This window comes from Aeromonas sp. FDAARGOS 1410, assembly GCF_019048745.1.
GTDB classification, from domain to species: domain Bacteria; phylum Pseudomonadota; class Gammaproteobacteria; order Enterobacterales; family Aeromonadaceae; genus Aeromonas; species Aeromonas jandaei.
This window is the reverse complement of the sequence record NZ_CP077401.1, coordinates 3313827-3370763: the sequence shown is the minus strand read 5'-3', so window position 1 is coordinate 3370763 and position 56937 is coordinate 3313827. Positions and strand designations below refer to the sequence as shown.

Sequence of the window (56937 nt, the reverse complement as noted above, 5' to 3'; positions counted from 1 at the left end):
CGCGAAATCATCAAGAAAGAGCGCCCGGATGCCATCCTGCCCACCATGGGTGGCCAGACTGCGCTCAACTGCGCACTGGCACTGGAGAAGCATGGCGTGCTGGCCGAGTTCGGTGTCGAAATGATCGGTGCCACCGCCGACGCCATCGACAAGGCCGAAGATCGCTCCCGCTTTGACAAGGCGATGCGCAGCATTGGCCTCGAGTGCCCGCGTGCCGGCATCGCCCACAACATGGAAGAGGCGTGGGGCGTGCAGCAGATGGTCGGTTTCCCCTGCATCATCCGTCCCTCCTTCACCATGGGTGGCTCCGGTGGCGGCATCGCCTACAACACCGAAGAGTTCGTCGAGATCTGCGAGCGCGGTCTGGATCTCTCCCCGACCAAAGAGCTGCTCATCGACGAGTCGCTGATTGGCTGGAAAGAGTACGAGATGGAGGTGGTGCGGGATCGCAACGACAACTGCATCATCGTCTGCGCCATCGAAAACTTCGACCCCATGGGTATCCACACCGGTGACTCCATCACGGTCGCGCCAGCCCAGACGCTGACCGACAAGGAGTACCAGCTGATGCGCAACGCCTCCATGGCGGTACTGCGCGAAATCGGCGTCGAGACCGGCGGCTCCAACGTCCAGTTCGGTATCAACCCGAAAGATGGCCGCATGGTCATCATCGAGATGAACCCGCGGGTGTCGCGCTCCTCTGCGCTGGCCTCCAAGGCGACCGGTTTCCCCATCGCCAAGATCGCCGCCAAGCTCGCCATCGGTTACACCCTGGACGAGCTGATGAACGACATCACCGGCGGTCGCACTCCGGCCTCTTTCGAGCCGGCCATCGACTACGTGGTGACCAAGGTGCCGCGCTTCAACTTCGAGAAGTTCGCCGGTGCCAACGACCGTCTGACCACCCAGATGAAGTCCGTCGGTGAAGTGATGGCCATCGGCCGCAACTTCCAGGAGTCCCTGCACAAGGCGCTGCGCGGTCTCGAGACCGGTAAGGCGGGCTTCGACCCCATGGTGGATCTGAACGCCCCGGACTCCCTGACCCGCATCCGCCACGAGCTGCAGGATGCCGGCGCCGAGCGTATCTTCTACATCGCTGACGCCTTCCGCGCCGGCCTCTCCATGGACGGCATCTTCAAGCTGACCAAGATTGACCCCTGGTTCCTGGTGCAGATTGAAGAGCTGGTGAAGCTGGAGGAAGAGGTGAAAGAGCGCGGCATGGCCGGTCTCGATGCCGACTTCCTGCGCGCCCTCAAGCGCAAGGGCTTTGCCGATGCCCGTCTGGCCAAGATCCTCGGTGTGGCCGAAGGGGAAGTGCGCAAGCTGCGTGCCCGCCACAACATCTTCCCGGTCTACAAGCGGGTCGATACCTGCGCCGCCGAGTTCGCCACCAACACCGCCTACATGTACTCCAGCTATGACGAGGAGTGCGAGGCCAACCCCACCGACCGCGACAAGATCATGGTCATCGGTGGCGGCCCGAACCGTATCGGTCAGGGCATCGAGTTTGACTACTGCTGCGTACACGCGGCGCTGGCCCTGCGCGAAGACGGTTACGAGACCATCATGGTCAACTGCAACCCGGAGACCGTCTCCACCGATTACGACACCTCGGATCGCCTCTACTTCGAGCCGGTGACCCTGGAAGATGTGCTGGAAATCGTGCGCATCGAGAAACCCAAGGGCGTTATCGTCCAGTACGGCGGCCAGACCCCGCTGAAGCTTGCACGGGCATTGGAAGCCAACGGCGTGCCGATTATCGGTACCAGCCCGGATGCCATCGACCGCGCCGAAGACCGCGAGCGCTTCCAGTCTGCCGTCGAGCGCCTCGGTCTCAAGCAGCCGGAAAACGGCACCGTCACCGCGCTGGAGCAGGCGGTTGTGGTGGCCGAGCGCATCACCTACCCGCTGGTGGTTCGCCCCTCCTACGTGCTGGGTGGCCGCGCCATGGAGATCGTCTACGACGAGACCGACCTGCGTCGCTACTTCGCCGAGGCGGTGAGCGTCTCCAACGAATCGCCGGTACTGCTGGACCGCTTCCTGGACGATGCCACCGAACTGGACGTGGATGCCATCTGCGACGGCACCGATGTGGTTATCGGCGGCATCATGGAGCACATCGAGCAGGCCGGTATTCACTCCGGTGACTCCGGTTGCTCCCTGCCGCCCTACACCTTGTCCAAGAAGATTCAGGACGAGATCCGCGAGCAGGTGCGCAAACTGGCACTGGAGCTCGGTGTTATCGGCCTGATGAACGTGCAGTTTGCGGTCAAGGGCAATGATATCTACCTCATCGAGGTGAACCCGCGTGCCGCCCGTACCGTGCCATTCGTCTCCAAGGCGACCGGTGCGCCGCTGGCCAAGATTGCCGCCCGCGTGATGGCCGGTCAGAGCCTGAAAGAGCAGGGCTTTACCAAAGAGATCATCCCGCCCTACTACTCGGTGAAAGAGGTGGTACTGCCGTTCGCCAAGTTCCCGGGGGTTGACCCGCTGCTGGGGCCGGAGATGCGCTCCACCGGCGAGGTAATGGGTGTGGGCAGCAGCTTTGCCGAGGCCTATGCCAAGGCGCAGCTGGGTGCCAACCACGCAGTACCGAAAGAGGGTCGTGCCCTCTTGTCAGTGCGTCACAGTGACAAGGCTCAGGTGGTCGATTTGGCCGCCAAGCTGCTGGAGCTGGGTTACGAGCTCGACGCCACCCACGGCACCGCTGTCGCGCTGGGCGAGGCGAGCATCAACCCGCGTCTGGTCAACAAGGTGCACGAAGGTCGCCCGCACATTCTCGACCGCATCAAGAATGGCGAGTACACCTATATCGTCAACACCGCCGAAGGGCGGGTGGCCATCGAGGATTCCAAGCAGCTGCGCCGCGCCGCCCTGCAGAACAAGGTGGCGTATACCACCACCATGAACGAGGCATTCGCGACCTGCATGGCCATCAGTGTTGATGCCACTGCCAGCGTCAACTCGGTGCAGGAGCTGCACGAGCGGGTGAACAACCGCTAACACTCTGCGAGCGAGCTAGACTCGCTCTGCATAGATGACAAGCCCCCGCCAGCAATGGCGGGGGCTTTTTTATCACGACGGGTTGGGTGCTGCGAGGCGCGGACTTATGGTGCGCAGAGCGTAACTACCGTAAATCAGGCTGCGGCTTGCGACTGCGTGGACGGGGCAGGGCATGCCACAGCTTGCGGGCCGTGACCAGAAAGGGGCGCAGGATCAGCGCGCTCAGGCGGCTGTAGCGCACATTGTCTTTCGGGCCGACCCCGAAGGTGAGGGGCTCTGGCTGGTGGTTGGTGACGTAAAGAGTACCGAACCACCAATCCCACAGCGACAGATTGATACCGAAGTTGTGGTTGAAGTGGCGGGGATCCCGGCTGTGGTGGATCTGATGCTGGGCCGGGCTGTTGAAGATATGCTCCAGCCGCGGGCCAAACGACAGCCAGATATGGCTATGGCGCAAATTGGCGGCCAGCGAGTTGAAGATCAACACCAGATAGCCCACCCCAAACAGGGTGTAGGGGCGCACGATTCCTCCGCACAGCCAGTAGAAGGCACCGGAGTAGAGGGCGAGCGCGCTCCCCTTGAGCAGGATTTCAGCGAGCTTTTCCACCAGATGAATACGGCTGGCGGTCGGCGGCACCAGCACGGTGGCGCTGTGGTGCACCTTGTGAAACTCCCACAGCCAGCGGCTGTGAAAGACACGGTGCAGCCAGTAGTGGACGAAATCGCTGACCAGAAATACCCCGAGGCCATAAAGCATCATCAGCCAGCTAGCCTCGGCCAGACGGGGACGCTCCCCCCACTGGCGGGTAAGCGCGGAGGTAATATCCGTTGCCTGCAAAAGCCAGGGGTTGAGCAGAGTCAGGATCGGCACGATCAGGGCCACATGGAGCAGGGCGCGCACCAGATAGTACTGATAATCGAGCAGGGCGGAGGGATGCAGCCAGATGGCCCGGCCGCCGAGAAAACCGGCGAAACTGCCCGCTGCCGGGCCTTGCTGGCGCCGGCGCACACGGTAGAGGAGGTAGGCAATGAGGCCGGATATCAGCAGGAAGGGGAGCCCAAGCCGCCCGTTGAAATCAAGCAGTCCGGTCAGGCAGTGCCAGATCGGAGTGAGCAGCCACTGCTGCACGTAAGCAAAGAGATGGGCGAGCGTATCCATAGGGTCCATACCGTGAGCATCCTGGCGGCGGCATTCTAAATGTAAACAACTCTCGATAAAAGCCCATAGCTGTTGTCGGGTCATACCTGTTGTCGGGGTATATCTGGGGGCGCTCCTGTTGCGGCAACCCCTGTCTGGTCAGGAAGAGGGGGTAGGCGATGGGACTTTAGCCTTGTGGATCAATTCTCTACAATGGGCCATCATGTGTGCGCCCGCCGCCTGGCGGGTTTGCCTCCAGCCTCAGTACCGGATATCCGATGACGCTCTCTCTCTTTTCTGTTTCCCCCGCCATGCGCACGCTGGCGCTGCTGATCCCCTTGCTGCTGGCCGGCTGTGCCAGCGATCCCGCTTCTGCCCCTGCACCGAGCGACACAACGGGCGCGACAGTGCCCGCCAAAAAGGTGACCCCGCCAGCCATGCAGCCGCGCAAGCCGGCGGATATGAAGAGCCGCATCGTGAGGTTTCTGCCTCGCCATGTGGTTGACAAGCAGGGGTGGGCCAACGATGTGGTGACGGCGCTCACTACCCAGGGGGTGACAGTCAACGATCACAACGTCTGTACCGTGCTGGCGGTGGCAGAGCAGGAGGCGACCTATCAGGCCGACCCCGTGGTGCCGGGCCTTGGCAAGATCGCCTGGAAGGAGATCAACTCGCGGGCGGCCAAGCTGCTGATCCCCGAGTTTATGGTGCGTGCCGCGCTCTCCATCAACTCGCCGACCGGCAAGAGCTATGCCGAGCGCATCGATGCGCTTCGCACCGAGCGGGAGATGAGCGAAATTTTCGAGGACATGATCAGCATGCTGCCGATGGGCAAGACCCTGTTTGGCAACATGAACCCGGTGCACACCGGCGGCCCGATGCAGGTGAGCATCGCCTTTGCCGAGGCCAATACCCGTGGTTACCCCTATCCGGTCAAGGAGTCCATCCGCCACGAAGTCTTTACCCGCCGCGGCGGTATCTGGTTTGGTACCAAACATATCTTCGGCTATGAGGCGGAGTACCCCGATACCCTCTACCGTTTCGCCGACTTCAACGCCGGCTGGTATGCCAGTCGCAACGCCGCTTTTCAGGCCGCCGTCAGCCGTTTGAGCGGTACCACGCTGGCTCTGGATGGCGATCTGATCCGCTATGACTCCGACCTGCCGGGCAAGACGGAACTCGCGGTCTATACCATCGCCAGCCGGATCAACATGAGTCAGCAGGCTATCCATCAGAGCCTCAAACTTGGCGATACCGCCGAATTTGGCCAGAGCGACCTCTATCATCGCGTGTTTACGCTGGCAGACCAGAAAGCGGGCAAGCGGTTGCCCCGCGCCATCCTGCCGGGTATTCAGCTGAAAAGCCCCAAGATCACCCGTAACCTCACCACCGCCTGGTTTGCCAAGCGGGTGGATGACAGGGAGCAGCGCTGCGTGCGGCAGATGGCGACCATTCGCTAAGAAACACAACAAGGGCGGCCAATTGGCCGCCCTTGATTTTTGTCATCAATTTAATATGTAGGGAGATCCCGTGTTAGTGCTTGTCCTGGTGTTGTTAACCATTTCCAAAAAGATTCTAAGGAAAGATTATTAGAGGCTACTCTTAGTAACGCTTCACCAAAATCATTGCTTTCAACGATACATAACCTGCCACAAGTTATAATTAAATTTGGAATGCTAGGATCGACCCCAGGGTGGCATAATGTAACGCAAGGATTGTTTTTGAAGTTATAAACCTCTGAAGCTGCTAATACCTCAGTGGCATTATTGTAATCAACCAAACCGCTGCCTTTTTTTGTTTTTAATTCGATAACGATAGGCTGTAAATTATCAATTATGATTAAAAAGTCAGGGGCTCCAAATTTTCCGCGTGTATCTAACTTTTCTGTTTTTATTTTAACTTTTTTAAGAAGGGTTTCAAATGCATCTTCAAATTCGGTTCCTAGAGATGTGTAATAATTTTTAAAGTCTTCTCCCAAACCTAATTGAATTGATTTTTTTATGTGTCGAGAAGTCGCTTTTTTTCGTTGTAAACTCTTCCACTCTTTGCACGTGTCTCGCAGCCAATTGGCTTTTTGATGTTTATTCTTAACTTTACTAAATGCATGGAGTCTGATGTTATCTGCATCCCTTGAACCATCACTAACTCTCTCTGGGGTTATAAGATTATGCTCAATTAAATATGATATTTCATGACGATTTAGTGTGAACTGATCACTTACATCTTCAATGCTTTTTAACCAAAGAGCTTGATCGGGTAGTCCCTCATATAGTCTAAATGTTAATCTGGTTATAACCCTAGGGAGTTGTTTTATCATTGCTAGGTCTTGTTCATTTATATGTTTTAAAATGGAATGGGAGCTTATTGTTTTGCTATCAGATATGGAAGATAGAATTGCTGACAAACCATTTAAAACCCAATTTAAGTTATTTATTAGATCTCTAAATACACCAGCGCTAATACCATCTACAATTTTCTCTATTTTTGTTATGGACTCGCCTTCTATCCACTTAATAGCTAAAAAGGATGCATTAGCAGCTATATGATTCACTGAGTTATTATTTAATTCGTTTCTTAATGAAGATGTAGTACATAATTGAGTGCTATCTAATTGATACGGTAAAAATCTAGTTGGTAAAGACGTTGGCATTTCGAAAAATTCAGGAGATGAAAAGCAATAGTAAAAAACTTGCAATGCGAGTTTGTCTAGTGCTCCTTCTTTATTAATGCTTGGTAGTTTTTGATGAATCTCATTTATGTTGTTTCTTATAAATGATAATAAATAAACTCCAGTGTCTGGGAGCAAACCACTAAAACTAACAGCGGAGCCAATCTCTGAGGGTGATAGGTATTCTCTATTTTTTTCAGTCAATAAGCCTTCATCACATAAATAATCTATTGCAATATGAATTTTCTCGCTCCATGTCTTATATGACCGCAAATTCCGATCTTCTTCTCTTTTCCCACTAAATGTAGAACAGATGGTATCAATTATTTCTTTTCTATTTTTGCACAAGCCAGACGAAACAAGTTTGAGCACAATTTGTTTGAACTGTGATGGACTAATCTGAGGGGAAATTGGAGGAATTTTATTTAGTTGAAGATACTGTTTTGACTCAATCAGTTCAGCTCGGTTAGCTGCAAAGAAGACAACTCGTCCTGATTTATGCTCGGTACCCATTCTCCCTGAACGACCAGCCATATTATGGAACTCAGATGGTGATATTGCGATTCTATCTCTGACATTTTTATCCCATCTTTTCCATGAATAAAATAGTGTGGTCCCAATTGGAAAGTTTACACCTGATGCAAGAGTCGATGTTGCAAAGATAACATCTATAAGTCCTTCTTTAAGGTTTCTCTCAACAATTAATCGTTCATCATCTGTTAGGTCTGCATTATGAAAGGCGACTCGGTTATCTAAACAGGCTGATAATTTTTTTGCGGCTGCGGTATCAGGTAACAATTCAAATTTGTTGCTGATAGTGTCGGGGTTTTTATATCGTTCTACATAACTTGAGGCCAGCATCGATGTATCTTGTTTTTTCATGCAAAAAACAATTATCGGTTTGTTGTCACCATCATCTTCGACTAAATGATTAATAATTGTTAATGGTTCTGTTACATCAAGATGCCTAGGTATCTTTTTCTCATTGATATACTCAGGAGTTTTAGTATTTAATATCGTTATTCCTGTATTAGACCAGCATTCATAGTTTAAGTGTTTTTCTCTATTTTTTTCAGTCACAAGTGATATATCTAACCAGTTGGAAATATCTTGTGCATCACGCTCCTCTATAACAGCAGATAGACCGATGAATTGGCGCCAGCCTACAGACCTCAATAAAGTTAAAAGTAATTCAACGTTTGCCCCTCTGTTATTATCTCCTAGCAACTGAATTTCATCACAAATTACAGTTGTAGATGAAATGTTTTTTGGTATTTTTGATGAGGATATTATTGATAAATATTTCTCATACGTAGCAATCAAAATATCTGCATTTAGGGGCGCATTAGTTGGTAGATTTTCGGAGTCTATTATATGATCTCCCGTAGCCAAAACCACGGATAATGGAAGGTGTTCCCCATAACAATCTGTGACAAACGCTTTAATTTCTTGAAACTTTTGCTCCGCAAGAGCACGATGAGTCACTAGATATACTGCTGGACATTTTTTATCTATACTATTGGATATAGCCCAGAAGGCAATATTTGTCTTGCCAGTCGATGTTGGAGATATAATAAATGCACTTTCTCCACGAGCAACACCATGTTGTAATGCTAGAAACTGTATGTCTGTAATGCAAATATCGCCGCTGGGATCTTTTGGTATTAATTTTGAAATCAAATCTTCGGATATTCCATGGTTCTCTGGTAGTGAATATTTCATATTATTGTTTCCTTAGCTAGTTTGTAGAATGTGTTTTAATAAGAACTGAATATATTTTTTTTGGATGTGTTTTTGACAGTGGTTATACATGTTAATTTTTTGTGTGGGATCGAATTGGTAGCCAGTCGTCCACGCTGGATGGTGTCGATCTCCCGTGCGACTTCGGCAGGGGTCAACACCTGTGTGGTTTTATTCTTGATATAGCGAATAAACCCGCGGTTTATCATGTTATCCGGCATGGGGGGGTTAAAGGTGCAGTCGCCAATAAAGTAGATAATCGAATGGAGTTGATGATCAGCAAGACCCAGCAAGGATTTGAGCGTCATCAGGTGCAGATAGTTTTGGCGCAGCGGATTTTGAAAGGTATGTCTGCGGCGATAGAGCTGCTGGGGCCAGCTCTTGTGGGCTGGATTGCCAAATATCCACCCCTTGATGTTCTTGGTTTCGATGACAAACAGCCCGAAGCGTGAGACGATCACATGATCGATCTGGGTAGTGCCCTGCGGGGTTGGCAGCGTCACGTTCTTGAGCAGATGGTACTCCCGCTGGTCGAGAAACAGCCGGATACAGAGATTGATAAATGCCTCCCCGATCATCCCCTTGAACCAGGGCGTTTTGATCAGGGTGGCAATCAGCAGCAGGGGCAGCAGATACCAGAGCTGGCCCAGCAGAACCGCAATCACAGGTGTGAAGTCCATTTCACATTTATCCAGTCAATGGATTAGAAGGGGTTCATCGTCTCTGGCCAGAGGAAATAGGGGCCAAATTTGGGGCTCATTCTAAATTCACCGCCTTCTTCTTTACCCTTGGCTGTCAGGTAATGCTTGCTGTCGCGCAGTTCAAGCAAGCCGTGAGACACCATCTTTTCCAATAGTTCATGGGTTTTGATCCCCCATTTTTGCGCCAGTTTGGATGAGGTGAGTTTTTCAGTGACAGATTCACCTTCGCTGGCGGAAGGTTGTTGGGAGTCAGCTTCATTAATCACCCGCTCCAGGGATATGCGGATTTCGTCGCTAACCCGGATAATCCGTTGGGCCTCGTCGTAGGCATCACGGTAAAGATCGTGATCCTCCGAGCGCTGGATCAATACCCCCATTTCGTTGTTATTGACCTGACTGAATTCGTAGAGATTCAAGCTGGTGATAATGCACATCTCCTCATTGAGATAGCACTTGGCGTGGAGGTTTTTACAAAAGCTGGTGCGGATATAGGTGAGCTCCTTGAGCCAGCTGATCTCTTCCGGTTGTAGCTCACTCTTGCCATAGACAATTCGTACATCGATCTTGAGCCGATTCTTGTCGGTCAGCAGCTCTTTGATCCTGTCGTTGAGTTTGAGGAAAGGACTTATCAGGATCAGCCGCTCTTTGGCATCCTTGATAAGTTCTTCAAGAAAGTAGTTGGTTGCACTGGTATTCAAAAACTTGGCCATGGCAAAAATCTCTATCCCTGTTGCATCGTGATGACGTAAAGGTCGGGTGGCTTGTTGAATGTCTGTGAAGGCATGCTGGGTGAGAGCCTTTCCCGCCGAACGTTCGTTGATTAAGTTGCGTCCACTGCTTATTGAATGTGGGGGTGACCACGGGGTAAGAGAGTTCCGAATTACTCCGTTTTTGTCAATTTCGTCGTGTCATATCTGTGACCATTTCCCCAAGCCTGTCAGATGGTTTGCCTGTCTTTCGTGCTTCATGTAAAGAGGCGACATGATGGTTAAGAAACACATCAGGTTGGTTTTTGCTCTCGAGCTATGCTCTATAGCTCCCTTTTTCTCCAGACACGAGATAGTTCAATCGTAAAACCAGATTGAATTGAACTTTTTTATTCGGTTTTTTAAGTGGGTGGTGGGGGGTAGGCTAGTCTCAACTGCGAAGCGAAGGGTTTCGCCGTCATTATGACCACAATGAGGATCTGAAGATGGACAAACACGCTAGCGGGGCCGGTCAGTGCCCCTTTGCCCACGGTGCCAATACCTCTGCCAGCCAGGAGCATCAAGTCTGGTGGCCCAATGCCCTTAACCTCGACATCCTGCATCAGCATGACAGCAAGACCAATCCGATGGATGAGACTTTCGATTATGCCGACGCCTTCAACAGCCTCGATTACGATGCCCTCAAGGCCGATCTCCATGCCCTGATGACTGACAGCCAGCCCTGGTGGCCGGCCGACTGGGGCCACTACGGCGGCCTGATGATCCGCATGGCCTGGCACTCCGCCGGCAGCTATCGCGCAACCGACGGTCGCGGCGGTGCCAACACCGGCAACCAGCGCTTCGCCCCCCTCAACAGCTGGCCCGACAACGGCAACCTCGACAAGGCCCGCCGTCTGCTGTGGCCGATCAAACAGAAGTACGGCAACAAGATCTCCTGGGCTGACCTGATGATCCTGGCGGGCAACGTCGCCTATGAATCCATGGGGCTCAAGACCTTCGGCTTTGCCGGTGGCCGCGAGGACATCTGGCATCCGGAAAAAGATGTCTATTGGGGCTCCGAGAAGGAGTGGCTGGCGCCGAGCGGTAGCGAAGGGAGCCGTTACAGCGGCGAACGGGATCTGGAGAACCCGCTGGCTGCGGTGATGATGGGGCTGATTTACGTCAACCCGGAAGGGGTGGATGGCAACCCGGATCCCCTGAAAACCGCCCACGACATGCGCGTTACCTTTGCCCGCATGGGGATGAATGACGAAGAGACCGTCGCCCTCACCGCCGGTGGTCACACCGTCGGCAAGGCCCACGGCAACGGCAGCGCGGCCAAACTGGGGCCAGCTCCCGAAGGGGCCGATGTGCACGAGCAGGGGCTGGGCTGGATTAACCACGAGAGCCGCGGTATCGGCCGTGACACGGTGACCAGCGGTCTTGAAGGGGCCTGGACCAGCAACCCGACCCGCTGGGACAACGGCTACTTCAAGATGCTGCTGGGCCACGACTGGTGGCTCAAGAAGAGCCCGGCCGGTGCCTGGCAGTGGGAGCCCGTCGCCATCAAGGAGGAAGATCGCCCGGTGGACGTGGAAGACCCCTCCATCCGCTGCAATCCCATCATGACCGATGCGGACATGGCGCTACGTTTTGACCCCGTCTATCGGGAGATCTCCGAGCGCTTTGCCGCGGATCAAGCGCTCTTCTCCGACGCCTTTGCCCGCGCCTGGTTCAAGCTGACTCACCGCGACATGGGGCCGCGCAGCCGCTATCTGGGGCCGGAAGTGCCGGGCGAAGTCATGGTGTGGCAGGATCCGGTACCGGCGGTGAATTACCAGCTCTCCGACAAGGAGGTGAGCGAGCTCAAGGCCAAACTGCTGGCCTGCGGCGTGGCGCCAGCCGATTTGATCGCTACTGCGTGGGACAGTGCCCGCACCTTCCGCGGCTCCGATTATCGCGGCGGGGCCAACGGTGCCCGCATTCGCCTCGCGCCGATGAAAGCGTGGGAAGGCAACGAACCGGCTCGCCTCGAGAAGGTGCTCAATGCCCTGATCGCCCTGCAGGCCACCCTGAGCAAGCCGGTCAGCATCGCCGACCTGATTGTGCTGGGCGGTAGCGCAGCGGTAGAGCAGGCGGCCAAGCTGGCCGGCGTTGATATCGTCGTCCCCTTTGCGCCGGGCCGTGGCGATGCCAGCGCCGAGCAGACCGATACCGAGTCGTTCGCCTTCCTCGAGCCAGTGCACGATGGTTTCCGCAACTGGCAGAAGGGGCACTACAAGGTGCAGCCGGAGGAGATGCTGCTCGACCGTGCCCAGCTGCTGGGCCTCACCGCCCGCGAGATGACGGTGCTGGTCGGTGGGTTGCGGGTGCTTGGCACCAACCACGGCGGCTCGGCCCACGGCGTCTTTACCGACCGGGTCGGGGTGCTTAGCAACGACTTCTTCGTCAACCTGACCGATATGGCCTATAGCTGGCAGCCGACTGGCCGCAACAGCTACCAGATCGTGGATCGCCAGAGCGGCGCGGTGAAGTGGACCGCCACCCGGGTTGATCTGGTGTTTGGCTCCAACTCGGTGTTGCGCGCCTACGCCGAGGTCTATGCCCAGCAAGACGGCAAGGAGAAGTTCGTCCGCGACTTCGTCAAGGCCTGGGTCAAGGTGATGAACAACGACCGTTTCGATCTGAAATAAGTCGCTCTAACCTCAATGAGAACGCCAGCCGCAAGGCTGGCGTTTTTATTGGCGTTAACAGAGAGAGTGAAAAGGGGCATTTTGTGGCCCGATCACCTTTTGTCATCAGATCGGATGAGGCGGTTTGTCAGCCCTTTCGAGCGGATGAAGGCCGCTTTGTTCCTTGGGTCGCTCCCTTGCAGGCTGAATAGCGCTGAATTAATAAATACTTTACTTTATTAATTCGGCGTTATCCGGGCGGTTACCACATACCAAATAGCGCAACTGTCGGTACATATGGCCGGGAACCCGCCCAGCAAAGGCTGCCCGATCTCTCTGTTGTCCCGCGCATATCCCGCTCAGCTCAGAAACTCATGGCCAAGCCGACCGAATAGCCGCGGGTGTTGTTGCTGAACATATAGCGGGCGACCAGCCGGGTGCGGCTGACGATGATGTCGTACTTGCTGCTGTCGATCTCAAGGCCGAGCCCCAGCGAGTTGAGGGCATTGAAGCCGAGCAAGCCACGCTGTTCGCCGAGGTATTCGGTGCGGGCGCCCTCCATCACATAGCGCAGCGGGCGATCGAGCAGGGTCCAGTCAAACATCGGCGCCCGGCGGCGCAGATAGAGGCCGAGGTTCTCCGCCTCGGCGCTGCCACGCACACTCTCCGAGGTATTGCCGAAGCTCTGCAGGTGCTGGTAGGAGTAGCGCAGCTCGGCATCGATATCCTGAGTTTTGGAGAAGAGCTCGTAGTCGACCATCAGCGAGCCACCCAGCCCGTACATATTGAGCTGACCGTTTTCGAGAAAGTCGAGGGAGTAGCCCCTGGTACGATCGAGCAGCCAGTTGCCGATGCGAATATCGCTGGCCATGGTGCCCAGCGAGACATTGGCGATGGGACGCAGCACCCAGTGGCCGCCCTGTTTATCCCTGTGCAGGGAGATATCCCAGCCAACGCCGCCCGAGGCGGTGGCGCTGTTCCAGCGGGTGGGGATGGTGCGGCTCTCGCTGCCGTTACTCATCACGAACTGGGGATCGTAGCGGCTAAAGCCGAGGGCTCCTTCCAGATAGATAGGGAACGATTCGCTCAGGGTGGCGCCACCGCCAAGCTGCGCCATGCTGAGGGCGGCCGACTGGCCACTGCCGCTGCCGAGGGAGAGATCGCTGGCGGTGATATCCGGCACCACGGTAAAGCTCATCAGGGAGAGCACGGCATTGGCCCGCTGCTGCGCCCACTCTTCATCCTGGGTTGCGCTCTGGGCGGCGTTGCCGAGCATGGCCAGCATAACGGGCCACAAGGTCGGGAAGGGTCTAAACATGCGTCTTGCTCCTGCACGGCGACATCCTGTCACTCTGGCTCTACTGTAGCGAGATCCGCTGCCGTTGGCGCGCATCAGATGCTGTGATTGCCGCTGCAATCCCGATTTTTTCCAACAGAGGCAAGGGGTTGCCGCCAGCGGCAGCCCTTTGCAGTTTTGCCGCTAAAGGTTGCCTGTCCGCGGCCGATACTCCATATGAGATCGTGTGGAGGACAAGCCGTTGGACGCTTGGAAGTTGGGGTTGATCAGCATATCGGTGAGTATGCAGGTACAGGCTGGGGTGACCGAATTCGGTGCCGGTCTGGATCAATCCGTCTGGCGTTTGACCTCGGACACCCAGATTGAGTGCCGCCTCGAGCACCCGATCCCGAACTGGGGCACGGGGGCCTTTGTCAGTCGCGCCGGGCGCAAGATCAATCTCGATTTCGAGCTCAAGGGCAAACGGCCACAGGCCAGAACCGAGACGGTGAGCCTTGGCATCATGCCGCCGGTCTGGCGCCCCGGTATTGCGGGGCGGGAAGTGAGCCAGCTCCACTTCTATCAGCAGTTTGATGGACTGGTTGAGGGACAGACCGCCTGGACCATGCTCGACGAGCTGGAGGGGGGCAACATGCCCACTTTCCAGTACCGGGACTGGTATCGCCAGAACCGGCCGGTGCGAGTGTCGCTCTCGTCGGTCAACTTCCGGGTCAAATATCAGGCGTTCCTTGACTGTCAGAGCGGGCTGCTGCCCTACAGCTTCAACGATATCGCCTTTAGCGTGCTCACCTACGACAAGAACAGCGATCAGCTCTCCATCTCATCGAAACGACGGCTGGCGATGATCGGCGAATATATCAAGGCGGACAAGAGTATCGATGTGGTGGTGATCGACGCCTACAGCGACAGCTACGGCGGGCGCTGGACCAACCAGAAACTCTCGGAAAAGCGGGCCGATGCCATCAAGAAGGTGTTCGTCGATCTGGGGCTCGATCCCGGCAAGATCTCGGTGGAGGGGCATGGCGAGAAGCAGCACGTTGCCTCCAACGAAACCGAGCAGGGGCGTGCCAAGAACCGGCGGGTGGTCATCAGCATGGGGCGCAACGGCGAGATTTAGCCCGGCAGCCCAAGCAGACAAGTATAAAAAAAGAGCGCCAGCGCGCTCTTTTTTTATCCTGCCATCGGGCGTTTTTACCCGGGCCGCTTAGAAGCTGTCGCCAAGGCCGGTGCCGGCATCTTTCTTGGCAATCAGTTCAATCTTGTAACCGTCCGGATCTTCGACGAAGGCGATGACGGTGGTGCCGCCTTTGACCGGACCCGGCTCGCGGGTGATCTTGGCACCGGCGGCGCGCAGCGCTTCACAGGTGGCGTAGATGTCGTCCGCTTCCAGCGCGATGTGGCCGTAGGCGGAGCCCAGTTCGTACTCGCTCACCCCCCAGTTGTAGGTCAGCTCGATCACCGCTTCATCTTTCTCGTCACCGTAGCCGACGAAGGCCAGGGTGTACTTGTACTCGCTGTTCTCGCTCTTGCGCAGCAGCTTCATGCCAAGGACGCGGGTGTAGAAGTCGATGGAGCGTTGCAGATCGCCGACACGCAGCATGGTATGCAGAATTCTCATTGCTCAGTTCTCCGGGTTGGTGATGTGTACTGCTTTCAATCTCGGTTGTGAAGCTATCAGCTCTCGGGATAGACCTTCTCTTTGTACTCGCACAAGTCCTCGATGATACAGGAACCACAGCGGGGCTTGCGAGCCAGACAGGTGTAACGCCCGTGCAGGATGAGCCAGTGGTGGACATCCAGCTTGAACTCGGCGGGCACCACTTTAAGCAGCTTCTCCTCCACCTGATCCACGTTCTTGCCCACCGCAAAACCGGTGCGGTTGGATACCCGGAAGATATGGGTATCGACGGCGATGGTGGGCCAGCCAAAGGCGGTGTTGAGTACCACGTTGGCGGTCTTGCGGCCGACACCCGGCAGGGCTTCCAGCGCTTCGCGATTCTCCGGCACCTCGCCGCCATGGCGCTCCAGCAGGATGGCGCAGGTCTTGATGACGTTCTCGGCCTTGGTGTTGAAGAGGCCAATGGTCTTGATGTACTCCTTGAGCCCCTCCACCCCGAGATCCAGCATTGCCTGCGGGGTGTTGGCCACCGGATAGAGCTTGTCGGTCGCCTTGTTGACGCTGACATCGGTCGCCTGCGCCGAGAGCAGCACGGCGATCAAGAGCTCGAACGGCGAATTGAAGTTGAGCTCGGTGGTGGGGTGGGGATTGTGCTCCCGCAGTCGCTCCAGTATCTCTCTGCGTTTCTGGTTGTTCATGCAGCCTCGCGTGGTGTCATAGCTGGGTCGCCCGGGCACGGACGGGGGGCACATTGCAGTGAGCCACTGTGGTCGCCTGCTTGCGGTCACGCCACTCGTTGATGGCGTTCTTGGCGGCGATCAGCAGCCCCAGTCCGATAAAGCCGCCCGGCGGCAGAATGGCCAGCAGCAGGCTGGCATCGGCGTGGAACAGCTCGATGCGCAGGGATTTTGCCCACTCGCCCAGCAGCAGATCGGCGCCATCAAACAGGGTGCCCATGCCGATGATTTCGCGCATGGTGCCAAGCACCAGCAGCACCAGAGTAAAACCCAACCCCATCATCAGGCCGTCGAGGGCCGCCAGCAGCGGCGGGTTCTTGGAGGCATAGGCCTCGGCGCGGCCGATGATGATGCAGTTGGTGACGATGAGGGCGATAAAGATGCCGAGCGCCTGATAGAGGCCATAGGTGTAGGCGTTCATCAGCAGCTGCACGCTGGTCACCAGCGAGGCGATGATCATTACGTAGACCGGGATGCGGATATCCTTCGGCACCCAGTTGCGCACCAGCGAGATGGCGAGGTTGGAGCAGACCAGCACCGCCATGGTGGCAAGGCCGAGCCCCAGCGCATTGGTAAAGGTGGAGGAGACGGCGAGGGTAGGGCACAGGCCCAGCACCTGTACCAGCGAGGGGTTGTTCTTCCACAGCCCCTGTACCATCAGCTCCTTGAGCTCGCCCTTGCGGCTTTCCAGCTCGGCGATCGGGGCGGTGCCCGTTTCAATCTGTTCCATCTGTGTCATGACGGGGTCGACTCCGGTTTATTGTGCGGCCGGACAAGCCGGGGCGTTGCTGAGCAGTTCCGGGTGCTCGTGCTGCAGTTTCAGCAGGTTTTTCACCGCCTTGACCACAGCACGGGGGGTGATGGTGGCACCGGTAAAGGCATCGAACTCGCCGCCATCCTTCTTCACTGCCCACTCAGATTCATTGTCGGCGGTCAGGGATTTTCCGGTAAAGCTGTTGATCCAGTTTGATTTTTTCAGCTCGATCTTGTCACCAAGGCCGGGGGTCTCTTTGTGAGCGAGCACTCGCACCGCGCTGACGGTGCCCTTGGCATCAAAGCCCGCCACGATACGGATGGCACCGCTGTAGCCGTCCGGCGCGATCGCCTCCAGTGCATAGCCGGTCACCACGCCATTCTTGCTGGCGGTATAGAGGGCTTGTGGCTGATCGCTGCCCAGATACTTCCTGCTGGTCACCAGCTTGCAGCTGGTCACCAGATCGTTGTCATAGCTGCCGGCAGGCAGCAGCGCCTCCAGCGTCTGCAACTTCTCCAGCTGCTGCTGGTGGGCGATCTTGTCCTTGGTCAACTCGTTGGTCAGCACCACCAGAGCGGTGCAGCCCAGCGCGAACATGGCCAGGATCAGGCCATTCTTGCGCATGCTCTTTAACATGTCCGGGCTCCGTCAGCTGTGATGGGGAAAGAGGGCAGAAACATCATTGGCGACGGGCTCCATACACTTTCGGGCGAGTCAGGCTGTCGATAAAGGGTACGCAAAGGTTGGCCAGCAGCACGGCGAAGGCGAACGCATCCGGATAGCCGCCAAAGCGGCGAATGATGTAGACCAGCACCCCGATCAGCACGCCATAGACCAGGCGGCCGCGCGGGGTGGTGCAGGCGCTGACCGGATCGGTGGCGATAAAGAAGGCCCCCAGCATGGTGGCGCCGCTAAAGAGGTGGAACATCGGCGTAGCGGTCGCATCCGGGCTCATCAGGTAGCCGAGGGTCGCCGCCGCCAGCAGGGAGCCCAGAATGGCGGTCGGGATGCGCCAGTTGATCACCTTCTGTTGTAGCAGGAAGAGGCCGCCCAGCAGATAGCCGAGGTTGACCCAGCTCCAGCCGATGCCGCCCCAACCCTCGAACAGCGGGCCGCTCAGGATCTCGCCGGTGGTGAGCCCCTGAGTCAGGCCGGTTTTCAGGGTATCGAGCGGGGTCGCCATGGTCAGCCCATCCACCCCCTGCTTGAGCTGGGCCATGCTGTAGCCGTCGAGGCTAAAGCCGGTGAAGATGACCGAGGCCGCATCGCCAAAGCCGAGGCTGTAGGCGCGTACGCTCTCCGGCGGCAGCCAGCTGGTCATCTGCACCGGGAAGGAGACCAGCAGCAGCACGTAGGCCACCATGGCCGGGTTGAACAGGTTCTGACCCAGCCCGCCGTAGAGCTGTTTGGCGATGATGATGGCGAAGGCAGTGCCCACTACCATCATCCACCACGGCAGCAGCGGCGGCAGGGATAGACCGATCAGCACGGCGGTGAGGGCGGCGCTGCCATCCATCAGGGCCGGTTTGACGGGGCGGCCCCGCAGCTTGAGCACCAGCGCCTCACTCACCAGCGCGGTCACCAGCGCAATCAGGATCTGGATAAAGGAGCCCCAGCCGAAGAACCAGGTCTGGGCCAGCAAGCCCGGCACACAGGCCAGGATCACCAGCAGCATCAGGGTTCGGGTCTGTTTGCGGTTATGGGCAAACGGCGCAGTCGCGATATTGAACATGGATTAGTGCATTACCTCGTTGTTTAACGATGGGCCAGCGAGCATCAGCGCGGCTCGGCGTCGGATGATGATCCCTCATCCGGGGTGGCCCCACTGGCCCTGGCCGCGTCGGCAGCCAGTTTTTTCGCCTTGGCACGGGCGACGGCAGCGGCGATGGCTGCCTTCTTCGGGTCAACGCTCGCCTCGGCAACGGCCGGTTCGGCCACGGCCTCGCTCACCGGCTCGGCGAGTGCTTGCTCACCGCGAGCCCCTTCTGCTGCCTGCATTGGCTCACCCGGTTCCGCAGCCTGCTGGGCCGCCTTCTTGACCTTGGCGCGGGCAATGGCTGCGGCGATAGCGGCTTTCTTGGGATCGACCGCTTCGCTGGCCGCAGATGGCTCATCGCTTTGGGTTGCAGCTGTTTCGCTGGTGCCTGCGGTTGCAGTCAGAGAGTCCTCAGCGCTGTCGCTCTGCTGGGCTGCCTTTTTGGCCTTGGCGCGGGCAATGGCCGCGGCGATAGCGGCTTTCTTGGGGTCAACCACTTCGCTGGCCGCAGATGGCGTATCGCTTTGGGTTGCAGCCGTTTCGTGGGTGCCTGCGGTGGCAGTCAGATCGCCCTCAGCGCTGTCGCCCTGCTGGGCGGCCTTTTTGGCCTTGGCCCGAGCGATGGCCGCGGCGATCGCGGCCTTCTTGGGATCGACCGCTTCGCTGGCCGCAGATGGCGCATCGCTTTGGATGTCTGCGTCGGTTGTCGCGCTGTGATCTGCGCTTACCGGTTCGCCATTCGCCTCAGCCTTTTTGGCCTTGGCCCGGGCAATGGCGGCAGCAATGGCTGCTTTTTTCGGATCGGACTCTGCCTTTTTCGGGTCGGCGTCTGCAGCAGGCTGGCTCTCGGCCGCGCTATCTGTAGCAGGAGCATCGCCAGCCTGAGCCGCTTTCTTGGCCTTGGCACGAGCAAGAGCCGCGGCGATGGCCGCTTTCTTGGGATCGCTGGATGGGTCAACCGCCTCGGCGGATTGCGGCGCAGCAGCTGTTTCGCTGTTTGCGCTCTCCGCCAGCTTGGCAGCGCGGCGCGCTTCCGCTTCCCGTTTGCGCGCTTCGCGGGCAGTGATCACCGCGCTGTTGTCGGGCACGCCCTCTGAGGTGGCTGCAATAGCGGTGATGGGCGCATCCTGCTTGGCCTTGATACGGGCCAGCGCGGCGGCAACGGGATCTTCCCCGCCAGCGGCAGTCATCGCCTGCCGGCGCTGGGCGGCGGCTTCGGCGTGGCGCGCTTCGCGGGCCGCTTTCTCCCGCTCGAAACGGGCCTGCTTGGCTTCGAAACGCTGCTTGGCGCGCTCGGCTTTTTCGGCCTCGGCACGGGCTTCGCGAATGTCATCCTTGGCGATCTTGTAGTACTGCACCAGCGGGATCTCGCTCGGACAGACCCAGGCGCAGGCACCGCACTCGATGCAGTCCATCAGGTTGAGTTTCTCGGCCTTGTCGTACTCCTTGGCCTTGCTGTACCAGTAGAGCTCTTGCGGCAGCAGGCTGGCCGGGCAGGCATCGGCACAGGCGCTGCAACGGATGCAGGCCTGTTCCGGGCCGGGGGCGGGCAGCTCGGCTTGCGTCGGCGCCAGCAGGCAGTTGGTCGCCTTGACCACCGGCACCATGGCGTGGGGCAGGGTAAAGCCCATCATGGGGCCCCCCATGATCACCCGCTGATCCGCCTCCGGTTGCAGCTCGAAACGCTGCAGCAGCCAGCGCACCGGCGTACCGAGGCGCACCCAGGCGTTGCCGGGCTTCTTGAAGCTGTCGCCGGTGAGGGTGACGATCCGCTCGATCAGCGGCTCGCCGTCGATAATGGCGCGCTTGATGGCAAACACGGTGGCGACGTTGAGCACCATGATGCCGATATCGACCGCGCGCCCGCCTTTGGGCACCTGACGGCCGGTCAGCAGCTCAATGGTTTGCTTGGCACCGCCCGAGGGGTACTTGGTCGGCACCGTCTTGACCAGCACATCTTCGTCGGTGGCGTGACGGGTCAGCTCGGTGATCGCCTCGGGCTTGTTGTCTTCCACCCCGATCAGGGTCAGCTTGGGTTTGAGCAGGTGCTTGAGCACCCGGATGCCATCCATGATCTCGTCGGCGTACTGCTGCATCAGCCGATCGTCGGTGGTGATATAGGGTTCGCACTCCAGCCCGTTGACGATCAGGATCTCGGTGAGCTGGCCGCGGCCATCGAGCTTGCTGTGAGTGGGGAAGACGGCGCCGCCAAGACCGGCAATGCCCGCCTGCTGGATGCGCTCGAGCAGTTCGCCCCGCTCCAGATTCCAGTAATCGGGTTTGCCGTCGAGCTCGCCCCACTCATCCTCGCCATCGGGGGTGAGGATGACGCAGAGATCGTCAAGCCCCGAAGGGTGGGCGACCGTGTGGTTGGCAATCTCGGTGATGGTGCCCGAGGTGGAGGCGTGCACCGGCACCACCCGCCCTCTGGCGTAACGGGTCAGCGGTTGACCCTTCTTGACCTTGTCACCCACCTGCACCAGCAGATCGCCGGCGGCGCCTGCGTGCTGGCGTACCGGAATGATCAGGCGCGGCGGCAGACCAGCCTGCTCGACCGGGCTCTGGCTCGATTGCAGTTTGTTGTCGGCGGGGTGAATACCACCGTGAAAGTCCCAGATATTCCCGGCTTTGATGCGTTCAAGTAAAGACTGCATGGTTACTCCACCAACTTGACCGGAATCTTGCCCGGAACATGCACGTTATTGAGATCCCACTTCCAGTTATCGACCGTGGTGGGCACCGGGATCATCTCGATGCAGTCGGTCGGGCAGGGATCGACACAGAGATCGCAACCGGTGCACTCGCTGGCAATCACGGTATGCATCGCCTTGGTGGCGCCGACAATGGCGTCCACCGGGCAGGCCTGAATGCACTTGGTGCAGCCGATGCACTGATCTTCGTGGATAAAGGCGACCTTCTTGACCGGCGCTGCGGCTTCGTCGCTGCCGCCCAGCGGCTGGGGTTCGACCCCCATCAGGTCGGCAATCTTGCGCATGGTGGCCTCGCCACCGGGTACGCACTTGTTGATCTGATCGCCGTTGGCAACCGCCTCGGCGTAGGGTTTGCAGCCGGGATAGCCGCACTGGCCACACTGGGTCTGGGGCAGCAGGGCATCGAGCTGATCGACGATGGGGTCTGCTTCCACATGAAACTTGACGGCGGCAAAGCCCAGGATAATCCCGAACGCCAGCGCCAGCAGGGTCAGCACCAGAATGGCAAAAAGAATATGGATCATGGTTATATCTTGATGAGGCCGGTAAAGCCCATAAAGGCCAGAGACATCAGACCGGCAGTGATCATGGCAATGGAGACCCCGCGAAACGGCGCGGGCACATCGGCGGCGACCAGTCGTTCGCGCATGGCGGCAAACAGGATCAGCACCAGCGAGAAGCCGGTGGCGGCGCCAAAGCCGTAGATCACGCTCTGCACGAAGTCATGACGCTCGTTGATGCTCAGCAGCGCTACCCCGAGCACCGCGCAGTTGGTGGTGATGAGGGGCAGGAAGATCCCCAGCAGGCGGTAGAGGGTCGGGCTGCTCTTGCGCACCACCATCTCGGTAAACTGCACCACCACGGCGATCACCAGAATAAAGGCGAGGGTGCGCAGATAGGCGATCTCCAGCGGCACCAGAATGTAGTGCTCCACCAGATAGGAGCAGGCACTGGCCAGGGTCATCACGAAGGTGGTGGCGAGCCCCATGCCGATAGCGGTTTCCAGCTTGCCCGAGACCCCCATAAAGGGGCAGAGGCCGAGGAATTTCACCAGCACGAAGTTGTTAACCAGCACTGTGCCGATCAATAAAAGCAGGTATTCAGTCATCGAAGGTCGGGTATCCGGTTTGAAGGCCGCAACATTATCTGATGTTAGGACACGTTAAACAACCGCAAGGCCGCATGGTTATTATGCAACTGGATAATTTAGACGGGGTTTTGGGGTCAGATCGCGGCACTTTTACTCATGGTCATGCGAGGCTGTAATCCCGGTCTGGCCAGCAGAGCAATGGCCAGGCCGGGATAGCCGTAAGGTGTTCAGGCTGGATGCGTGCGCAATAACTCCCCGTAATAATCCGGCAGTGCCGCAAACCCGGTCAGTTCTCCTTGCAGCTCAGCCAGTCTGGTCAGTTTCATGGCCGCTCTGAAACTTGCCGCATTCAGCTGTGTCAGAGGGTGGAGCAATGAAATAGAGGGCCCCAGCTCCAGCAACCAGTAAGGATTCACATTCCCCTCGGCCAGCGGTGTACCAGTCTGCTCTTCGGTCAGTTGTTCCCTTCGCAGTTTCCGGCATGTCAGCACAGGCCAGACCCGTGTGACTTCCCGTGTCTTGCCATCTGCTGCAAGGGTAGCTACGGCCAGATAGCTGATTTCGTTCATCAGCTGATCATCGTAACGAGTGGCGATAGTTTCTGCAGGGGTGTGATACCAGCGGGCAGAGCCATCACGAAATGCATCGAAGTAACTCGGCGAGCGGCTGTTTTCCGGTGCGGTCGGAATGATCAGGGTGAGATCATGGTGGCGGACCTGCTGCATCCCCAGGGTGGCAATCCGGCTGGGCTCTTCCAGATAGAAGTGGCCCGAGCGGATGGCAGGATAGCGAAACTCTTCCCCCGATTTACCCAGCTTTTGCTCAAGGAAGGATTGCAGCCAGCAAGAGCCGCTGTGATCCTCTGCTGGCAACAGGGCAAAGGCACCGATACCAATCCTGTCGAGCTCCTCCTGATAGGGATTTTTCGTTCCGGGTTGCTGGCTCATAAAGCCCGGATAGAGCGCAAAAGCGCCAAAGGTGGGTCGGCTTGGTATCGGGTCATCCTGTTGCTGATAGAGCAGGGCATCGCGATAACGGTGCATCTGGTTGATGGCATCATCGGGCACCCTGTCTCTCGGATCATCTTGAGTGCCATTATCGACCCGGTACTTGGCATCAAACAGCCAAATAAAAGTGTCGCCACTGCCAGTGGTGGCTTCGATCAGAATGTCCGGCTTCTGGGGAACCAGCAGGGAGTGAACCGGCTTGTTGGTCTTGTGAAATCTGGGTTCATGGGCCAGCTTGAGCCTTACACCGTCTGCTGCACGAAGGTACTCCCAGCAGTATTTCATCCCCTCGGCCAGCCGGGTATCCCAACCATCCCTGGTGAAGTTAAAGGCAGGTGTTTTCACCTCGGTAAATCCCAGCGTCAGGATAATCCGGCGTACTTCGAGCACGCACCAGAGCTCGTAGAGCTGATCCATGCTGCGCACGCCGGCCACGGCATCATTTCCCAACGCATCGAGATAGAGGCGCAGTTGCTGCCAGACCCGGTAAACCGCGCTATAGCCGCTCTTTTGCTGCAGTACCAGAGACTCGCGTTGTAACACTGCCGCCGGACCTATCTCCTGCATCAGGGGGTGAGCCAGCGCCTGATCCAGCGGTTTGCTCCATGCCTTGAGGCGGTCAAAAAAGGCTCTGGACAGCAGGGTGCGATCGCCCTGTTGGGTCAGCTGTTGCAGCATCCTTCCGGTGCGCTCCAGCACAAACTTGATAAAGCGGTTTTCCGGGGTATCCGTGGTCAGTTGTTTACGTTCCACCCGGTATCTGCGCTCGATACCGTTATCCAGATCCTGGCGGATCTGTTCGGCCTGCTTCGGGCGTGGCGGGCGCTTCATTCTGGCGGCCAGCAGATATTCGGTCTTGCTTTGCAGCCTGCTGTGGGGTGCATTGATTATCTGGCGGATCCCCCGCTCAAGGTCCTTGTGCAGGGCTTCGAAATGGGCAAGCCAGAGCAGGGGGAACGGTTCGGCCTTGCGCTGGCTGCGGCCCCCTTGCTGACTGGTTGCGCTGTTCAGGGTAAAACGCCAGTAGGGGTACTGCTCATCCAGCACCCGATGGATCAGCGGCACATCCCGGCGGATATCCAGCTTGACCGGATAGACCTCGAACCAGAGCGTCAGCTGAATGCGAGCAGCTTTTCCTGCAGCCGATTTCGGTTGATAAGAGAAGGGGAGTGCAAGTGTGCCTACATCGTTGCCGGTATTGAATCCCCCCAGCAGCTCCTGCGATCCATGCCTGCTTTTGAAGCGAAACGACTCGCAGATCCGCTGCAGATGATGCTCCAGCCGCGGCGCATCACTTCCCTCGCTAACGCCGTGAAGAAACTCCCATTCGAATTCGTAAAAGCAGTTCTCAAACAACAGGGGGGTTGGCAGTACCAGAGCGGAGAGCGCCTGATCATCAGGCAGCTCCAGCGGGCAACCATCAGCTTCAGCCAGAGTGATGGAAAGGGGCTGCGAGAAGCGCACAACTGGCGGTTCGTATCTGCTCGGGCTCGCTGGCAGGCCCGATTTGTCGCGCTCCTGTTGATGATGGGCGCGGGTAGCTTGTAACTGCTGATAACGATCCCCGACCGTCTTCTCATTGGCATAGATCCGCAAAATCCAGTCACGGCTCAGCAGGGTAAACAGGCACTCCATCACAACCCCCTTACGGCCAGAAGCTGGTAAAGCACTGCCGTGCTAACCGCTCTTTCATCCAGGCGAGTTTCTTCTTGCTGCGGCAGGGGACGAGCGGCGGTTCTGCGGGGGCGGAATCTTCACCGGCGGCAGCCACCTTGCAGTTAAACAGGTCAGGGCGTGTCCCCTCCCAGTGCTCGGTAAATTGTTCTGCCAACACCTTTTCCAGGTCAGTCAGCAGGTCGCCATCAGCCGTCTGATGGCTGCGCAACTTGTCGCTATCCCCCTCAATGCGCGGCAAGACCTTGCACATCATAAAGTCATCCCAGATGGCGACCAGTTCTGCGGTATTGGCGGGGCGATGGGCCAGCAGGGCCAGCATCAGCTCGTTCAGGGCGCGATAGGCCAGTTCGAACGGGCTCAGTTGCAGCACCTCGTTGACTGCCTTCAGGAAGGCGACGCTCTCTTTACTGTATTTTTCCAGTGCGGAGACTTCAGTAATGGCGCGCCCCTCTGACCAGGTCGGATAACCCAGCCGTTTTGGCTGCAATGCCGGTGCAAAGTAGGCATCGAAATCGTTGGGGAAGAACTCGTTAAAGTCGAAGGTGAGGGCCCTGTCGATCACCTTGCGGGAAAAGCCGTGGGTGGTTTCGTCCATATTGACGGTACCGGCCACCATCAGGTTGAAGGGGATAGCGATACCGTGCTGGCAGAAGCTGGCCCAGATCTGCTGATGCAGTGAAACATCGAGGTCCAGTCCCAGTTTTTCCGCAAGTTCGGTACGCGCGTTCTGATCCAGTTGCTGGCTAAGCGTATCTGCTTTGAGCAGGGGATCGCACTGGTAGACATAGCTGTAGTCCACCCCTTCTTTGTCGTTAAATGCAGTCAGTTCGGGTGAGGTATACCAGTGGCGGGTCTCCAGTACCGAGAGATAGTCGGCGAAATATTGTTCAACCGGAGCCAGGTTCATCTCGTCTAGGCAGAGCCAGAAGGGGGGAATATGGTCCAGTTGTTCCTGGCTCAGACCAATCTTGCCATCGGCTCTGACTTTGCCAATACGCTCGTAAATATGAATCCAGGCTTGGGTAATAAAATGCAGCACCGGCGTTGATACATACTCCTTTTTACCACTGATCCTGGAGATATAGCCCAGCAGGTCAGAGGGTTCGTGCCAGTCAGGTCGTACAGGTACCAGGCAGTAATTTTTCTGGCCTGGATAGTCCTTGACCTGCTCACGAATAAAACGGGTTTTTCCTGTGCCAGAAATACCGGCAAAAAGTAAAAATGGTTTATGACAGGAGATGGGTTTATTTATGAAGTACTGATTGAGAAATAATTCGTATTTTTTCACTCCCGAGGAGTACATCCCATTTCCCGCAGTGTTTAAATCTTTCCAAAGATCGCTTTTAAGTAAGGTGTTTATTAGTTTTTCACAAATGCCAACATCTGAAACCGAATAAAATCTGGGGAGTGATTCATCAATAGATGACACTACTTCATCAGCTTTAACAATACTCTGCTCCGAGTATTTTTTTATAGTGCTAGTGCTAAGGTTTTGTTTCGCAAGCCAGTTTTCGAAAAGCACTTTTAGTTGAGGGGTAGAAGAAGAGGGCGATTTTTTATTTTCATATTCTTTGAATCCCGATGCGACTTTTTCTAATGCCGACTTTAAATATGAGTCAACAAAAAAAGTGTTTGATTCAACGCCGACGTACTCTTCATCTAATAGATAGGCTATGAATTTAGATATTACTTTTGTTATTGCTTTCGTTTGGCTGCGACCTATAGAACTGATGCTTTTCAACTCATCGATATCTGAAGCTTTTCCATAAATTGCGCGATATGATTTTTCTTCGTATATATTTAAACTGTTTTTTTTGCTTGGGACAGAGCCCCAAGCATTTTCAATCTGATTGTAGTTTTCCAACATGAATTGAAGAAATGCAATCAGCGTCTCAGGTTTTATGGTAAAGCATTCATCTTTCTCATTATTGAAGCTGATGACAAAGGATTCTTGACATTGAACCCTTTGCTTATCATAACGCATTGATTTTTTGCAAAAATCTTCAAAGCTCATATGATGGCCTCTACTATATTTTCAGCAATCTTCCTGATAACGGGTACCGCGACTGAATTACCAAATTGCTTGTAGGCTGGAGTTTTTGCTGTAGGAATAACAAAATTTTCAGGATATCCCTGTAATCTTGCACATTCTCTGGGTGTCAATAGTCTCGGGTTTTTACCTTCCTGAGGAATTAGGCATTCTTTACCATCTTTACCATATCTTGCGACCAGTGTGTTTGATGGCTTATCCAGATTTGCTGTAAAGGCTGTAAAGCCTGTTCCTCTATCAAGGTTTCTCTCTGTTCTTTTTATATGTCCTTGCCAGAGAGCATCAGAAATAGTGAATCTTGCGTCTGGAGTCGGCTCCAGAATAGACCTGAGTGGTAGAGGTTGACCGTCAAATTCAGGGAATTTGAAGTCGATATTCAGATCATTGCGAGTGCATACCATGTAGCAACGTACTCTACGTTGTGGTACTAGCGATGATGAATCGATTAGTTCATATTTGAATGTATAACCGATTTCCTCTACGGACCTTTTGATTACATCAAAGGTTCGACCTTTATCATGTCTGGTAATATTTCTAACATTCTCCAGAAAGAGAACTTTAGGTTTTTTTACTGATGCAATACGCATCACATCAAAGAAAAGAGTGCCTTGAGTTTCACATTTGAAACCATGTTCTTTGCCGACAGCATTTCTAGCTGATACACCTGCACCACTGAACGGTTGGCAGGGGAAACCTGCAGCAAGAATATCATGTGAAGGGACTAGTGTATTCAAATGCTTGTCACTAATATTATCATTTGTGAAAGCTGTGATATCACCAAATGGCAGTTCGCCATAATTATTGAGATATGTTTGCTGTGCAGATTTATCCCATTCACTGCTAAATGTACAAACTCCCCCCAGGCTTTGCAGGGCTGTTCTAAAACCACCAATACCAGCAAACAAATCTATAAAAGTAAAAACGTTTTTATCTGATGGTGGACTTACCACAAGAGAATGCAGAGTTGTTTTCAGCTCGGACGGGCTCGCAATCAAATCATGCTTGGTGAGTTCCGAGATGATGATTTCTTTGTTGATTTTTGCTGATTGGCATGCCAGTTCAGTGTCAGATGCAATGGCGTGCAGCCATTGATGAATTAATGCTCGTGGGTCACTTCCTGTGGGGGTATGTTCATGTGCCAGGGCGCTTAATGCATCTTCATATTTTTTCAAGAAGGTTTTCACAGAGATAACTCACTTATTTCTTAGCCATTTGTAGGCATAATCATCAATAGTCAGTGATTGAACTGGTTTTTTATACAGTATTTAATGCGACATCACAAGCGAGGCGACATTGTGACAGATATCGTGAAGCCCCAAAAGCGTAGCGAGATGATGGCCGGTATTCGTAACCGGGATACCCGTCCCGAGAAGCGGGTGCGTGCCATGTTGCATCATGCCGGGTTTCGCTATCGCTTGCACAATACCGCCTTGCCGGGCACGCCGGATCTCTGGCTGGCTCGCTACCGTGCGGTGATCGAGGTGAATGGTTGTTTCTGGCATGGTCATGATTGTCATCTCTTCAAGCTGCCATCGAGCAGAACCGACTTCTGGCAAGCCAAGATCGCCAGCAATCGTGCGCGAGATGCCCGTCATCTGGCCGAGCTGGACCAACTGGGTATCCGCCGTCTGATCATCTGGGAGTGTGCCCTGAAAGGGCGTCTGCGCCATGATCCGGAACGACTGCTTCTGGTTATCAGCTGGTGGCTGACCAGTGGCATCAGTCATGGCGAGATTGCCGGTGGCCGTGAATTGCAGATCGCCATGGATCATTCCCGTCCATGTAACTGACCGGATAGCACTCTCGGGCCAGCTTCCACCGCGTGTGAAAAGTAATTATTTTTTGTTGCCAAATCAGTAAGCTGTTGTCGCCTGTTACTCGTTTGAAAATCGCCCTGGTTTTCGGTAAGAGAGCGCGGCAGTAACAACCACAGGGAGGTGGTGATGGATCCGGTTTCCTATCTTTTTTCGGCTTATCTCAATCTGGTTCAGCAGCAGATTTCAGATATCTATGGCACCGAGCTTAAAACGGTTGCGGTGCAGTATGAGGGGGAATCAGTACCCTTCTCGTTTCAGCTCTGGCAGATCCAGCAGCAGAGTATCTGTCGCCCCTACGAGCAGGATGTTCGTCGCTTTAGCCAGTGCACGGTCAAGGCTTCGGCTCTGTTTCACAAGCTGTGCGATGACCTGACCCGGCAGGATGACAGCAGTTGGCAACTGCCCAAATATCGCGGCATGTATTGTTCGGCCGCCGTCAGCTACAGGCCGATGATTGCCGAGATTGGGAATGCCAAACAGAGTCCGGCCAAGCTGGCAGAGCGGGCCTGCAATCAGGCGATTCTGGCAGCGATGGATAGCGAAGATGAAACCCTGCTGGCCCAGCGGGACAAGGCATGTGCCGCAGTGCGCTGATGGAGATTTATCGCGCCCGCCAAGTCGTCGGAGCATCTTTGCGCGCCATACCACAGTCGCGGGTGGTTTGGCCCGGTATGATGGAGGGGCTAGCGGGGCGTTCCTGTATCTGTGATGTCTATCGCAAACGAGCGGGGATGCAGTTGGCAAGGCGGACAGCCGGGTTGGCTGGCTGCATGTTTATCACCACCGGCCGTGTTGCCGGCATCAGCACCAGGAGGGAATCATGATCAGCCATATCGACCATCTGGTATTGACGGTAAGTGATATCGAGCGCGCCGTAGCGTTTTACAGCTCGGTACTCAATATGGAGGCCATCACCTTCGGTGCGGGGCGCCGGGCGGTGGGGTTTGGCAACCAGAAGATCAATCTGCAACTGCTCGGGCAGGAGCCACGTAACCGGGCGCAGGTGGGATCGGGGGATGTCTGCCTTATCACCCGCTGGCCACTGGAACAGGTGATGACTCAGCTGGCCTGCCACGGGGTGGAGATTGTCGAGGGGCCGGTGACCAAAAGCGGGGCTTGCGGGGCCATCGAGTCCATCTACTTCCTCGACCCGGATCAGAACCTGATCGAGATAAGTCGCTACCCCTGACTCCGCCGCGACAGAGGGGAGTTGGGTTGGCGTATCAACCGCTGGCCCCGGCCGCTGGTCGGGGCGCATCTTTTCCTCGTTTGCCTCTTCCGGTACTCCCCTGTCTCGCCACTGCTGGCTCTTTTATTGGCCATGAAATCGGGCAAACCCCGTTTGCCCCATAACCCCTGATGCGGGGCCTTGCGCTGTGAGCTGGCCCGCAATTGTGTCGCCGGTGCGCTGGAGTTGGCGATAATCCGGCGTGCTGTGGCGGGCGATGTGGTAATGTGTCGCACTTTTTTGCCGGATGGGCCGGCATTGGCCTCGTTGAAATTGGAGCCGTATGCAAAAAATCGACGTAGTGGAGAGGGTGATGCCGCAGATCATGTGTCCGGCATGGCCGACGCACGCAACCGTACAACAGGATGGGGTTCAGCCCCTCTGGCAGGTGACTCATGCTGGCTAACGAATCCATGCGCCTGAACAAATACATCAGCGAGAGCGGCATCTGCTCGCGCCGCGAGGCCGACCGCTTTATCGAGCAGGGCCACGTCTTTATCAACGGCAAGCGGGCCGGGATTGGCGATCAGGTGCAGGTTGGCGATCTGGTCAAGGTGAACGGTCAGGTGATCGAGCCGCGCGAGGCGGACAGTCTGGTGCTGATCGCCCTCAACAAGCCGGTGGGCATCGTCAGTACCACAGAGGCGGGCGAGAAGGACAACATCGTCGATTTCGTCAACCACAGCACCCGGGTCTTCCCCATCGGGCGTCTCGACAAGGATTCGCAGGGGCTGATTTTCCTCACCAACCACGGCGATCTGGTCAACAAGATCCTGCGGGCGGGCAACGATCACGAGAAAGAGTATCTGGTGACCGTCGACAAGCCGGTGACCGACGAGTTTGTGCGCGGCATGGCGGCCGGGGTGCCGATCCTCGGTACCGTCACCAAGAAGTGCAAGGTGAAGAAAGAGGCACCGTTTGTCTTTCGCATCACCCTGGTGCAGGGGCTGAATCGCCAGATCCGCCGCATGTGCGAGCACTTCGGTTTTGAAGTGACCAAGCTGGAGCGTATCCGCATCATGAACGTCAGCCTCAAGGGGCTGCCGGTGGGCGAGTGGCGCGATCTCACCGATGATGAGCTGATCGATCTGTTCAAGCTGATTGAGGACTCCTCCTCCGAGGTGAAACCGGCCAAAGGCGACAAACCCAAGGCGGCCAAGGCCCCTGCGGCGCCAAGCGCCAAACCGGGGCAGGGCAAGAAGCCACGCCGCGATAACGATCACGAGATTGGCGGGCGTCCCAATGTGCCGGGCCCGGAAGCTTTCGAGAAGAAGCTGCCGGTGGGCAAGGGGGGCGCGGGCAAAGGTGCTGCCAACAAGGGCGGCGCAGGCAAAGGGGCACCCAAGGGTGGCAAACCGGCCGCAGGCAAGCCGCGCACCGCTAACACCGGACGGCAGAAGAAGGGGCGCTGAGTTGCCCCTCTGAGTGGCATCAGCCGCCAGTCATCTCCAACACGGTTATCCCCAACACACCGGCCTCAGGCCGGTGTGTTGCTTTGGGCCGCAGAGCTGGCCGGGAGGGGCGCTGAAAGGGTTGGCTCGCTGGCGGTCGTTAACCTCATGACGCGAGGGTAGTGGCGCGGGTCGAGGCGCAGCACCAGCAGGCTCATCAGCAGCAATCCCCCCAGCTGCCACTGCCAGGCGGCGGCGAAGTCGCCGAACAGGTGATAGAGCCGTGCCGCCACCCAGGGGCCGGTGGCGGCCAGCATAAAGCCGAAGCCCTGCATCAGGGCGCTCAGGGTGCCGGCGCGGCGCGGATCGGGCAGGTGATCGAGCGCAATCACCATGATGAGGGAAAAGCTGCCGCCAAGACCGGCACCGCACAGCATGCACCAGAGAATCGGGGCACTGGCTGGCGCCAGCCAGAGGCCGCCAAATCCCGCCAGCTGCATGGCGATGGTAAGCCCCATCCACGGCCGCCGATCCAGACTGCGCGCCGCCAGCAGTGGCAAGCCGAGGCCGCTGGCGGTCTGCGCCAGTGCCAGCCAGGCGACCAGCTCGCCCGCCTGCGCAGCGTTCCACCCATTCGCCATATAGGCGGGGGCCAGCCAGGCCACTACGATGCCGTAACCGCTGTTGATGATGCCAAAGCAGACGATCAGCAACCAGCTGCGGGGCAGGGTGATCAGCCGCTGCTCGCCGTGAGGTGCGTGGCTGCTGGCCGTGCGCGGCAGACGCACTTTCCACCCCAGCCAGCCGAGGGCCAGCAGCAGCGGCAGGCTCCAGAGTGCCAGCGCCTGCGACCAGTCGAGGCTCGCCGCCAGTCGCGGCGTGAGGCTGGCACCGAGCGCGCCGCCCCCCATCATGCAGGCAGAGAAGATCCCCATCACCTGCGGCACCTTGCGGGCAAAGTGCTGCTTGATAAGAGCGGGCAGCACCCCTTGTACCAGCGCCGAACCCAGGCCGCAGAGCGCCGCGCTGGTGATCAGCAGGGCGCCGCTCTGGGCATAAAAACGCAGGGCACTGCCAGCCGCGAGTAGCAGCAGGGCCAGCCCCAGCAGGGTAGTGGCACTGGCAAGGCTGCGCAGGCGCGGGGTGAGCAGCACGCCGACCCCGATGAGCCACAGTGGCAGCAGGGTAAGCCAGGCCAGGGTATCCATCCCGAGCGACAGGGCGCGGCCAATCTCGCCGCTCAGCGGGCCGATGGCGGTAAGAAAGGGGCGCAGGTTAAGGCCAGTCAGGATCACCAGCACCAGCAGGGCAAACTGCTGGAGGCTCGCCTCTGCCGGGCGTTCGCTTGTCCCCTTACTCATGATCAGGCGCTGCTTGTTGCGACTGGGAACCGTAGAGATCCGCCGCCGTCAGGGTCACGGCCAGTTTGACCAGCGGCAGAGGAGGCGGTGCCAGCGGCAGCCCCAGCTTTTGATAGGCGGCAGTGCTGTCAAAGCCGAACGGCGCCGCATCTGAGTTATCAAAGGCGTAGTAGACGGCGGCGATGCCGTTCATCACCAGCGCGCTGAGGCACATGGGGCAGGGGTGGCCACTGGCGTAAACAGTGGCACCCGCGAGCGGCCCACTCTGGCTTGCCTTGCGCAGCGCCTCCAGCTCGGCGTGACGGGTCGGGTCCCCATCCAGATGGATGCCGTTGACCGCGCTCGCCACCAGTTGCCCATCGCGTACCAGCAGCGCGGCGAAGGGGCGGCCACCCTGCCGGTGATTGGCTCTGGCCAGTTGCACCGCTTGCTCCAGCCAGCGCTGATGAGTCGGGAGGGTGGTTGATGAGGGGATCGGACAGGCGTTGGCAGAGGCAACAAGGGGCGCAGACATGATGAAAAACCCTGATTTGACTGAACAAATGCCAGCCTAGCGGCGAAACAAGTCATTTGGAAATTAAATGATAAAATGAGTTTCAGTGGTTTTATGAATGGAGAAACCCATGCTGGATCCCCTGTTACTGCGCAGTTTTGTCGCCATTATCGACACCGGCAGCTTCACCCGGGCCGGTGAGCGGGTCCACCTGACCCAATCCACCATCAGCCAGCAGATGCGCAGGCTCGAACAGCAGATCGGTTGCCCGCTGCTGGATCGCTCCGGTCGGCAGGTGGTGGCGACGGCCGAGGGGGAGCAACTGCTGGGGCTGGCCCGCCGCATTCTGGCACTGCTGGCGCAGGCCGAGGAGCAGGTGAGCGAGGGGAGCATATCCCTCAGCCTCGGGGTGCCGGAGGATTTCGCCGCCGGAGCCATCACCTCGGTGCTGGCCGCCTTTGCCCGCGACTATCCCGAGGTGCGGCTGGAGGTGGAGAGCGGCCTGAGCCACCACATCTGGCAGCGTTTCGCGGCGGGGGAGCTGGATCTGGCGCTGGTCAAACAGGTGCGCGGACAGGGCTCGCCGCTCGCCAGCTGGAGTGAGCCGCTGGTGTGGGTCGATAGCCGCGACTGGCCGGCGAAGGGGCGTGATCCGCTGCCGCTGGTCGCCTTCCCGAGCGAAGGGCTCTATCGCCAGCAGATGACCGAGGCGCTCGATGGTCTGGGGCGGCGCTGGCGTATCGCCTATGTCAGCGCCAGTCTCGCCAGTTTGCAGGGGGCGGTGAGCGCGGGTATCGGGGTGAGTTTGTTGCCCAAGCGGCTGATGCCCGCCGATCAGCTGGCCCTGACCCAGTGGCCCAAGGTGGCATCGGTGGAGCTGGCACTCCATGCGGCAAAGGAGGGGGGTGAACCGCTCAGCCGCTTGAGTTCGGCCCTGATCGCCCTGTGCGACGAGGTGATGGGGCCACAGTGAGTGGCTATGTGGGGAAAACTTCTGTGGGGAACAACTGACGTCGGCAAGATAAGGCGGAAAAAGTGCGGGGAGGGATCAGTGATCCTTCCCCTCCGCCAGCTTGCGCTCGTAGTCATTTTTTACGATGGCCAGCGCCGCCAGCACCAGCTCGGGGGCCAGCTCATTGGTTTCCAGCAGTTCAATCAGATCCACCGCGAGTTTTACCTCGGGCGGGGCAGTTTCCAGTGACATGGGCAGGGTTCCGGTTGCGGAAAGATGGGGGATTATACAGGGGCGCCGCCGTTGGCCGAAAGCGCCCGCACTGTCGGGCTGTGAGGCACCAGGGTCAGAGGTGCTGGCGCATCTCCTTGTCGATCTCCTCGCGCAGGGCGATGAGCTTTTTGGCGTACTGCTGCAACTGCAGATCGCTCTCGCTCAGCGGCTGCCACTGGGGCACCGGGGTCGGTTTGCCCTGCTCATCCATCGCCACAAAGATGATGATGCAGTGGGTGGTCTTGTGGCGCTCGCTCTCGGTGGGGTGGCGGCTATAGACATCCACCGCCAGATGCATGCTGGTGGTGCCGGTGTGGATCACCTGAGCGTGCACCTCCACCAGCTGGCCAATCTGGATGGGGCGCAAAAAGCGGATCCCCCCCACATAGACGGTCACCGCATAGCCGCCGCACCAGCCCGCGGCGCAGGCATAGCCCGCCTGATCGATCCACTTCATCACCATGCCGCCATGCACCTTGCCGCCGAAGTTGACGTCAGAGGGTTCGGCCAGAAATTGCAGGGTCAGTTCGCGATTGGGCACAGTCACATCCTTATTGCCTGAAGAGTTTCCCTGAGCTTTGCCCCATCGGCCTGCCCGGTCAAGGGTTCATCCCCGATTCAGGGGGGCGGGGTCACTATCTGGCTCTATTCATCCCGATTTCACTTTTTTGACCCGCAGGAGTGACACCATGAAGCAGATGCTGGAACAGTTGCTGGGGGCTGGCAAAGGCTGGCTCAACGAAGGCGGAGACAAGCGCAAGGGGCAGATGCAGGGAGCGCTGGCCGGCGGTGCGCTCGGTCTGCTGCTGGGCAACAAGAAGATGCGCAAATATGGCGGCAAGGCCGCTGCCGTGGGCGGCGCTGCGGCCCTTGGCGGACTGGCCTACAAGCTCTATCAGGATTGGCAGGCCCAGCAGGCGGCGCCCGCCCAGCCGACCCATCCCGTCAGCACTCTGGCAGGCAATGCGCTGGATGCACGCTCGGCTCTCTTGGTGCGCGCCATGGTGGCGGCAGCCCGGGCCGACGGCCATATCGACGGCGCCGAGCGCCAGAAGATTCAGGAGTATCTGACCGAACAGGGCCAGAGCGATGCCGCCCGCTGGATTGACGCCGAGCTGGCCCGCCCCCTCGACCCTCACGCACTGGCGCGGGAAGTGACCGACATGGAGCTGGCTACCGAGGTCTATCTTGCCTCCCTGCTCGCCATCGAGGTGGATCACTTTATGGAGCGCGGTTATCTCGACGAACTGGCGCGCGCCCTCAAACTCGATGACAACCTCAAAGGGAGCATCGAGCGGCAGGTAGCCCAACTTAACGCCCCCGCCTGATACCCTCACCGCCATGGATTGCCGATAACGCCCCGTTCAAGGGGCGTTGTTGTTTTTGCGCTTTGGCGATCACCCCTCTGTTGCCAGCTGCCGGTTTATCAGGCCCGCAAGCTGGTGGAGCGCCTGATCCAGCTGCTCGCTCCAGGGATGGGAGCTGTTGAGGCGCAGGCAGTGGTTGTGCTGCCCCTGACTGGAGAAGAGGGCGCCGGGGGCGATGGAGAAGCCGCAGTCGAGCGCCATGGCGTGGAGGGCGCGGCTGTCGAGGCGGGGCGCAAACTCCAGCCAGAGAAAGTAGCCGCCATCGGGGGAGGAGATCCGCACTTCGCTGGGTAACAGTCGCTGCAGCGCGGCCCGCATCTGCTGCTGGCGCTGGGCCAGGGTGTGGCGCAGGCGGCGAAAGTGGGCATCGACCCCGCCCTGACGCAGCATCTCGGCCAGCGCCAGCTGGCTCGGCACATTGGTGGAGAGGGTGGACATCAGCTGCAGCCGCTGGATCCGCTCGGCATGGGGCCCCGCCACCACCCAGCCGACCCGAAAGCCCGGCGCCAGACACTTGGAGAAGGAGCTGCAGAGCAGGCTGTCACCGCGCTGATCCCAGTGTTTGATGGGCTTGGGGCGCTCGCGACCGAAGTAGACCTCGGCATAAACGTCATCCTCCACCAGCGGCACCTTGTGGGCGTTGAGCAGCGCCATCAGCCCCTGTTTGTGCGCATCCGGCATGGTGTGGCCCAGCGGGTGCTGCACATTGCCCATCAGCCAGCACGCCTTGATCGGCATCTGGCTGAGGGCATCTTGCAATAGCGCCAGATCGATACCTACCCCCGGGATCACCGGGATTTCCACCGCCTTGAGTTTCAGCCGCTCGATGGCCTGCAGGGCGCCATAGAAGGTGGGGGACTCTACCACCACCCAGTCACCGGGCTCGGTCAGCACCTGCAGGCTGAGGGAGAGTGCCTCCATGGCGCCGGTGGTGATGATGATCTCCTGCGGGTTGATGGCGACCCCGTCGCTGGCGTAGCGCTGGGCGATGGCGCGGCGCAGCGCCTCGTTGCCGGGGGGCAGGTCGGCCACCGTGCTGAAGGGGTCGAGCCTGCGCATGCAGCTGGCCAGCGCCCGCCCGAGCTGGGGATGGGGGAACAGGGTCGGGTCGGCCACCGACATGCCAAGGGGCACCAGTGCCCGCGATTTGCTCGCCTGCAACACCTCGAACACCAGATCGTTGATATCCACCGAGCCGCTGTAGTGGGTCTGGCTCGGGGTGTGGCGCGCCACCTTTGGCGAGGCAGCCTTGACGTAGTAACCGGACTGGGGGCGGGCGAGGATCCGCCCCTGACTCTCCAGCAGTTGATAGGCCTGCAACACCGTCATCGGGCTCAGGTTATGGGTCTTGCAGCTCTGGCGGATGGAGGGGATGCGCTCCCCCGGTTGCCAGATGCCGTCATCGATCTCGCGGCTCAGGCGTTCGGCCAGTTGTTGGTAAAGAGGCATGATCTGGATCAACTGTTATAGGTGCTATTCACTATAACTGCATCTGTTATAGGTGTCATGACCCGTGGTGTACTTGTCCTGCATGAAACGTGCAAGGCAAATACAACAAAAGAGAGTGACGCATGATCAATCCGGATGACGTGGTCAGCCTGTCGCGCCTGCAATTTGGCGCCACGGCCCTGTTCCACTTCCTGTTTGTCCCCCTCACCCTGGGGCTGTCCTGGATCCTGGTGATCGCCGAGTCGGCCTATGTGATGACCGGCAAGGTGATCTATCAGGACATCACCCGCTTCTGGGGCAAACTGTTTGGCATCAACTTCGTCATGGGGGTCACCACGGGGATCACCATGGAGTTTCAGTTCGGCACCAACTGGGCCTATTACTCCCACTACGTGGGGGACATCTTCGGTACCCCGCTGGCCATCGAGGGGCTGATGGCCTTCTTCCTCGAATCGACCCTGGTGGGGCTCTTCTTCTTCGGCTGGGACAAGCTCTCCCGCGGCAAGCACCTGCTGGTGACCATGCTGGTGGCGCTCGGCTCCAACCTCTCGGCGCTCTGGATCCTGATCGGCAATGGCTGGATGCAAAACCCGGTGGGGGCCGAGTTCAACCTGCTGACCCAGCGCATGGAGCTGGTGGATATTGCCGCCGTGCTGCTCAACCCGGTGGCGCAGGTGAAGTTCGTTCACACCGTTGCGGCGGGTTATGTGGCTGCCTCCATGTTTGTGATGGGGGTGAGCAGCTGGTATCTGCTGCGCAAAACCGAGGTGCAGTTCGCCCTGCGCTCTTTTGCCATCGCCTCCGGCTTCGGGCTGGCCGCCATCCTCTCGGTCATCGTGCTCGGGGATGAGTCTGGCTATCGCACCGGTGAGGTGCAGAAAGTGAAGCTCGCCGCCATCGAGGCGGAGTGGCATACCGAGCCGGCGCCAGCGTCATTCACCCTGTTCGGCTTTCCGGATCAGCAGGGGGAGACCACTCACGCCGCCATCAAGATCCCGTATCTGATGGGGATCATCGCCACTCGCTCCCTCGATGAGGCGGTGACCGGTATCAAGGATCTCAAGGTACAGCACGAGGCGCGCATTCGCAGCGGTATGGTGGCGTCCGGTGCGCTCGAACAGATCCGCGCTGGAAACGACTCGGCCGAAAACCGGGCGCTGTTTGCCAAGCACGGCAAGGATCTTGGCTACGGTCTGCTGCTCACCCCCTATGCCAGCAATATTGCCAAGGCGGGGGAGGCGGAGATTGCCAAAGCGGTGGAGGACTCCATCCCGCAGGTGGCGCCGCTCTTCTTCGGTTTTCGCCTGATGGTGGGGCTGGGGGTCGCGATGCTGGGGCTGATGGTGGTGAGCTTTGTCCAGCTCTGCCGCAACCAGCTGCAGAGCTCGCCACGCCTGCTCAAGACCCTGCTCTGGAGCATACCGCTGCCCTGGATTGCCATCGAGGCGGGCTGGTTTGTGGCCGAGTTTGGTCGCCAGCCCTGGACCATCAGCGACGTGCTGCCGGTCTCGGCCTCGGTCTCCCTGCTTACCCCGGGCCAGCTCTGGTTCAGTCTCATCGCCATCTGTTCCATCTACACCCTGTTGCTGGTGGTGGAGCTCTTCCTGCTGCGCCGGGTGATCCGCAAGGGGCCCGCCATTCTCCACACCGGCCGCTACAGCGGTGAACAACCCGAACTTGCGAGGATCGCCTGATGGATTATGCAACCCTGAAACTCATCTGGTGGGCGCTGCTGCTCTTCATGATGGTCGGCTTTATCGTGATGGATGGCTTCGATCTCGGCATCGCCATGCTGCTTCCGGTGGTCTCGCAGGATGACGACGACCGGCGGCTGGTGATCAACAGCGTGGGGCCGGTGTGGGAGGGCAATCAGGTGTGGCTCATCGCCGGTGCCGGCGCCCTGTTCGCCGCCTGGCCGCTGGTCTATGCCGCCGCCTTCTCGGTGCTCTATATCCCCATGGTGGTGCTGCTGCTCGGCCTCTTTCTGCGCCCGGTCGGCTTTGACTACCGCAGCAAGCTGACCGACCCGCTGTGGCGCCGCTGGTGGGATCGGGCGCTGGTGGCCGGCGGTCTGATACCGACCCTGATCCTCGGCGCCGCCATCGGTCTGGTGATGCAGGGCTTGCCGTTTCGCTTCGACACGGCGCTGCGCCTGCACTACGGCGCGTTCGACTTCCACTGGGGCTGGCTGCTCTCGGTGCTGGCCACCGCCATCACCTTGCTGCTGCTGCACGGCGCCAGCTTTTTGCAAGCCAAGGTAACGGGGACGCCCGCGCTGCGCTCACGGGGCATCGCCATCCTGCTGGCACCGCTGGTGACCTTTTTCTACCTGCTTGCCGGCTGGCATCTGGTGGATCTGCAGGGCTATCAGCTGACCGGTCTGGCGGGCCAGCCCTTTGACGGCAACGCCGTGCTAAGCCCGCTGATGAAGGGGGTCACCCCCCATGTCGCCGGCTGGCTGCGCAACTACCACGAGCAGCCGCTGCTCTGGCTGGTGCCGGTGATTGGCGCGCTGGCGCCACTGGCGAGCGGCATCGCCGCCTGGCTGGAGCGCGGACGGCTGGCTCTGGTGGCAAGCGCCGCCGCCTGCATCGCCATGCTTGGCTCGGTGGCCATCTCGCTCTTCCCCTTCGTGCTCCCTTCAACCCTTGATGCCGAGAGCAGCCTGACCCTGTGGGATGGCACCTCCAGCTACAAGACGTTGGCCATCATGTTCGGCATCGTGCTGGTGCTGATGCCGGTCAACCTCGGCTACACCGGCTGGGTCTATCGGGTGGTGCGCGGCAAGCTCGACCGGGCCCGCATCAAGCGCGACGGCCATCAACTCTACTGACCATAAGGAGGACTCCATGTGGTACTTCACCTGGATACTGGGGCTCGGCTTTGCCCTGTTGCTGGGCTTGTGCAATCTGCTCTGGCTGGAAGCGCGCTGGGAAGCGGCTGACCGCGACCAGAGCTGATCTGCGGGGTTGACCCGCATGCCCGGTCGGGCTGCCAGTTGCGCCGCCCGACCACCCTGCCACTTCACTGACAGTCGCGAACTGTCACTCAACCGACAGGTAATCAATATGAAACAGACATTGAAAGCGGTGGCGCTGGCCATCGGCTGCGCCCTTGCCGCCGCGCCGGCGGGTGCCGCCAGCCAGGGCGTACAACTGACGCCACTGGACAAGAACTTCACCCTGCAGGTGCTCGGTAGCGGCGGCCCCATCTCCGACGATCAGCGCGCCTCCTCCAGCGAGGTGATCTGGTGGAAGGGGAAATCCCGCATCCTGATCGATGCCGGTGGCGGCGTCTACCTGCGCTTCGGTCAGGCGGGGGCCAAGCTCGAAGAGGTCGATTTTATCGGCATCACCCACTTTCACACCGACCATGTGACCGACCTGCCCGCCCTGCTCAAGGGGGCCTACTTCTTCGAGCGCAGTGACCCGCTGGATCTGGCGGGGCCCGAGGCGGGTTCGGCCTTCCCCAGCATGAGCGGCTACTTTGACGCCCTCTTCAACAAGGAGAAGGGGGCCTATGCCTACCTGAGCGGCTTCAAGGATGGCACCGATGGTCTCTTTCCCATCACCCTGATTGATGTCCCCTATCGGGGGCCAAAACCCCACACCGTCTATCAGCAGGATGGGCTGACCATCACTGCGCTCGGCATCCCCCACGGGGACGTGCCCTGTCTGGCCTACCGGATCCAGAGCGCCGAAGGGAGCATCGTCATCTCGGCGGATCAGAACGGTTCCAACCCCGCTTTCCTCGATTTTGCCCGGGGCGCCGACATTCTGGTGATGCCGCTCGCCATCCACGAAGGGGCCGATCCGGTCTCCGCCTCGCTTCATGCCAAGCCATCTGTGGTGGCAAAAATTGCCGCCGAGGTGAACCCCAAGTTGCTGGTGCTCAACCACTGGATGGGGTTGGGGCTGAGCCGCAAGAGCGAGGCGCTCGACATCGTCAAGTCGCAGTTCCGCGGTCAGGTGATTGCCGCCCGCGATCTCTCCAGCTACCCCGTTTCATCCGTCAAGGAGTTCACTCATGAGTAACCCAAGCAGCAACAAGACCAACAAACTGACCCTCTCCATCGCCATGACCAGCCTGATTGCCCTGACCCCGGGGCTGGCGCTGGCGGCCACCCCGAGCGATGCGCCGGTGAAAGCCGCCCCCAGCGAACAGCACGGCGGCAAGTGTGCGGCGGGCAAGTGCGGCACCGAGAAGCGCTTTGAAAAGCAAGCCCTCGACAGCGATCCGCAAGGCCGACTGGTACGCGCCCGCGATGGCAAGTGCGGCGTGGCGGGCGAGGGGATTGATGACGACAGATCCGGTTCCAACAACGGCAGCAAGATGACGGAGGGGGTATGCGGCCAATAAGCTCCCGCAGTCGGGGGATCGGGCTGCGGCAGGAGCATCTGGATGCGCTCTGCTCCGGCCCTATCCGCCCCGGCATCGATTTTCTCGAGCTGGCGCCGGAGAACTGGATGGCCATCGGCGGCGCCAGGCGGGCGCAGTTGCATCAGCTGGCCGAGCGGTACCCGCTGGTGGCACACGGCCTCAGCCTCTCCCTCGGCGATTGTCAGCCCCTCAACCGAACCCTGCTCAGCCAGATCCGCACCTTTCTGGATGAGTTCGGCATCGATATCTACAGCGAGCATTTGAGCTTTTCCCGCGACCAGCAGGGTTATCTCTACGAACTGCTGCCGGTGCCGCGCCAGTGGGAGAACATCCCCTATCTGGCCGAGCGGATCGAGCAGGTGCAGGAGGCGCTGGCCCGCCCGCTGGTGCTGGAAAATATCTCCTACTACCACGGCTATGACCACGAGATGCCGGAGGAGGATTTTCTCGCCGAGCTGGTGGCGCGCAGCGGCTGCGAGCTGCTGCTCGATATCAACAACGTCTTTGTGAACAGCCGCAACCACGGTTACTGCCCCAAGCGGATGATCGCCGGGCTGCCGGGCAGTGCGATCCGCTATTTCCATATCGCCGGTCATCTGGAAGAGGCGGACGGCACCTTGCTGGATACCCATGGTCGTCCGGTCTGTGAGGAGGTGGTGGCGCTGGCCCGTTATACGGTGCAGACCCACGGCCTGCGCCCCCTGCTGCTGGAGCGGGATCACCATCTGCCACCGCTGGCAGAGCTGGAGGCCGAGCTGGCGCGGGTGCATGGCGCCTGTTGCGAGGCGATCGACCATCAGGTGCGGGAGGTGCGCTATGGATAGACGGTTATCTCTTATTACATCGCCCAAAACGGCCCCGCAGCGGATGCAGCAGCAGACCGCCTGGCTGGCGAGCCGGGTGCGGCTGCCGCAGGATGGCATCGCCAGCCACTATGCCCGCAGCGTGCGCGCCAACGTGGAGTCGGTGCTGGAGAGCGCTTTTCCGCTCACCCACGCTCACTGGGCGCCGGTGGACAGAGGGCAGCTGGTGGAGGGGTTTGTCATCGCGCACGGCGCCGTGGCCCCCGAGTTTCACCATATCGCCACCGAGTTTGTCCGCTATGTGCAGCATCGCCACGGCGAGGGCTCTCTCAACTGGCCCAGGCAGCGGCTGGCGCTGCTGGAGTATGAGTGGGCCTGCCTCTGTGTCGAGATTGATGAAGGGGTAGTGCCGCAAGTGTTGCCGGGGGAGGAGGTAACGGCGGAGAGTTCGTTTGTGCTCAATCCCACCCTGCAACTGCTTGAGATCCCCTTTGCCATCCGTCGCAGCGGCGTAGTGCCGACCCGGCAGGGCAACCACTTCTATGGCCTGTTTCGCAGCCCGGAGCATCAGGTGGTGACCCAACGGTTGCGCGAATGGGATGTGGCGTTGATCCAGCTGCTGCAACAGCAGCCGGGGATCACCCAAGCCGCGTTCCAGCAACAGGTGCAACAGGTTCGCAGCGACTTTGATCTGATCAAGTGGGCACGCCATTTTTACCGGCTGGGTCTGCTGACCTTGTCCGTTGGCGAGCGCCAGACCGGCGCGCCCTTGCCCCCATTTAACAAACACCAAGGAGAATTTCCATGAACAACACCCTGATCCAGTGGTACGAGCGGGCGGTGGCCCAGTGCAAGCGGCTCGATTTTCTGGCCCTGCTGGCTATTCGCCTCTATCTCATTCCGGTCATCTATGTGGGGGCCCACTCCAAGGTGATGGGCTTTGCCGGCACCGTCGCCTGGTTTGGCGCACCGGTCTCGGAAGGGGGGCTCAACTTGCCGTTCCCGACCCTGCTCGCCTTTCTGGCGGCGGGCACCGAGGTGCTGGGCTGCATCTGCATCGCCCTTGGCCTCTTTACCCGCATCATGGCCATTCCCACCATCTTCCTGATGAGCGTGGCGAGCGCTATGGTGCACTGGAAGCACGGCTGGGACGCCATCGCCACCGGCAGCATGGAGGCCACCTTGCGCCTCAACGGCTTTATCGAGTGGCTGGCCGCCAATTTCCCCGGTCGCTACAACTACATCACCGAGCTCGGGGATCCTGTGATGCTCAACAACGGGATGGAGTTTGCCGCTACCTACTTCGTGATGCTGCTGGTGCTGCTGGTTTACGGCGGGGGCCGCTACGTCAGCCTCGACTACTGGCTCAAGCGGGCGGTGACCGGCAAAGCAGGCGTGCAACAGGCGGCATAAGGCTTGCCCACGGATAACAAAAACCATAACGACAGAGCGTGAAAAACAGCGAGCGGCCGGGGGCCGCTCGCTGTTTTTGTGCTTTGGGGGGCGTCAGCTACTACTGGTAGCGGCCGACCGCGATGGGGGACTCCAGCTCAATCTGGCCAAGGCGCTCGGCCCACTGGGCGAGCCAGGCTTCCCGCTCTTCTTGCGAGACCCGCACCGGGGCATAGCAGATATGGGGGCGCAGCACGTCAAAGCCGACAAATTGCAGGATCCCGCGCTGGATGGGGCGCAGCACCCCGTCGATATCGCCGTTGAAGCCATCGGGCAGATAGGTCTCGGCAGGGCCGCCGGTGGTCAGGCTCAGCAGTGCCCGCTTGCCGCGAAACTTGCCGCTCTCGTAGATATGGCCCTGACCGTAGACCCGTCCCATGGCAAAGACTCTATCCACCCACCCCTTGAGGATGGCGGGCAGGCCAAACCACCAGAGCGGAAACTGGAAGATCAGCAGATCGGCCGCCTCCAGCTTTTGCATCTCCTGCTCTAGCTGCGGGGCAAAGCTGCCCTGCGCGGTGGCAGCCAGCTCTTCAAGCTGCAGCTTGAGAAAGTCGGGATCGTTGGCGATGGTGAAGTTGCGTCGATCCGAGACGGGCTCAAAGCCTATAGCATAGAGATCGCTGGTCATCACGGTGTGGCCCGCCTGCTCCAGCGCCCTGATGGCGTGGCAGAAGAGGGCTCCGCTGAAACTTTTGGGTTCGGGATGGGCATAGACAATAAGCACCTTCATAACAGACTCCGTGGCAAATGATGCGAGGGTGACAGGCTTGGTTGCTGAAACAGTTGCCGGGTTGACGCTGTGTCACAGCATAGAAGCCTGCCGCACCGATTGCAGCAGGCGCCACGCCCTTGCGTGACGCCTGCTGGCGCAGCTTATGCCTGACAGGCGGCGAGCCGGAGGGTTTCGCGGCGCTCGCTGACATGGGTTAGCCCGTAGGCCAGCAGCACGATAAGGGCGCCGATCCAGGGGGTGTGCATCAGGCCGAGGTGCTCTACCACCAAGCCACCGACTACGGAGCCGAGCGCAATGCCGACGTTGAAGGCGGCGATATTGAGGCCCGATGCCACATCCACCGCCTTGGGGGTGTGCAGTTCGGCCTGCTTCACCACCAGTACTTGCAGACCCGGCACGTTGCCGAAGGCAAAGGCGCCCCACACCAGCACGGTGAGCACCGCCAGCACCGGGTGCGGCGCGGTGAAGGTCAGGGCCAGCAGCACCAGCGCCAGACCGGCAAACAGCAGCTTGAGGGCGGGCAGGGGGCCCATCTTGTCGGCCAGCTTGCCGCCCCAGATATTGCCGACGGCGACCGATACCCCGTACACCAGCAGGATCAGGCTCACCGAACCGGCGCTAAAGCCGCTCACCTGCTGCAGGATCGGGGCGAGGAAAGTAAAGGCCGTGAAGGCGCCGCCATAACCGAGGGCGGTTTTGGCGTAGACCAGCAGCAGCGGCTTGTTGGTCAGTACCGAGAGTTGCTCGCGGATGGTCGAGGCTGCCCCCTTGGGCAGGTTGTTCGGGATCAGCAGCAGGCTGCCCACCATGGCGACGAGGCCGAGCAGGCTTACCGCCAGAAAAGTTTCACGCCAGCCAAAGACCTGACCAATCCAGGTGCCGAGCGGTACGCCGGTCACCAGCGCCACAGTCAGGCCGCTGAACATGATGGCGATGGCGCTCGCAGCCTTCTCTTTGGCTACAAGACCTGTGGCGATGGTGCTGCCCACCGAGAAGAAGACCCCGTGGGCCAATCCGGTGAGGATGCGGGCCACGATCAGGCTCTCGTAACCCGGGGCCTGCCAGGCGAGCAGGTTGCCGGCGGTAAAGAGTGCCATCAGCCCTACCAGCAACCACTTGCGCTGCACCTTGCCGGTGAGCGCCGTGAGCACGGGGGCGCCGATGGCTACGCCAAGGGCATAGAGGCTGACCAACAGGCCCGCCGAGGGGAGCGAGACATTGAGCTGCTCGGCTATGGTGGGGATAAGCCCCACAATCACAAATTCGGTGGTGCCGATCGCAAAGGCACTTAAGGTAAGGGCAAATAACGCCAGTGGCATAACAACTCCTTGGTTAGGGACTCCCGACGGGAGAATGGCGCCAGTATGCCTAGGCGGTTTGTTGGCAAAAATGATAGTGACAGCAAATTACTTTTGCCAAATCAGCAGCAATGGCGATGAGTCGGAGGGGAATGGGAGAGACAAACGTTGCCGCAAAGAGGGGGAAGAGATATGAGAGCGAAATGACTGGAGAGCAGAGACAAAGCGTGCTGAGCGAGTAGGGTACAAAGAGGAAACGAGGACGGGGGAAATGGAAGGCGACAGGGTTGGCTGAACCTGCTGTGCGTGCGGGAGTGAGTAGAGTGAGATTAAAGGGCAGAAAAGCGGGAGGCATGATACCTCCCGATTTTGCTGAACAATGTCGCTGAGCGTTATTGGCTCCCTTCTCCCCTTGCGGGAGAAGGGTTGGGGATGAGGGTGAGGGGATAGCTCGTGGTTGCAATAGGCTCGTGAGGGTTGCCGGTACTCGCCGTCGAAGCGAGAGAGCCTATGTATCTTTTTCTGTTTAATCCCAATCCGGCGCAAAGTCCGGGTTGGCGCAGCGTTCGCCCCGCTCCAGGGTAGCGATGGCGGCCATCTCCTCGGCGGTGAGCTTAACCTTGAGGGCTGCAAGGTTAGCGGCGAGATTCTCCCGCTTGGTGGAGCTCGGGATCACAGTCATCTCCTGCGCCAGCAGCCAGGCCAGCGACACTTGGGCCGCCGAGACGCCGTGGCGCTGGCCGATCTCCATCAGCAGCGGCTCGGTGAGCACCTTGCCATAGGCGAGCGGCATATAGGCGGTGATGGCGATACCGTGGGCTTTGCAGAACTCCACCACCTTGCGGTTTTGCAGCAGGGGGTGGATCTCCACCTGCTGGTGAGCGATGGCGCCCGGCCCCAAAATCTCGATGGCCTGTTTGAGTTGGGCCACCGTGAAGTTGGAGACCCCGATCTCGCGGGTCAGGCCCCAGGCTTTAGCCTCGGCCAGCTGCTCCAGATAGACAGCCATCGGCACTTCATCCTTGGGGGAGGGCCAGTGGATCAGCGCCAGATCCAGATAGTCGGTGCCCAGTTTTTCAAGGCTCACCTCAAGGCTCGGGATCACCTTGCCCGGGCCAAATTCGCTGGTCCACACCTTGGTGGTCAGATAGATATCCTGGCGGGGCACGCCGCTCTCGCTCATCAGCTGGCCCACTTCGGCTTCGTTGGCGTAGATCTGGGCGGTGTCGATATGGCGGTAGCCAAGTTCCAGCCCCAGCAACAGAGAGTCGCGCAGGGGTTGGCCGGTCAGGCGAAAGGTTCCAAGACCCAGGTTGGGCATCTTCATCATGCTACTCCTCAAACGGGTTGCAAAGGGCGCTCAGTGGCGCGGCGGATCAGGCGTCCAGCGGCTGATAGCGGCGAATAGTGCTGCTGGCAAACCAGGGCTCGGCCTTGGCGACAAACTCGGTAAAGTGGGGCTGGCCCTGATGGGTGGTAAGGGCCGCTTCGCTCTCCCACACCTCGTAGAGCATCCAGCTGTGGGGATTGTCCAAGTCCTGATGCAGCTGGTAGCGCTGGCAGCCAGCCTCCTGCAAGGTGGCCGCAATCAGCGGCTCAAGGGCGGCACGAAACTGGGCGGCATATTCGGGTCTGGCTTCAAGCTGGGCAATCACAATCACGGGTGATGACATCTGAACCTCCTTGGCAAAAACGAAGGGTCAGTATGCCTGCCGTGACTTGCCGGAAACAGGGTTAATGGCGCAGCAGTGAATTGAGAGAGGCACAGCAATCGGGGGCCGTGGCCCCCTATTATCAGGTGCTGGCTTATCAGGCGCCGGCGGGTTCCGACCAGACGGCAAACTCATTGCCGCTGGGCTCAACGAAGTGGAAACGACGGCCACCGGGAAAATCGAAAAGAGGGCGGTTGATGGTGCCTCCGTGTTGGCTCACCTTGGCTTGGGTCGCTTCAATATCTGCGCTGTAGAAGACCAGCAGGGCGCCGCCCTGAGCTGTCAGGTTACACTGATCCGCCCGATAGAAGCCGCCATCCAGCCCCTCATCGGCAAAGGCGCAGTAGTCGGGGCCGTAATCGACAAACTTCCAGCTAAATACGGCCTGAAAGAATGCCTTGGTCGCGGCGAGATCTCGCGCAGCAAACTCCACATAGTTCAGTTTTTCATGAGCTTTCATAAAGTTATGCTCCCTGCTGATGTATTGGGCATGATGGCAGAGATAGCTGCACCAGCCTACTGACACCTCTTGCGTTTTTTCTGGTCTGCTTCTCAAGAGAGCGCAGCCACGATATGTGGCTTGAGCAACAAGGCTGCGGATGTGCTGAAGGGAATAAAAAAAATCAGTGGGACCGGATCCTTGCTGCGTTGGAAGGTTCGCCAACTGCAGTTGTGGTGGCGAATTATACGGTAGCCGAGCAGTAGACTATGGATGAAAACAGTCAGAGTAAAAATGACGATAGATTCCAGCAATTGAAGACTCCATTCATGTAAAAGGTGGGTTGTACAGGTATGGATTCGTCATGTCTAGACCCGTATGGGGATTCATTTTCGCTCAGCTTGTTCTTGTAACCGTTGGTGTGGTTTTTGTTCCAGTTGCTCCCACGGGGTCAGTTTAAGCTGCTTGCGCCGTAGCCAGAGCCAAGATGCCATGGTAAAGCCGAAGAATCCCGCAAACAGGGTTGTGTGGCGCAGGGCAAATAGCAGATCCATCGCCATGGGTTGCCAGCTGAAAAACCACATCGCCATGCCCCAGGCAAGACCAATGCCGACCCCGAATACCAGAACGTTGGTCAGCCAGCCCTCATAGTGAGGTGGTTTGACGGGATAACCAAATCTGCGCAGCAGCCTGCACAAAGGGGGATTGTAGTTGGCATGCCATACTCCTTTGTTTGCCAGCTCCTGATGGGCTGCTGCCAGCCGCTCTTCAAATGTCATCGTGTTCGTCCTTGTTTTCATTAGGGTTCATACGAATCAATACGGTCCCATTCTACCGGCAAACACCGAGCAGAGTTTGAGCTGGCCATCACGTTATCTCTCGGTTGTGGCAGCCCGAATACATCAGGCAACGCTTGCCAATACAGAGCGGCTACGCCTATAAAGGCCCATTACTCTTGTCCGGATAACAGCAATGAAGACCCATTCTGATGAACTGACCCTGTTTGTGGCGGTGGTGGAGGCGGGCAGTTTTCGCCAGGCGGCTGAGAACCTCGGTATGGACAACTCGGTGGTGAGCCGCGGCATCAAACGGTTGGAGGAGAAGCTTGCCACCGTTTTGCTCAATCGCACCACGAGGCGGGTCAGTCTGACCGAGGAGGGGAGCTGGTTCTATCAGCGGGCAGTGAAGATCCTGACCGAGATGAGCGAGGCGGAGGGGCTGCTGCTGATGCGCCGCGAACAGCCGGAGGGGATATTGCGGGTCGATGCGGCCACGCCTTTTATTCTGCATCGGCTGGTGCCCATTATCGGCGAGTTTCGTCGTCGTTATCCGGCCATCGAGCTGCAACTGCACAGCTCGGAGGGCTTTATCAATTTGATGGAGCGGCGGGTAGACATGGCCATCCGTATCGGCGAGCTGAGCGACTCCTCTTTGCGCGCGCTGCCCCTGGGCCGCTCTCGGCTGCGGCTGCTGGCCTCTCCCGGCTATTTGAGCGAGCGTGGCACCCCGCGCCAGCCGGCAGATCTGCTGAACGGCCACGAGCTGCTCGGCTTTTTGCATCCCGATCACCTCAACCACTGGCCGCTATTGAGTGCCGAGCAGGGGGATCGCTTCCCCATCACTCCCAGCCTGCGTGCAAGCAGTGGGGAAACCTTGCGTCAGCTGGCGCTGGCGGGGCAAGGGATCGTCTGTCTGTCGGACTTTATGACCGGGCCAGATCGGGCGAGCGGGGCGCTGGTGGAGGTGCTGGCACGCAGCAACAGCGGCGCCTCGCGTCCCATCAATGCGGTATTTTACTCCGATGCCCAGCGCGATATCCGGCTGCGGGTCTGGCTCGATTTTCTGAAAGAGCAGCTTGGCAGCCATACCCTCTAGCCGATGAATGGCATTTATGGCCGGATAGACAAACGGCCGACATAGGGTCGGCCGTTTTGCGGGAAGGTGGGGGGAGCGGTTTAGCGCGGCAGCTTGCCAAAGACCCGGCTAAGCAGGGCGCCGCCGATGACGGGGGGAACGGCCAGCAGCAGGGTCCACTGCCATGAGAGCCCGCCCAGGGTAGCGGCCAGAACGATGGTGGTCAGGACCACCAGTTGGGCGACCATCATCAGAAAGGTGCCTTCGCGGGGGGTCAGTGCATTCTCTTCTTGGGCGGTGCGGGTGCTGGTCGGTTTCATGATCTCATTCCTCTTATTGAGCCTGATATCACTAAGCAACCGCCGTTCCATCTTTTTTAATGTTAATAATCAATAGGTTGTGTTTTTTATCGTTATTCCTGTTATGAGAGCGCTAGCAAAATGATTCGCAAAATGAAAACGCCACCTTGCGGTGGCGTTTTCATTTGGATGAGAGGCTGGCAGGTCAACGAATGCGGTATTGACGGATCTGCTCATCAATCGCTTTTGCCAGCTCGAACAGCTCGCGACTGGCGGCATTGCTCTCCTCTGCATGCTCGCGCTGATGCTCAGCCACCATGGCCAGTTCGTCGAGGGCGGCCTTGGCCTGCCCCATCTGCTGATGCTGGGATTGGGCCAATGCACTTATCTCGTTGATCTCGAGTGCCGCCTGATTGATCTGGCTGGTGGCATCGATCAGTACCTCCTTGGCCTGACTCATCCGGTTGTATCCCTCTTCGCTCAAGGTGCGCGAGTCGGTCATCGAGTTGCTGGCCTGGCGGGTACCCTCCTGCAGGCGCAGGATCAGATCCTGTACATCCTTGGTCGCTGTCTGTGTTCGCACTGCCAGCTGGCGCACCTCGTCGGCCACCACGGCAAAACCACGCCCCATGTCGCCTGCCCGGGCCGCTTCGATGGCGGCGTTAAGAGCCAGCAGGTTGGTCTGGTTCGAGACGTCGCGAATGAGGTTCATGATCTGGGTAATGTCGTTGCTGTCCTTGACCACTTCGTCGAGCAGGGTAGAGGAGGTGCTGATGCTGCTGCGCAGCGTCTCAAGCCGGTTGGCACTCTGGGTGACATCCTGCTCGATGGTGCGCATATGGCCGGCGATATGGTGGGTCACCTCGTTGACCCCCATGGAGCGGCTGGCTATCTGTTCGGCATTATCCCCGATGAGAGCGACCACGTTGGTCAGCTCCTGAATGCTCTGTGCTTGCTGGCACGCTTCACCCGCCAGCGCTTGCGCTTGATGCAGTGACTGGGAGGATTGGGCCGACAGGGCACTGCCCGATTGCTGGAAGCGGTAGAAGCTCTGGTTCAGGCTCTGGATCAGCCGGTTGAAGCTCTGGGCCATCAACCCGAGCTCCGACTCGTCCGAGAAATCGAGGCGGGTTGCCAGATCCCGGTCAGCAGTGATGTGGTGCATGCCATCGGCGGCTTGGCGAATGGGGCGGCTGATGGAGTGGGCGAGCCAAGCCGACGCCAGCATCGCTAGGGTGCCGATAGCGAGCGAGACCATGATGATGAGCTGGCGGGATTCATGCAGTCCCTCCTCCAGCTCAGCGCCGTTGATCTCGCCGATCAGCACGCGGTTGAGCGCCGGTATGTAACGCACCGCGATAAGGTAGGTTTCACCATTCTGCGAAAGGGATTGGACGGCAACCTGTTCATGGGCGTTGGGAATGAGCTGTTTTACGGTGTCGAGAAACGCAGCCTGATGGTGGGCCGCGCCCTCCTGCTCCTGATCAGGGTGGATTTCGATGGAGCCATTCATGTCGGCCAGATAGACCTGACCGCTCTTGCCGATCCGGTAGCTGCTGATGAGCTTGCGCAGTGAATTCATATTGATGGAAGTGCCCGCCACCGCCAGCGTCTTGCCTTCGGCCGTGACCGCGGTGTTGATATAGAGCGAGGCACGCTTGTCAAAGTCCGAGATATCGAGGTTCAGCTCGTAGGGGTGCTTACGTTTGAGAAAGCCATAGAACCAGTCATCTTTCAGATCTGACTCATGCAGCTGTTTCTGGGCAGTGGGGCCGCCGCTGAAGTTGATCAGGGTATTGGTCTGGAGCGGCGCGATAAAGACATTGCCGCCAATGCGCTGCTGCAGTGCCTGAAAGTAGTGCTCCATCTTGGGCCACTCTGCTGCCGGCATGCCCTGAGCCAGCCAGTCGATGACGAAGCTGTTGCTGGCCAGTGCCTGTGCTTCGGTCAAGTGGTGGGTCAGCTCGGCAGTGAGCTGGTTGGCGATACGATCCACGCTGCTTGGCAGCTCATAGCGCTCGACCCGCTGCTGCGCCTGAGTGTGGGAGATCTGTTCCAGGATCAGGGTGATACAACTGATGGCGATGACCATCAGTATGGCGACACCGGAGAGGATGCGGGTTCTGATCCCGAGTCCTGACCAGAGGAAGTTAAGTGAAAATCGGTTTATCGCTCTGTCCATAATCCCTAGCTCCTGTAAAAAACAGGTCGCAGATGCGACCCAGAAGCAAATTATAGATAAACAACTCAATTAAGTTGTGCCGAGTGCATAAGTGAATATCGACAGGGGATGGAGAGGGGAGATAGAGGTAAAAAGAGAGGCCGACATTGCTGTCGGCCTCTCACGTTTTTCATCTCAAGGCTGTGTCGGTGACCCGATCACTCCTCTTCTGCCCAGCGGCGTGAACGCTCGACCGCTTTCTTCCAACCGCTGTAGCGTTTGGCACGATCGTCGCGGTCCATCTGCGGGATGAACTCGCGGTCCACGCTGAACTTGTCTTCCAGCTCGTCCGAGCTTTTCCAGAAGCCGACGGCCAGACCTGCCAGGAAGGCGGCGCCCATGGCGGTGGTCTCGATACGGGTCGGGCGTACCACCGGGGTGTGCATCATGTCGGACTGGAACTGCATCAGGAAGTCGTTGGCCACAGCGCCGCCGTCTACTTTCAGGGCTGCCAGCTTGATGCCGGAGTCCTGCTGCATCGCATCCAGCACATCGCGGCTCTGATAGGCGATGGATTCCAGCGCGGCACGGATGATGTGGTTGCGGTTGGCGCCGCGGGTCAGACCGACCATGGTGCCGCGTGCATACGGATCCCAGTAGGGCGCGCCCAGACCGACGAAGGCCGGTACCAGATAGACGCCGTTGGTATCGCCAACCTTGGAGGCGAAGTAGTCGGTGTCGCGGGCATCGTGAATGATCTTGAGCTCGTCACGCAGCCACTGGATGGTAGCGCCGCCCATAAACACCGCACCTTCCAGCGCGTAGTTCACTTCCCCTTTCGGGCCGATGGCGACTGTGGTCAGCAGGCCGTTACTGGAGCGAACCGGCTCGGTACCTGTGTTCATCAGCATGAAGCAGCCAGTGCCGTAGGTGTTCTTGGCCATCCCTTTTTCGAAGCAGAGCTGGCCGAACAGGGCAGACTGCTGGTCACCGGCGATACCGGCGATAGGGATGCGGGAGCCGCCGCCACGGGTGGTGTAGCCATACACCTCGGAAGAGGGTTTCACTTCCGGCAGCATGGACATGGGGATGCCCAGCTCGTCCAGCATGCGCTGATCCCACTTCAGGTCGCGGATGTTGTAGAGCATGGTACGGGAGGCGTTGGTCGGGTCGGTGACGTGCACTTCACCGTTGGTCATCTTCCAGACCAGCCAGGTGTCGATGGTGCCGAACAGCAGTTCGCCGTTCATCGCCTTTTCACGGGCACCTTCGACGTTGTCGAGGATCCACTTCACCTTGGTACCGGAGAAGTAGGCGTCCAGCACCAGACCGGTGTTTTCACGCACGTACTCTTCCAGACCGCGCGCTTTCAGCTCTTCACAGATGGCCGCAGTACGGCGGCACTGCCAGACGATGGCGTTGTAGATGGGTTTGCCGGTGGCCTTTTCCCACACGACAGTGGTTTCACGCTGGTTGGTGATACCGATGGCGGCGATCTCTTCGCTGCGAAGGCCAGTCTTGGCCAGCACTTCGGTGAAGACGGAGGATTGGGTTGCCCAGATCTCCATCGGGTCGTGCTCTACCCAGCCCGCTTTCGGGTAGTGTTGGGTGAATTCGCGCTGGGAGGTGCCAACGATATTGGCATCCTGATCAAAGACGATGGCGCGGGAAGAGGTAGTACCCTGGTCCAGAGCGACGACATATTTCTTTTCAGCAGACATGATGTTCTCCACGTTTTTATTTTCCACGTTTTTACACGTTGGGGAGGGGCGCTCTTAGGCGGCGGCCTCTTCTTTGGCGGTTTGGGCAGCTTGCTCGGTGGCGGCAACACGGTTGCCAGGTACACAGGGAGCCAGCACTTTGACATAGAGGGCAGTACCAATCTGGGCACCGACGATGGGGCCAAGGATGGGGACCCAGAAGTAGGGGTTGTCACGGCCACCGGTCATGGCCACATCACCCCAGCCGGCCAGGAAGGCGAACAGTTTGGGGCCAAAATCACGAGCCGGGTTCATGGCAAAACCGGTTAACGGGCCGAGGGAGGCACCGATCACGGCGATCAGGATACCGATCAGCAATGCGGCGGCAAAGCCTTTGGGGGCACCGTTGTTGTTGTCACCCAGCGCCATGATGCCCAGCATCAGGACAGCGGTGATCACCAGCTCGACGGTGAAGGCTTGCAGGTTGGAGATGGCGCCATTGGGATAGGTAGAGAAGATCCCGGCGGTGCCGAGGCTCTCGACGCTGCCGCGCACCACGTTGTGGGTCACTTCCCACTGGGTGAACAGGTTGCTATAGAGGAAGTAGACCAGCGCGGCGAAGCAGAAGGCGCCGGCGATCTGGGCGATGATGTAGGGTACGACTTTGCGCTTGTCAAAACCGGCGAAGGTCATCAACGCCAGGGTAACGGCCGGGTTGAGGTGGGCACCCGAAATACCGCCGGTCACATAGATCGCGATGGCAACGCCCAGACCCCAGGTAATGGAAATTTCCCACTGCCCGAAGTTGGCTCCCGCCAGTACCAGTGCGGCGACACATCCGACGCCGAAGAAGATCAGCAGGCCGGTTCCGATAAACTCGGCGATGCACTCGCCAAGCAGGGTATTGGGTCTTTGTATGCTCATAAGTATTCCTTAGGTATCCACCCGTAGAGGTTTGATGTTCCGTTTTATCTTTATTGTGGCTATCCATTGCGACCGAAAACGTTTCCTTGTTCTTTATTCTTCTTGCGCAAACGTTATGTTCGTTTTCGCTCGTTCTCGGACGTGAGAGAAAATAAACCTTCCCATAAATTTCACCATCCCCCCGCCATGGGAAATGTGGACAAGATCCCACTCATTGCTAAGAAAATGTGACGTAAAGCAATATGTAATCTCCATAATACCCCCTATGGGGTAGTCGCTAACCCTTGCTGTACAAGGGATGACGCTTGATGAGTGTTTTCTCATTTGGAGCTTTTTTTTGTAATAAAACTGCAATATTTGAGCATGCATCACAGAACTTATGAGCGCATATGAGCACAATTGGCTCGCTTACGAATCAATGGACTCACCTGATTCGTCTGACTGTTCAAGGGCACCCTCAACAGCCCATAACAACAATAAGGAAGCAGAACATGCTTAGTCTCTTCAGGCCTGCGGCGCACATCGACAGGCTCCCGGCCGACAAGGTCGACCCCTTCTACAAACGCATGCGTTGGCAAGTGTTCTTCGGGATCTTCTTCGGTTACGCCGGCTACTATCTGGTGCGGAAAAACTTCAGTCTGGCCATGCCCTACCTGGTCGAGCAGGGTTTTTCCCGCGGAGATCTCGGCTTTGCCCTCTCCGGGGTGTCCATCGCCTATGGTCTCTCCAAGTTCCTGATGGGGAACGTCTCTGACCGCTCCAACGCCCGTTACTTCCTCTCTGCCGGCCTGCTGCTGTCAGCTGCGCTGATGTTCATGATGGGTACCATGCACTGGGCCACCTCCAGCATCGGCATCATGTTCGTGCTCTTGTTCCTGAACGGCTGGGCACAAGGCATGGGCTGGCCGCCCTGCGGTCGCACCATGGTGCACTGGTGGTCACAGAAAGAGCGGGGCGAAGTGGTCTCGGTCTGGAACGTGGCCCACAACGTGGGTGGCGGCATGATTGGTCCGCTGTTCATTCTCGGGATGGGCTGGTTCAACGACTGGCGCAGTGCCTTCTATGTCCCGGCAGCCGCTGCGGCGGCCATCGCGGTGATCGCCTTCTTCGTAATGCGCGATACCCCGCAATCGGTCGGCCTGCCTCCTATCGAAGAGTACAAGAACGATTTTCCCAAGGATTACAACGAGAGCCACGAGCAGGAGTTTTCCGCCAAGGAGATCTTCGTCAAGTACGTGCTGCACAATAAACTGCTGTGGTACATCGCCATTGCCAACGCCTTCGTTTACCTCATTCGTTACGGTGTGCTGGACTGGGCGCCGACCTACCTGAAAGAGGCCAAGGATTTTAGCGTCGACAAATCCTCCTGGGCTTACTTCCTCTATGAGTGGGCTGGTATTCCGGGCACCCTGCTGTGCGGCTGGATCTCTGACAAGATGTTCCAGGGCCGCCGTGCGCCGGCCGGTATCCTGTTCATGGTGCTGGTAACCCTGTTCGTGCTGGTCTACTGGCTCAACCCGGCTGGCAACCCGACCGTCGACAT

The 56937-nt window shown here is 58.6% G+C and carries 50 protein-coding genes and 1 pseudogene (2 of these 51 running past the window's edge); 20 read left to right on the top strand and 31 right to left on the bottom strand.

The genetic code is table 11. The features are described from left to right. Nucleotides 1-3003, top strand: partial view of a carbamoyl-phosphate synthase large subunit gene (gene carB / locus I6L40_RS15640; RefSeq protein ID WP_033113583.1) — the 3' portion only. The gene continues 222 nt to the left of window position 1, outside the view; only the last 3003 of its 3225 coding nucleotides appear in the window; its start codon lies beyond the left edge, outside the window; its stop codon occupies nt 3001-3003. 124 nt (nt 3004-3127) lie between these two features. On the opposite strand, the gene I6L40_RS15635 is transcribed toward carB, so the two are convergent. Further along, nucleotides 3128-4162, bottom strand: coding sequence for a sterol desaturase family protein (locus tag I6L40_RS15635; protein ID WP_216995444.1), 1035 nt, complete (start codon nt 4160-4162; stop codon nt 3128-3130). A gap of 257 nt (nt 4163-4419) precedes the next feature. Here I6L40_RS15635 and I6L40_RS15630 point away from each other — a divergent pair, with 257 nt between their 5' ends. Continuing rightward, nucleotides 4420-5601 (top strand): DUF1615 domain-containing protein, encoded by a 1182-nt coding sequence (locus I6L40_RS15630; protein WP_216994537.1) that lies wholly within the window; start codon nt 4420-4422, stop codon nt 5599-5601. Nucleotides 5602-5651: 50 nt separating this feature from the next. Here I6L40_RS15630 and I6L40_RS15625 read toward each other — a convergent pair whose 3' ends face one another. The 3 genes and pseudogenes from I6L40_RS15625 to I6L40_RS15615 all read right to left on the bottom strand — a co-directional run bounded on the left by I6L40_RS15625 (nt 5652) and on the right by I6L40_RS15615 (nt 9960). After that, entirely contained in the window at nt 5652-8531 is a 2880-nt protein-coding gene (locus I6L40_RS15625; RefSeq protein WP_216994536.1) for a DEAD/DEAH box helicase, read from the bottom strand. A 95-nt stretch (nt 8532-8626) separates the two neighbouring features. Then, nucleotides 8627-9229 (bottom strand): annotated as a pseudogene (locus I6L40_RS15620) (nuclease-related domain-containing protein); the annotation flags it as partial. A gap of 23 nt (nt 9230-9252) precedes the next feature. Continuing rightward, nucleotides 9253-9960 (bottom strand): phospholipase D family protein, encoded by a 708-nt coding sequence (locus tag I6L40_RS15615; protein WP_216994535.1) that lies wholly within the window; start codon nt 9958-9960, stop codon nt 9253-9255. Nucleotides 9961-10442: 482 nt separating this feature from the next. On the opposite strand from I6L40_RS15615, the gene katG reads away from it, so the two are divergent. Next, complete coding sequence (gene katG, locus I6L40_RS15610; RefSeq protein ID WP_216994534.1) at nt 10443-12629, top strand: catalase/peroxidase HPI; 2187 nt, start codon at nt 10443-10445, stop codon at nt 12627-12629. A 343-nt stretch (nt 12630-12972) separates the two neighbouring features. Here katG and I6L40_RS15605 read toward each other — a convergent pair whose 3' ends face one another. After that, the gene (locus I6L40_RS15605) at nt 12973-13893 is read right to left on the bottom strand and encodes a hypothetical protein (protein ID WP_254204108.1); all 921 of its coding nucleotides are present in this window, start codon (nt 13891-13893) and stop codon (nt 12973-12975) included. Between the two features lie 253 nt (nt 13894-14146). Between I6L40_RS15605 and I6L40_RS15600 the strand changes: the two genes are divergently transcribed. Next, a complete protein-coding gene (locus I6L40_RS15600; RefSeq protein ID WP_041208982.1) occupies nt 14147-15022 on the top strand; it encodes an OmpA family protein in 876 nt (291 codons plus the stop codon). 87 nt (nt 15023-15109) lie between these two features. Here I6L40_RS15600 and gloA read toward each other — a convergent pair whose 3' ends face one another. From gloA to dcm, 11 genes are all read right to left on the bottom strand, one after another. Next, entirely contained in the window at nt 15110-15523 is a 414-nt protein-coding gene (gloA, locus tag I6L40_RS15595) for a lactoylglutathione lyase (protein ID WP_005337610.1), read from the bottom strand. Nucleotides 15524-15579: 56 nt separating this feature from the next. Further along, nucleotides 15580-16221: an endonuclease III gene (gene nth, locus I6L40_RS15590; protein ID WP_071911139.1), complete on the bottom strand. Its 642-nt coding sequence runs from the start codon at nt 16219-16221 to the stop codon at nt 15580-15582. Between the two features lie 16 nt (nt 16222-16237). Next, complete coding sequence (locus I6L40_RS15585; RefSeq protein ID WP_033113586.1) at nt 16238-16990, bottom strand: electron transport complex subunit E; 753 nt, start codon at nt 16988-16990, stop codon at nt 16238-16240. A 27-nt stretch (nt 16991-17017) separates the two neighbouring features. Further along, on the bottom strand, nt 17018-17650 hold the full coding sequence (gene rsxG, locus I6L40_RS15580; RefSeq protein ID WP_033113576.1) for an electron transport complex subunit RsxG: 633 nt from the start codon (nt 17648-17650) through the stop codon (nt 17018-17020). 43 nt (nt 17651-17693) lie between these two features. Then, nucleotides 17694-18746, bottom strand: coding sequence for an electron transport complex subunit RsxD (rsxD, locus tag I6L40_RS15575; protein WP_041208552.1), 1053 nt, complete (start codon nt 18744-18746; stop codon nt 17694-17696). Between the two features lie 44 nt (nt 18747-18790). Continuing rightward, entirely contained in the window at nt 18791-21424 is a 2634-nt protein-coding gene (gene rsxC / locus I6L40_RS15570) for an electron transport complex subunit RsxC (protein ID WP_216994532.1), read from the bottom strand. 2 nt (nt 21425-21426) lie between these two features. Next, a complete protein-coding gene (rsxB, locus tag I6L40_RS15565) occupies nt 21427-22005 on the bottom strand; it encodes an electron transport complex subunit RsxB (protein ID WP_216994531.1) in 579 nt (192 codons plus the stop codon). 2 nt (nt 22006-22007) lie between these two features. Further along, a complete protein-coding gene (rsxA, locus tag I6L40_RS15560; RefSeq protein ID WP_042031202.1) occupies nt 22008-22589 on the bottom strand; it encodes an electron transport complex subunit RsxA in 582 nt (193 codons plus the stop codon). Nucleotides 22590-22798: 209 nt separating this feature from the next. Continuing rightward, entirely contained in the window at nt 22799-25213 is a 2415-nt protein-coding gene (locus I6L40_RS15555; protein ID WP_071911145.1) for a DUF2357 domain-containing protein, read from the bottom strand. A 10-nt stretch (nt 25214-25223) separates the two neighbouring features. Beyond that, entirely contained in the window at nt 25224-27269 is a 2046-nt protein-coding gene (locus tag I6L40_RS15550; protein WP_204378238.1) for an McrB family protein, read from the bottom strand. Further along, on the bottom strand, nt 27266-28489 hold the full coding sequence (gene dcm / locus I6L40_RS15545; protein WP_071911147.1) for a DNA (cytosine-5-)-methyltransferase: 1224 nt from the start codon (nt 28487-28489) through the stop codon (nt 27266-27268). Before dcm ends, I6L40_RS15550 begins: the two co-directional genes overlap by 4 nt. A gap of 111 nt (nt 28490-28600) precedes the next feature. Here dcm and I6L40_RS15540 point away from each other — a divergent pair, with 111 nt between their 5' ends. The 4 genes from I6L40_RS15540 to rluF all read left to right on the top strand — a co-directional run bounded on the left by I6L40_RS15540 (nt 28601) and on the right by rluF (nt 31762). Further along, nucleotides 28601-29095, top strand: coding sequence for a very short patch repair endonuclease (locus I6L40_RS15540; protein ID WP_071911364.1), 495 nt, complete (start codon nt 28601-28603; stop codon nt 29093-29095). A 153-nt stretch (nt 29096-29248) separates the two neighbouring features. Next, complete coding sequence (locus I6L40_RS15535; protein WP_071911149.1) at nt 29249-29716, top strand: hypothetical protein; 468 nt, start codon at nt 29249-29251, stop codon at nt 29714-29716. A gap of 226 nt (nt 29717-29942) precedes the next feature. After that, nucleotides 29943-30311 (top strand): VOC family protein, encoded by a 369-nt coding sequence (locus tag I6L40_RS15530; protein WP_071911151.1) that lies wholly within the window; start codon nt 29943-29945, stop codon nt 30309-30311. Between the two features lie 434 nt (nt 30312-30745). Further along, entirely contained in the window at nt 30746-31762 is a 1017-nt protein-coding gene (gene rluF / locus I6L40_RS15525) for a 23S rRNA pseudouridine(2604) synthase RluF (protein WP_216994530.1), read from the top strand. A gap of 65 nt (nt 31763-31827) precedes the next feature. On the opposite strand, the gene I6L40_RS15520 is transcribed toward rluF, so the two are convergent. Then, the gene (locus tag I6L40_RS15520; protein WP_216994529.1) at nt 31828-33102 is read right to left on the bottom strand and encodes a cyanate transporter; all 1275 of its coding nucleotides are present in this window, start codon (nt 33100-33102) and stop codon (nt 31828-31830) included. Then, entirely contained in the window at nt 33095-33616 is a 522-nt protein-coding gene (locus tag I6L40_RS15515) for a nucleoside deaminase (RefSeq protein ID WP_216994528.1), read from the bottom strand. The genes I6L40_RS15520 and I6L40_RS15515 overlap by 8 nt, the downstream gene beginning before the upstream one ends. Before the next feature lie 109 nt (nt 33617-33725). Here I6L40_RS15515 and I6L40_RS15510 point away from each other — a divergent pair, with 109 nt between their 5' ends. Continuing rightward, nucleotides 33726-34568 carry a LysR family transcriptional regulator gene (locus I6L40_RS15510; RefSeq protein WP_216994527.1) on the top strand — a complete coding sequence of 281 codons (843 nt, stop codon included), beginning with the start codon at nt 33726-33728 and terminating at the stop codon, nt 34566-34568. Between the two features lie 75 nt (nt 34569-34643). Here I6L40_RS15510 and rsmS read toward each other — a convergent pair whose 3' ends face one another. Further along, nucleotides 34644-34799, bottom strand: coding sequence for a pleiotropic regulatory protein RsmS (gene rsmS / locus I6L40_RS15505; protein WP_005337582.1), 156 nt, complete (start codon nt 34797-34799; stop codon nt 34644-34646). A 94-nt stretch (nt 34800-34893) separates the two neighbouring features. Beyond that, nucleotides 34894-35361, bottom strand: a complete 468-nt coding sequence (locus tag I6L40_RS15500; RefSeq protein ID WP_216994526.1) for an acyl-CoA thioesterase — start codon at nt 35359-35361, stop codon at nt 34894-34896. A 148-nt stretch (nt 35362-35509) separates the two neighbouring features. On the opposite strand from I6L40_RS15500, the gene I6L40_RS15495 reads away from it, so the two are divergent. Next, a complete protein-coding gene (locus I6L40_RS15495) occupies nt 35510-36148 on the top strand; it encodes a tellurite resistance TerB family protein (protein WP_139406490.1) in 639 nt (212 codons plus the stop codon). Nucleotides 36149-36217: 69 nt separating this feature from the next. Here I6L40_RS15495 and I6L40_RS15490 read toward each other — a convergent pair whose 3' ends face one another. Beyond that, nucleotides 36218-37636, bottom strand: coding sequence for a PLP-dependent aminotransferase family protein (locus I6L40_RS15490; RefSeq protein WP_216994525.1), 1419 nt, complete (start codon nt 37634-37636; stop codon nt 36218-36220). 122 nt (nt 37637-37758) lie between these two features. Here I6L40_RS15490 and I6L40_RS15485 point away from each other — a divergent pair, with 122 nt between their 5' ends. From I6L40_RS15485 to I6L40_RS15450, 8 genes are all read left to right on the top strand, one after another. Then, nucleotides 37759-39330: a cytochrome ubiquinol oxidase subunit I gene (locus I6L40_RS15485; protein ID WP_071911161.1), complete on the top strand. Its 1572-nt coding sequence runs from the start codon at nt 37759-37761 to the stop codon at nt 39328-39330. Next, nucleotides 39330-40469: a cytochrome d ubiquinol oxidase subunit II gene (cydB, locus tag I6L40_RS15480; protein ID WP_071911163.1), complete on the top strand. Its 1140-nt coding sequence runs from the start codon at nt 39330-39332 to the stop codon at nt 40467-40469. Before I6L40_RS15485 ends, cydB begins: the two co-directional genes overlap by 1 nt. A gap of 16 nt (nt 40470-40485) precedes the next feature. Continuing rightward, complete coding sequence (gene cydX / locus I6L40_RS15475) at nt 40486-40596, top strand: cytochrome bd-I oxidase subunit CydX (protein WP_043849476.1); 111 nt, start codon at nt 40486-40488, stop codon at nt 40594-40596. A gap of 108 nt (nt 40597-40704) precedes the next feature. Beyond that, the gene (locus tag I6L40_RS15470) at nt 40705-41670 is read left to right on the top strand and encodes an MBL fold metallo-hydrolase (RefSeq protein WP_071911165.1); all 966 of its coding nucleotides are present in this window, start codon (nt 40705-40707) and stop codon (nt 41668-41670) included. Next, nucleotides 41663-41995: a hypothetical protein gene (locus I6L40_RS15465; RefSeq protein ID WP_071911167.1), complete on the top strand. Its 333-nt coding sequence runs from the start codon at nt 41663-41665 to the stop codon at nt 41993-41995. The genes I6L40_RS15470 and I6L40_RS15465 overlap by 8 nt, the downstream gene beginning before the upstream one ends. After that, nucleotides 41983-42840, top strand: a complete 858-nt coding sequence (locus I6L40_RS15460; protein ID WP_203117756.1) for a DUF692 domain-containing protein — start codon at nt 41983-41985, stop codon at nt 42838-42840. The genes I6L40_RS15465 and I6L40_RS15460 overlap by 13 nt, the downstream gene beginning before the upstream one ends. Continuing rightward, nucleotides 42833-43627 (top strand): putative DNA-binding domain-containing protein, encoded by a 795-nt coding sequence (locus I6L40_RS15455; RefSeq protein ID WP_216994524.1) that lies wholly within the window; start codon nt 42833-42835, stop codon nt 43625-43627. The genes I6L40_RS15460 and I6L40_RS15455 overlap by 8 nt, the downstream gene beginning before the upstream one ends. Further along, nucleotides 43624-44232 carry a DoxX family protein gene (locus I6L40_RS15450; RefSeq protein ID WP_064338242.1) on the top strand — a complete coding sequence of 203 codons (609 nt, stop codon included), beginning with the start codon at nt 43624-43626 and terminating at the stop codon, nt 44230-44232. Before I6L40_RS15455 ends, I6L40_RS15450 begins: the two co-directional genes overlap by 4 nt. Nucleotides 44233-44332: 100 nt before the next feature. Here the strand turns inward: I6L40_RS15450 and I6L40_RS15445 are convergent, their stop codons facing one another. The 6 genes from I6L40_RS15445 to I6L40_RS15420 all read right to left on the bottom strand — a co-directional run bounded on the left by I6L40_RS15445 (nt 44333) and on the right by I6L40_RS15420 (nt 49235). Next, entirely contained in the window at nt 44333-45004 is a 672-nt protein-coding gene (locus tag I6L40_RS15445; protein ID WP_071911173.1) for an NAD(P)H-dependent oxidoreductase, read from the bottom strand. Nucleotides 45005-45147: 143 nt separating this feature from the next. Then, nucleotides 45148-46326, bottom strand: a complete 1179-nt coding sequence (locus I6L40_RS15440; RefSeq protein ID WP_216994523.1) for an MFS transporter — start codon at nt 46324-46326, stop codon at nt 45148-45150. Nucleotides 46327-46831: 505 nt separating this feature from the next. Next, complete coding sequence (dkgB, locus tag I6L40_RS15435) at nt 46832-47635, bottom strand: 2,5-didehydrogluconate reductase DkgB (RefSeq protein WP_071911177.1); 804 nt, start codon at nt 47633-47635, stop codon at nt 46832-46834. A 46-nt stretch (nt 47636-47681) separates the two neighbouring features. Further along, the gene (locus I6L40_RS15430; RefSeq protein ID WP_071911181.1) at nt 47682-47978 is read right to left on the bottom strand and encodes a putative quinol monooxygenase; all 297 of its coding nucleotides are present in this window, start codon (nt 47976-47978) and stop codon (nt 47682-47684) included. 136 nt (nt 47979-48114) lie between these two features. Next, nucleotides 48115-48477 (bottom strand): VOC family protein, encoded by a 363-nt coding sequence (locus I6L40_RS15425; protein ID WP_071911184.1) that lies wholly within the window; start codon nt 48475-48477, stop codon nt 48115-48117. Nucleotides 48478-48842: 365 nt separating this feature from the next. Then, on the bottom strand, nt 48843-49235 hold the full coding sequence (locus tag I6L40_RS15420) for a DUF6404 family protein (protein ID WP_071911186.1): 393 nt from the start codon (nt 49233-49235) through the stop codon (nt 48843-48845). 193 nt (nt 49236-49428) lie between these two features. Here I6L40_RS15420 and I6L40_RS15415 point away from each other — a divergent pair, with 193 nt between their 5' ends. Further along, nucleotides 49429-50331 (top strand): LysR substrate-binding domain-containing protein, encoded by a 903-nt coding sequence (locus I6L40_RS15415; RefSeq protein ID WP_041208521.1) that lies wholly within the window; start codon nt 49429-49431, stop codon nt 50329-50331. Between the two features lie 80 nt (nt 50332-50411). Here I6L40_RS15415 and I6L40_RS15410 read toward each other — a convergent pair whose 3' ends face one another. The 4 genes from I6L40_RS15410 to I6L40_RS15395 all read right to left on the bottom strand — a co-directional run bounded on the left by I6L40_RS15410 (nt 50412) and on the right by I6L40_RS15395 (nt 55394). Then, a complete protein-coding gene (locus tag I6L40_RS15410; RefSeq protein WP_043849457.1) occupies nt 50412-50630 on the bottom strand; it encodes a hypothetical protein in 219 nt (72 codons plus the stop codon). A 184-nt stretch (nt 50631-50814) separates the two neighbouring features. Beyond that, nucleotides 50815-52791 (bottom strand): methyl-accepting chemotaxis protein, encoded by a 1977-nt coding sequence (locus tag I6L40_RS15405; protein ID WP_071911188.1) that lies wholly within the window; start codon nt 52789-52791, stop codon nt 50815-50817. 197 nt (nt 52792-52988) lie between these two features. Beyond that, entirely contained in the window at nt 52989-54491 is a 1503-nt protein-coding gene (gene glpK, locus I6L40_RS15400) for a glycerol kinase GlpK (RefSeq protein WP_033112913.1), read from the bottom strand. A 54-nt stretch (nt 54492-54545) separates the two neighbouring features. Beyond that, on the bottom strand, nt 54546-55394 hold the full coding sequence (locus I6L40_RS15395; protein WP_033112912.1) for an MIP/aquaporin family protein: 849 nt from the start codon (nt 55392-55394) through the stop codon (nt 54546-54548). A 491-nt stretch (nt 55395-55885) separates the two neighbouring features. Here I6L40_RS15395 and glpT point away from each other — a divergent pair, with 491 nt between their 5' ends. Continuing rightward, a protein-coding gene (gene glpT / locus I6L40_RS15390) for a glycerol-3-phosphate transporter (protein ID WP_071911189.1) crosses the window boundary here: on the top strand, nt 55886-56937 show its 5' portion. 304 nt of this gene lie beyond the right edge of the window; the window shows 1052 of its 1356 coding nt (coding positions 1-1052); its start codon is at nt 55886-55888; its stop codon lies off the right edge, out of view.

Excerpts from the sequence above, each read along its gene's own strand:
- I6L40_RS15585 (WP_033113586.1), bottom strand. The coding sequence starts at position 16,990 with ATGGAACAGATTGAAACGGGCACCGCCCCGATCGCCGAGCTGGAAAGC.
- I6L40_RS15470 (WP_071911165.1), top strand. The coding sequence starts at position 40,705 with ATGAAACAGACATTGAAAGCGGTGGCGCTGGCCATCGGCTGCGCCCTT.
- rsxG (WP_033113576.1), bottom strand. The coding sequence starts at position 17,650 with ATGTTAAAGAGCATGCGCAAGAATGGCCTGATCCTGGCCATGTTCGCG.
- I6L40_RS15550 (WP_204378238.1), bottom strand. The coding sequence starts at position 27,269 with ATGAGCTTTGAAGATTTTTGCAAAAAATCAATGCGTTATGATAAGCAA.
- I6L40_RS15425 (WP_071911184.1), bottom strand. The coding sequence starts at position 48,477 with ATGAAAGCTCATGAAAAACTGAACTATGTGGAGTTTGCTGCGCGAGAT.
- cydB (WP_071911163.1), top strand. The coding sequence starts at position 39,330 with ATGGATTATGCAACCCTGAAACTCATCTGGTGGGCGCTGCTGCTCTTC.
- I6L40_RS15555 (WP_071911145.1), bottom strand. The coding sequence starts at position 25,213 with ATGGAGTGCCTGTTTACCCTGCTGAGCCGTGACTGGATTTTGCGGATC.
- I6L40_RS15510 (WP_216994527.1), top strand. The coding sequence starts at position 33,726 with ATGCTGGATCCCCTGTTACTGCGCAGTTTTGTCGCCATTATCGACACC.
- rluF (WP_216994530.1), top strand. The coding sequence starts at position 30,746 with ATGCTGGCTAACGAATCCATGCGCCTGAACAAATACATCAGCGAGAGC.
- I6L40_RS15410 (WP_043849457.1), bottom strand. The coding sequence starts at position 50,630 with ATGAAACCGACCAGCACCCGCACCGCCCAAGAAGAGAATGCACTGACC.
- I6L40_RS15495 (WP_139406490.1), top strand. The coding sequence starts at position 35,510 with ATGAAGCAGATGCTGGAACAGTTGCTGGGGGCTGGCAAAGGCTGGCTC.
- dkgB (WP_071911177.1), bottom strand. The coding sequence starts at position 47,635 with ATGATGAAGATGCCCAACCTGGGTCTTGGAACCTTTCGCCTGACCGGC.
- I6L40_RS15485 (WP_071911161.1), top strand. The coding sequence starts at position 37,759 with ATGATCAATCCGGATGACGTGGTCAGCCTGTCGCGCCTGCAATTTGGC.
- I6L40_RS15395 (WP_033112912.1), bottom strand. The coding sequence starts at position 55,394 with ATGAGCATACAAAGACCCAATACCCTGCTTGGCGAGTGCATCGCCGAG.
- cydX (WP_043849476.1), top strand. The coding sequence starts at position 40,486 with ATGTGGTACTTCACCTGGATACTGGGGCTCGGCTTTGCCCTGTTGCTG.
- I6L40_RS15460 (WP_203117756.1), top strand. The coding sequence starts at position 41,983 with ATGCGGCCAATAAGCTCCCGCAGTCGGGGGATCGGGCTGCGGCAGGAG.
- I6L40_RS15625 (WP_216994536.1), bottom strand. The coding sequence starts at position 8,531 with ATGAAATATTCACTACCAGAGAACCATGGAATATCCGAAGATTTGATT.
- I6L40_RS15415 (WP_041208521.1), top strand. The coding sequence starts at position 49,429 with ATGAAGACCCATTCTGATGAACTGACCCTGTTTGTGGCGGTGGTGGAG.
- nth (WP_071911139.1), bottom strand. The coding sequence starts at position 16,221 with ATGAACAACCAGAAACGCAGAGAGATACTGGAGCGACTGCGGGAGCAC.
- katG (WP_216994534.1), top strand. The coding sequence starts at position 10,443 with ATGGACAAACACGCTAGCGGGGCCGGTCAGTGCCCCTTTGCCCACGGT.
- I6L40_RS15605 (WP_254204108.1), bottom strand. The coding sequence starts at position 13,893 with ATGCTGGCCATGCTCGGCAACGCCGCCCAGAGCGCAACCCAGGATGAA.
- glpK (WP_033112913.1), bottom strand. The coding sequence starts at position 54,491 with ATGTCTGCTGAAAAGAAATATGTCGTCGCTCTGGACCAGGGTACTACC.
- I6L40_RS15635 (WP_216995444.1), bottom strand. The coding sequence starts at position 4,162 with ATGGATACGCTCGCCCATCTCTTTGCTTACGTGCAGCAGTGGCTGCTC.
- I6L40_RS15430 (WP_071911181.1), bottom strand. The coding sequence starts at position 47,978 with ATGTCATCACCCGTGATTGTGATTGCCCAGCTTGAAGCCAGACCCGAA.
- rsxD (WP_041208552.1), bottom strand. The coding sequence starts at position 18,746 with ATGTTCAATATCGCGACTGCGCCGTTTGCCCATAACCGCAAACAGACC.
- I6L40_RS15490 (WP_216994525.1), bottom strand. The coding sequence starts at position 37,636 with ATGCCTCTTTACCAACAACTGGCCGAACGCCTGAGCCGCGAGATCGAT.
- gloA (WP_005337610.1), bottom strand. The coding sequence starts at position 15,523 with ATGAGAATTCTGCATACCATGCTGCGTGTCGGCGATCTGCAACGCTCC.
- rsxC (WP_216994532.1), bottom strand. The coding sequence starts at position 21,424 with ATGCAGTCTTTACTTGAACGCATCAAAGCCGGGAATATCTGGGACTTT.
- I6L40_RS15530 (WP_071911151.1), top strand. The coding sequence starts at position 29,943 with ATGATCAGCCATATCGACCATCTGGTATTGACGGTAAGTGATATCGAG.
- I6L40_RS15420 (WP_071911186.1), bottom strand. The coding sequence starts at position 49,235 with ATGACATTTGAAGAGCGGCTGGCAGCAGCCCATCAGGAGCTGGCAAAC.
- I6L40_RS15535 (WP_071911149.1), top strand. The coding sequence starts at position 29,249 with ATGGATCCGGTTTCCTATCTTTTTTCGGCTTATCTCAATCTGGTTCAG.
- I6L40_RS15440 (WP_216994523.1), bottom strand. The coding sequence starts at position 46,326 with ATGCCACTGGCGTTATTTGCCCTTACCTTAAGTGCCTTTGCGATCGGC.
- I6L40_RS15515 (WP_216994528.1), bottom strand. The coding sequence starts at position 33,616 with ATGTCTGCGCCCCTTGTTGCCTCTGCCAACGCCTGTCCGATCCCCTCA.
- I6L40_RS15630 (WP_216994537.1), top strand. The coding sequence starts at position 4,420 with ATGACGCTCTCTCTCTTTTCTGTTTCCCCCGCCATGCGCACGCTGGCG.
- rsmS (WP_005337582.1), bottom strand. The coding sequence starts at position 34,799 with ATGTCACTGGAAACTGCCCCGCCCGAGGTAAAACTCGCGGTGGATCTG.
- I6L40_RS15615 (WP_216994535.1), bottom strand. The coding sequence starts at position 9,960 with ATGGCCAAGTTTTTGAATACCAGTGCAACCAACTACTTTCTTGAAGAA.
- I6L40_RS15450 (WP_064338242.1), top strand. The coding sequence starts at position 43,624 with ATGAACAACACCCTGATCCAGTGGTACGAGCGGGCGGTGGCCCAGTGC.
- I6L40_RS15520 (WP_216994529.1), bottom strand. The coding sequence starts at position 33,102 with ATGAGTAAGGGGACAAGCGAACGCCCGGCAGAGGCGAGCCTCCAGCAG.
- rsxB (WP_216994531.1), bottom strand. The coding sequence starts at position 22,005 with ATGATCCATATTCTTTTTGCCATTCTGGTGCTGACCCTGCTGGCGCTG.
- I6L40_RS15465 (WP_071911167.1), top strand. The coding sequence starts at position 41,663 with ATGAGTAACCCAAGCAGCAACAAGACCAACAAACTGACCCTCTCCATC.
- I6L40_RS15405 (WP_071911188.1), bottom strand. The coding sequence starts at position 52,791 with ATGGACAGAGCGATAAACCGATTTTCACTTAACTTCCTCTGGTCAGGA.
- I6L40_RS15455 (WP_216994524.1), top strand. The coding sequence starts at position 42,833 with ATGGATAGACGGTTATCTCTTATTACATCGCCCAAAACGGCCCCGCAG.
- rsxA (WP_042031202.1), bottom strand. The coding sequence starts at position 22,589 with ATGACTGAATACCTGCTTTTATTGATCGGCACAGTGCTGGTTAACAAC.
- I6L40_RS15445 (WP_071911173.1), bottom strand. The coding sequence starts at position 45,004 with ATGAAGGTGCTTATTGTCTATGCCCATCCCGAACCCAAAAGTTTCAGC.